General features: G+C 69.8%; 48 protein-coding genes, 9 pseudogenes and 2 riboswitches (1 of these 59 cut by a window edge). Of the genes and pseudogenes, 22 read left to right on the top strand and 35 right to left on the bottom strand.

Annotated elements, in window-relative coordinates:
• From LRD69_RS27805 to LRD69_RS27735, 17 genes and pseudogenes are all read right to left on the bottom strand, one after another.
• A protein-coding gene (locus LRD69_RS27805) for an acyl-CoA dehydrogenase family protein (RefSeq protein WP_277329280.1) crosses the window boundary here: on the bottom strand, window positions 1-403 show its start. Its footprint begins 818 nt before the window's first position; 403 of the gene's 1,221 nt are visible here — the first part of the coding sequence; its start codon is at window positions 401-403; its stop codon lies beyond the left edge, outside the window.
• A 126-nt stretch (window positions 404-529) separates the two neighbouring features.
• Window positions 530-1,741 (bottom strand): LLM class flavin-dependent oxidoreductase, encoded by a 1,212-nt coding sequence (locus LRD69_RS27800; RefSeq protein ID WP_277329279.1) that lies wholly within the window; start codon window positions 1,739-1,741, stop codon window positions 530-532.
• A 45-nt stretch (window positions 1,742-1,786) separates the two neighbouring features.
• Window positions 1,787-1,981: pseudogene (locus tag LRD69_RS27795) on the bottom strand (hypothetical protein); the annotation flags it as partial.
• Window positions 1,932-2,486 carry an NADPH-dependent FMN reductase gene (ssuE, locus tag LRD69_RS27790; protein ID WP_277329278.1) on the bottom strand — a complete coding sequence of 185 codons (555 nt, stop codon included), beginning with the start codon at window positions 2,484-2,486 and terminating at the stop codon, window positions 1,932-1,934. The pseudogene LRD69_RS27795 and the gene ssuE, both read right to left, overlap by 50 nt.
• 56 nt (window positions 2,487-2,542) lie before the next feature.
• Window positions 2,543-2,753 (bottom strand): annotated as a pseudogene (locus tag LRD69_RS27785) (monooxygenase); the annotation flags it as partial.
• Window positions 2,750-3,895, bottom strand: coding sequence for an LLM class flavin-dependent oxidoreductase (locus LRD69_RS27780; RefSeq protein WP_277329276.1), 1,146 nt, complete (start codon window positions 3,893-3,895; stop codon window positions 2,750-2,752). The pseudogene LRD69_RS27785 and the gene LRD69_RS27780, both read right to left, overlap by 4 nt.
• Complete coding sequence (locus tag LRD69_RS27775; RefSeq protein ID WP_277329275.1) at window positions 3,888-4,979, bottom strand: LLM class flavin-dependent oxidoreductase; 1,092 nt, start codon at window positions 4,977-4,979, stop codon at window positions 3,888-3,890. Before LRD69_RS27775 ends, LRD69_RS27780 begins: the two co-directional genes overlap by 8 nt.
• Window positions 4,976-6,352 (bottom strand): NtaA/DmoA family FMN-dependent monooxygenase, encoded by a 1,377-nt coding sequence (locus LRD69_RS27770; protein WP_277329274.1) that lies wholly within the window; start codon window positions 6,350-6,352, stop codon window positions 4,976-4,978. The genes LRD69_RS27775 and LRD69_RS27770 overlap by 4 nt, the downstream gene beginning before the upstream one ends.
• A gap of 21 nt (window positions 6,353-6,373) precedes the next feature.
• Complete coding sequence (locus LRD69_RS27765) at window positions 6,374-7,582, bottom strand: LLM class flavin-dependent oxidoreductase (RefSeq protein WP_277329273.1); 1,209 nt, start codon at window positions 7,580-7,582, stop codon at window positions 6,374-6,376.
• A gap of 77 nt (window positions 7,583-7,659) precedes the next feature.
• A complete protein-coding gene (locus tag LRD69_RS31110; protein WP_346771941.1) occupies window positions 7,660-7,737 on the bottom strand; it encodes a putative leader peptide in 78 nt (25 codons plus the stop codon).
• Window positions 7,738-7,805: 68 nt separating this feature from the next.
• Entirely contained in the window at window positions 7,806-8,531 is a 726-nt protein-coding gene (locus tag LRD69_RS27760) for a GNAT family N-acetyltransferase (protein ID WP_277329272.1), read from the bottom strand.
• 89 nt (window positions 8,532-8,620) lie between these two features.
• Window positions 8,621-9,649 (bottom strand): transporter substrate-binding domain-containing protein, encoded by a 1,029-nt coding sequence (locus LRD69_RS27755; protein ID WP_277329271.1) that lies wholly within the window; start codon window positions 9,647-9,649, stop codon window positions 8,621-8,623.
• A gap of 61 nt (window positions 9,650-9,710) precedes the next feature.
• Window positions 9,711-10,508 carry an amino acid ABC transporter ATP-binding protein gene (locus tag LRD69_RS27750; protein WP_277329270.1) on the bottom strand — a complete coding sequence of 266 codons (798 nt, stop codon included), beginning with the start codon at window positions 10,506-10,508 and terminating at the stop codon, window positions 9,711-9,713.
• On the bottom strand, window positions 10,505-11,485 hold the full coding sequence (locus LRD69_RS27745; RefSeq protein ID WP_277329269.1) for an amino acid ABC transporter permease: 981 nt from the start codon (window positions 11,483-11,485) through the stop codon (window positions 10,505-10,507). Before LRD69_RS27745 ends, LRD69_RS27750 begins: the two co-directional genes overlap by 4 nt.
• Before the next feature lie 324 nt (window positions 11,486-11,809).
• Window positions 11,810-11,917: riboswitch (SAM riboswitch) on the bottom strand.
• 65 nt (window positions 11,918-11,982) lie between these two features.
• A complete protein-coding gene (locus LRD69_RS27740) occupies window positions 11,983-12,846 on the bottom strand; it encodes a glutathione S-transferase C-terminal domain-containing protein (protein ID WP_277329268.1) in 864 nt (287 codons plus the stop codon).
• Between the two features lie 132 nt (window positions 12,847-12,978).
• Entirely contained in the window at window positions 12,979-13,089 is a 111-nt protein-coding gene (locus tag LRD69_RS31105; RefSeq protein ID WP_346771924.1) for a putative leader peptide, read from the bottom strand.
• A 461-nt stretch (window positions 13,090-13,550) separates the two neighbouring features.
• Window positions 13,551-14,447 carry a TauD/TfdA family dioxygenase gene (locus LRD69_RS27735; RefSeq protein ID WP_277329266.1) on the bottom strand — a complete coding sequence of 299 codons (897 nt, stop codon included), beginning with the start codon at window positions 14,445-14,447 and terminating at the stop codon, window positions 13,551-13,553.
• A gap of 557 nt (window positions 14,448-15,004) precedes the next feature.
• Between LRD69_RS27735 and LRD69_RS27730 the strand changes: the two genes are divergently transcribed.
• On the top strand, window positions 15,005-16,045 hold the full coding sequence (locus LRD69_RS27730) for an NADP-dependent oxidoreductase (RefSeq protein ID WP_277329264.1): 1,041 nt from the start codon (window positions 15,005-15,007) through the stop codon (window positions 16,043-16,045).
• Between the two features lie 58 nt (window positions 16,046-16,103).
• Entirely contained in the window at window positions 16,104-16,472 is a 369-nt protein-coding gene (locus LRD69_RS27725; protein WP_277329263.1) for a MerR family transcriptional regulator, read from the top strand.
• A 207-nt stretch (window positions 16,473-16,679) separates the two neighbouring features.
• Here the strand turns inward: LRD69_RS27725 and LRD69_RS27720 are convergent, their stop codons facing one another.
• The 5 genes and pseudogenes from LRD69_RS27720 to LRD69_RS27700 form a co-directional block, all read right to left on the bottom strand.
• Window positions 16,680-17,921 (bottom strand): vanadium-dependent haloperoxidase, encoded by a 1,242-nt coding sequence (locus LRD69_RS27720; RefSeq protein WP_277329262.1) that lies wholly within the window; start codon window positions 17,919-17,921, stop codon window positions 16,680-16,682.
• 82 nt (window positions 17,922-18,003) lie between these two features.
• Window positions 18,004-19,473, bottom strand: coding sequence for an MFS transporter (locus LRD69_RS27715; RefSeq protein WP_277329261.1), 1,470 nt, complete (start codon window positions 19,471-19,473; stop codon window positions 18,004-18,006).
• Window positions 19,473-19,997, bottom strand: a complete 525-nt coding sequence (locus LRD69_RS27710) for a hypothetical protein (RefSeq protein ID WP_277329260.1) — start codon at window positions 19,995-19,997, stop codon at window positions 19,473-19,475. The genes LRD69_RS27715 and LRD69_RS27710 overlap by 1 nt, the downstream gene beginning before the upstream one ends.
• Window positions 19,994-20,998, bottom strand: coding sequence for a PLP-dependent transferase (locus LRD69_RS27705; protein ID WP_277329259.1), 1,005 nt, complete (start codon window positions 20,996-20,998; stop codon window positions 19,994-19,996). The genes LRD69_RS27710 and LRD69_RS27705 overlap by 4 nt, the downstream gene beginning before the upstream one ends.
• Window positions 20,995-22,018, bottom strand: a pseudogene (locus LRD69_RS27700) (2-oxoglutarate and iron-dependent oxygenase domain-containing protein). Before LRD69_RS27700 ends, LRD69_RS27705 begins: the two are co-directional and overlap by 4 nt.
• Window positions 22,019-22,573: 555 nt before the next feature.
• Here LRD69_RS27700 and LRD69_RS27695 point away from each other — a divergent pair.
• The 15 genes and pseudogenes from LRD69_RS27695 to LRD69_RS27630 all read left to right on the top strand — a co-directional run.
• The gene (locus LRD69_RS27695) at window positions 22,574-23,680 is read left to right on the top strand and encodes an LLM class flavin-dependent oxidoreductase (protein ID WP_277329258.1); all 1,107 of its coding nucleotides are present in this window, start codon (window positions 22,574-22,576) and stop codon (window positions 23,678-23,680) included.
• Entirely contained in the window at window positions 23,677-25,077 is a 1,401-nt protein-coding gene (locus LRD69_RS27690; RefSeq protein ID WP_277329257.1) for an NtaA/DmoA family FMN-dependent monooxygenase, read from the top strand. Before LRD69_RS27695 ends, LRD69_RS27690 begins: the two co-directional genes overlap by 4 nt.
• Window positions 25,078-25,168: 91 nt before the next feature.
• Window positions 25,169-26,092 carry an LLM class F420-dependent oxidoreductase gene (locus tag LRD69_RS27685; protein ID WP_277329256.1) on the top strand — a complete coding sequence of 308 codons (924 nt, stop codon included), beginning with the start codon at window positions 25,169-25,171 and terminating at the stop codon, window positions 26,090-26,092.
• A gap of 69 nt (window positions 26,093-26,161) precedes the next feature.
• Window positions 26,162-26,986 carry a DUF1684 domain-containing protein gene (locus LRD69_RS27680; RefSeq protein ID WP_277329255.1) on the top strand — a complete coding sequence of 275 codons (825 nt, stop codon included), beginning with the start codon at window positions 26,162-26,164 and terminating at the stop codon, window positions 26,984-26,986.
• Between the two features lie 89 nt (window positions 26,987-27,075).
• Window positions 27,076-27,189, top strand: a riboswitch (SAM riboswitch).
• A 35-nt stretch (window positions 27,190-27,224) separates the two neighbouring features.
• Window positions 27,225-27,341, top strand: coding sequence for a putative leader peptide (locus LRD69_RS31100; RefSeq protein WP_346771923.1), 117 nt, complete (start codon window positions 27,225-27,227; stop codon window positions 27,339-27,341).
• A 215-nt stretch (window positions 27,342-27,556) separates the two neighbouring features.
• Entirely contained in the window at window positions 27,557-29,176 is a 1,620-nt protein-coding gene (locus LRD69_RS27675; RefSeq protein WP_277329254.1) for an ABC transporter substrate-binding protein, read from the top strand.
• Window positions 29,177-29,180: 4 nt separating this feature from the next.
• Window positions 29,181-30,140, top strand: a complete 960-nt coding sequence (locus LRD69_RS27670; protein WP_277329253.1) for an ABC transporter permease — start codon at window positions 29,181-29,183, stop codon at window positions 30,138-30,140.
• Window positions 30,137-31,060: an ABC transporter permease gene (locus LRD69_RS27665; RefSeq protein WP_277329252.1), complete on the top strand. Its 924-nt coding sequence runs from the start codon at window positions 30,137-30,139 to the stop codon at window positions 31,058-31,060. Before LRD69_RS27670 ends, LRD69_RS27665 begins: the two co-directional genes overlap by 4 nt.
• Window positions 31,057-32,736, top strand: a complete 1,680-nt coding sequence (locus LRD69_RS27660) for an ABC transporter ATP-binding protein (RefSeq protein ID WP_277329251.1) — start codon at window positions 31,057-31,059, stop codon at window positions 32,734-32,736. Before LRD69_RS27665 ends, LRD69_RS27660 begins: the two co-directional genes overlap by 4 nt.
• Before the next feature lie 13 nt (window positions 32,737-32,749).
• Entirely contained in the window at window positions 32,750-33,808 is a 1,059-nt protein-coding gene (locus tag LRD69_RS27655) for an LLM class flavin-dependent oxidoreductase (RefSeq protein WP_277329250.1), read from the top strand.
• A complete protein-coding gene (locus tag LRD69_RS27650; protein WP_277329249.1) occupies window positions 33,805-35,223 on the top strand; it encodes an alpha/beta hydrolase domain-containing protein in 1,419 nt (472 codons plus the stop codon). The genes LRD69_RS27655 and LRD69_RS27650 overlap by 4 nt, the downstream gene beginning before the upstream one ends.
• An 81-nt stretch (window positions 35,224-35,304) precedes the next feature.
• Window positions 35,305-36,561, top strand: coding sequence for an ATP-grasp domain-containing protein (locus LRD69_RS27645; RefSeq protein ID WP_277329248.1), 1,257 nt, complete (start codon window positions 35,305-35,307; stop codon window positions 36,559-36,561).
• A 50-nt stretch (window positions 36,562-36,611) separates the two neighbouring features.
• Complete coding sequence (locus tag LRD69_RS27640) at window positions 36,612-37,835, top strand: MFS transporter (protein ID WP_277329247.1); 1,224 nt, start codon at window positions 36,612-36,614, stop codon at window positions 37,833-37,835.
• Window positions 37,836-37,896: 61 nt separating this feature from the next.
• Entirely contained in the window at window positions 37,897-38,178 is a 282-nt protein-coding gene (locus LRD69_RS27635; RefSeq protein ID WP_277329246.1) for a cupin domain-containing protein, read from the top strand.
• A gap of 288 nt (window positions 38,179-38,466) precedes the next feature.
• Window positions 38,467-38,763, top strand: a pseudogene (locus LRD69_RS27630) (transposase); the annotation flags it as partial.
• Window positions 38,764-38,777: 14 nt separating this feature from the next.
• Here the strand turns inward: LRD69_RS27630 and LRD69_RS27625 are convergent.
• The 4 genes and pseudogenes from LRD69_RS27625 to LRD69_RS27610 all read right to left on the bottom strand — a co-directional run bounded on the left by LRD69_RS27625 (window position 38,778) and on the right by LRD69_RS27610 (window position 42,848).
• Complete coding sequence (locus tag LRD69_RS27625; protein ID WP_346771940.1) at window positions 38,778-40,217, bottom strand: IS4 family transposase; 1,440 nt, start codon at window positions 40,215-40,217, stop codon at window positions 38,778-38,780.
• 123 nt (window positions 40,218-40,340) lie between these two features.
• Window positions 40,341-40,649, bottom strand: a pseudogene (locus tag LRD69_RS27620) (transposase); the annotation flags it as partial.
• A 621-nt stretch (window positions 40,650-41,270) separates the two neighbouring features.
• Window positions 41,271-41,771, bottom strand: a pseudogene (locus LRD69_RS27615) (transposase); the annotation flags it as partial.
• A gap of 168 nt (window positions 41,772-41,939) precedes the next feature.
• Window positions 41,940-42,848: an NmrA/HSCARG family protein gene (locus LRD69_RS27610; RefSeq protein WP_277329244.1), complete on the bottom strand. Its 909-nt coding sequence runs from the start codon at window positions 42,846-42,848 to the stop codon at window positions 41,940-41,942.
• 104 nt (window positions 42,849-42,952) lie between these two features.
• On the opposite strand from LRD69_RS27610, the gene LRD69_RS27605 reads away from it, so the two are divergent.
• A complete protein-coding gene (locus tag LRD69_RS27605) occupies window positions 42,953-43,516 on the top strand; it encodes a TetR/AcrR family transcriptional regulator (protein ID WP_277329243.1) in 564 nt (187 codons plus the stop codon).
• A 52-nt stretch (window positions 43,517-43,568) separates the two neighbouring features.
• On the opposite strand, the pseudogene LRD69_RS27600 reads toward LRD69_RS27605, so the two are convergent.
• Window positions 43,569-43,813, bottom strand: a pseudogene (locus LRD69_RS27600) (transposase); the annotation flags it as partial.
• Window positions 43,814-44,563: 750 nt separating this feature from the next.
• Here LRD69_RS27600 and LRD69_RS27595 point away from each other — a divergent pair.
• On the top strand, window positions 44,564-45,121 hold the full coding sequence (locus LRD69_RS27595; RefSeq protein WP_277329242.1) for a DinB family protein: 558 nt from the start codon (window positions 44,564-44,566) through the stop codon (window positions 45,119-45,121).
• 300 nt (window positions 45,122-45,421) lie between these two features.
• Here the strand turns inward: LRD69_RS27595 and LRD69_RS27590 are convergent, their stop codons facing one another.
• The gene (locus tag LRD69_RS27590; RefSeq protein ID WP_277329241.1) at window positions 45,422-45,919 is read right to left on the bottom strand and encodes a hypothetical protein; all 498 of its coding nucleotides are present in this window, start codon (window positions 45,917-45,919) and stop codon (window positions 45,422-45,424) included.
• Between the two features lie 54 nt (window positions 45,920-45,973).
• Complete coding sequence (locus LRD69_RS27585; protein WP_277329240.1) at window positions 45,974-46,138, bottom strand: hypothetical protein; 165 nt, start codon at window positions 46,136-46,138, stop codon at window positions 45,974-45,976.
• Window positions 46,139-46,209: 71 nt separating this feature from the next.
• Here LRD69_RS27585 and LRD69_RS27580 point away from each other — a divergent pair, with 71 nt between their 5' ends.
• Both LRD69_RS27580 and LRD69_RS27575 read left to right on the top strand, forming a co-directional pair.
• A complete protein-coding gene (locus LRD69_RS27580) occupies window positions 46,210-47,100 on the top strand; it encodes a LysR substrate-binding domain-containing protein (RefSeq protein ID WP_277329239.1) in 891 nt (296 codons plus the stop codon).
• 536 nt (window positions 47,101-47,636) lie between these two features.
• Window positions 47,637-48,014: pseudogene (locus LRD69_RS27575) on the top strand (transposase family protein); the annotation flags it as partial.
• 56 nt (window positions 48,015-48,070) lie between these two features.
• Here LRD69_RS27575 and LRD69_RS27570 read toward each other — a convergent pair.
• Complete coding sequence (locus LRD69_RS27570) at window positions 48,071-49,036, bottom strand: zinc-binding dehydrogenase (RefSeq protein ID WP_277329238.1); 966 nt, start codon at window positions 49,034-49,036, stop codon at window positions 48,071-48,073.
• Window positions 49,037-49,201: 165 nt separating this feature from the next.
• Between LRD69_RS27570 and LRD69_RS27565 the strand changes: the two genes are divergently transcribed.
• Complete coding sequence (locus LRD69_RS27565) at window positions 49,202-49,846, top strand: TetR/AcrR family transcriptional regulator (RefSeq protein ID WP_277329237.1); 645 nt, start codon at window positions 49,202-49,204, stop codon at window positions 49,844-49,846.
• 639 nt (window positions 49,847-50,485) lie between these two features.
• On the opposite strand, the gene hydA is transcribed toward LRD69_RS27565, so the two are convergent.
• From hydA to LRD69_RS27540, 5 genes and pseudogenes are all read right to left on the bottom strand, one after another.
• Window positions 50,486-51,877 carry a dihydropyrimidinase gene (gene hydA / locus LRD69_RS27560; protein ID WP_277329236.1) on the bottom strand — a complete coding sequence of 464 codons (1,392 nt, stop codon included), beginning with the start codon at window positions 51,875-51,877 and terminating at the stop codon, window positions 50,486-50,488.
• A 187-nt stretch (window positions 51,878-52,064) separates the two neighbouring features.
• Window positions 52,065-52,538: pseudogene (locus tag LRD69_RS27555) on the bottom strand (amidohydrolase family protein); the annotation flags it as partial.
• Window positions 52,539-52,901: 363 nt separating this feature from the next.
• Window positions 52,902-54,185 (bottom strand): aspartate aminotransferase family protein, encoded by a 1,284-nt coding sequence (locus tag LRD69_RS27550; protein ID WP_277329235.1) that lies wholly within the window; start codon window positions 54,183-54,185, stop codon window positions 52,902-52,904.
• On the bottom strand, window positions 54,182-55,024 hold the full coding sequence (locus LRD69_RS27545; RefSeq protein ID WP_277329234.1) for a nitrilase-related carbon-nitrogen hydrolase: 843 nt from the start codon (window positions 55,022-55,024) through the stop codon (window positions 54,182-54,184). Before LRD69_RS27545 ends, LRD69_RS27550 begins: the two co-directional genes overlap by 4 nt.
• 165 nt (window positions 55,025-55,189) lie before the next feature.
• On the bottom strand, window positions 55,190-56,818 hold the full coding sequence (locus tag LRD69_RS27540; RefSeq protein WP_277329233.1) for a transposase: 1,629 nt from the start codon (window positions 56,816-56,818) through the stop codon (window positions 55,190-55,192).
• Window positions 56,819-56,932 lie beyond the last annotated feature (114 nt).

The raw sequence follows: 56,932 nt of genomic DNA, 5'->3' as shown, positions 1-56,932 counted from the left end.
GTGGCGGTTCGTGTGAGGCGATACCGCCTCCCCAGCACCACTGCCCCTCCGTCGACTCCCGCTCGACGCGGGCGGCACGTGCAGGCCCGGCGAAGAAGCGGGCGCTGAAGGACAGGAAGTAGTGGTGGCCCAGCAGGTGGCCGATGGCCCCGTCCGCCGTGGCGACGTTCCGGACGACCGCGTAGACCGTGCGCCAGTCCGCACCTCCTCCTTGCTCGGCCGGTGCCAACAATGTCAGCAGCCCCGACTCGCGCAGCCGTGCGACCTCGTCGAGCGGTGCTTTGCCGGCCTGTTCGCGCTCGACCGCGTCCGTGGCCAGGTCGTCCGCCATCTCACGGGCTATGTGCAACCAGTCGACCTGCCCGGCTCCCGCGTCAGTCACCTCGTCCGCCGTCACAGTCATATCTGGACCCGCTGCATGCGACTGCGGCTGTCGCTGCACCTCAGTGCTGTGGTCATGGCGTCTTCTTTCACGGCGAGGCAACGTGGGAGTGCAGCGGTGCGCGGTGACGCGTCGGCTTCATCATCCTCACTCGCCTCGCCGACCACCGCCAACACTCTTCCCTAGTAATTCGATAGGAAAACTAGGAATTCGGGTGCGCTCCGGCTGATTCACGCTCCCGGATGGCGAGTGCTGTCCGTACGGGTGCTGCCACAGGCCCTGCGCCTGAAGTTTCGGCAGGACTCCCTCGCCGAACCAGTACGCCTCCTCCAGGTGCGGGTAGCCGGAGAGCACGAACTCGTCGATGCCGAGAGCGTGGTACTCCTTGATCCGCTCGGCGACCTCATCGTGGCTGCCGACCAGGGCGGTGCCCGCGCCGCCGCGCACCAGGCCGATGCCCGCCCACAGGTTGGGGTGGATCTCCAGGCGGTCACGGCTGCCGCCGTCGTGCAGGGCGAGCATCCGCTGCTGGCCCTCGGACTCGCTGCGGGCCAGGCCCCCCTGGATGGTCTTGACCGCCTTCGGGTCGAAGCCGTCCAGGAGCCGGTTCGCCTCGGCCCAGGCCTGCTCGGAGGTGTCGCGGGTGATGACATGCAGGCGGATACCGAAGCGGACGCTACGGCCCTCCTTGTCGGCCAACGCTCGGATCCAGGCGATCTTCTCCGCGACGGCGGCGGGCGGCTCGCCCCAGGTGAGATAGACGTCGACATGCTTGGCGGCGACTTCTCCCGCGATCGGCGAGGAGCCCCCGAAGTACACCTCGGGGAGCGGGTCGGGCACCCGCGCGAGCTTCGCGTCCTCGACATGGAGGTGCTCGCCGCGCAGGTCGACGGTCCTGCCCTCCCACAACCCTCGTACGATCTCGAGGAATTCGCCGGTACGGCGGTAACGCGCGTCCTTGTCGAGGAAGTCTCCGTAGGCGCGCTGCTCGTGGCTTTCGCCGCCGGTGACGACGTTGAGCAGAAGCCGTCCGCCGGTCTGCCGCTGGAAGGTGGAGGCCATCTGCGCGGCGAGCGTCGGTGAGACGAAGCCGGGTCGGAAGGCAACCAGGAACTTCAGCCGCTCGGTGTTCTGGCTGACCATCGCGGTGGTCAGCCACGCGTCCTCGCACCAGGCGCCCGTCGGCGTGAGTGCGCCGACGAAGCCCAGGTCCTCGGCGGCACGGGCGATCTGGCTGAGGTAGGCGACCGTCGGCGGCCGGTCGCGCCCGGACTCGGTGGCGGGGGTGCCGTGGCCGCCGCCGACGACGTGGCGGCTGTCTCCGTTGGTCGGCAGGAACCAGTGGAAGGTGAGGGACACTCGGGGCTCCGATCAGGGGTGCGATCAGGGGACGTTCGTCGGCGCCGAGGCGGAGAGCCGGTCCAGCTCCTCGCGGGGAAGCAGGCGTTCGGCGTCGCGGGCCGGGGCGCCCGCCCGGAACTCGTCGGCCAGGGCGGACGCGACAGTGACGGCCTCGGCGTCGTCGGTGATGACGTGTGCGGTCCTGGCCTCAGCTCGCCGCGGCCAGGAGCGGGGTACGGCCCAGCGCCAGCGAGAAATGGTCGACGACCTGGGTAAGGGCCTCGGCGGCGGCCGGTGCGACAGTGATAGAGCCGTCGTCGTGGGCGGTGATGTCCTTGTCGAGGGTGAACCAGCCCTGCACGATGTGCGCGGCACCCATGGAGTTGAGGACCGGACGCAGGGCGTAGTCGATGGCGAGGACATGCGCGATGGAGCCGCCGGTGGCGAGAGGGAGGACCGTCTTTCCGGTGAGTGCGTACTGCGGGAGCAGGTCGAGGAGGGCCTTGAGGACTCCGGAGTACGACGCCTTGTAGACGGGTGTTCCTACGACGACGCCGTCGGCGCTCGCGAACAGCTCGGTGGCCTCGACGATCGCCGGATGCCGGAAGTCCGCGCCGAGCAGGGCCTCGGCGGGGATGGTGCGAACGTCGAGCGGGACGACGTCGTGCCCCTGAGCGGTCAGTCGCTGGTCCAGGTGGCGCAGCAGGCGGTTGGTGCGGGAGGAGGCGGAAGGGCTGCCGGAGACGGACAGGACAGTGGCCATGGGTCCTCTTTCGGGGAGAAGGGGGCGCCTCCGCCGGGGAGGCGCTCTCGGGGCGGTCAGGAGTACCAGGCGGGTTCGGGCAGTTCGCCCTCGATGACCCGGCGCCCGACCTCTCGCCGCTTGTAGGCGACAGGGTCGTGGAGGGTGTGGGTCCGGACGTTGCGCCAGAAGCGGCAGACCCTCGGATGCCGCGGTGGCACGGGCGCCGGTCACCGCGAAGATCTGGTTGCCGATCGCCAGGGCGACGTCAGCGGCGCGGGCCTTCACTCCTGGAAGGAGTGCCCCCGTCGGCGCCATTCCTCCGCGAGCAGTTCGTACGAGCGGACCCGGTCCGTGTGGTCGTGAGTGATCGTCGTGATGAGCAACTCGTCCGCACCCGTGGCCTCCTGGAGTTGTTCCAGCTGGTCGGCGACCCGGCCCGGCGAGCCGACGAACTGGGTGTCGAGGCGGTCCTGGACGAGGGCCCGGTCCTCGTCGGTCCATGCGTGAGCGCGCGCTTCCTCCGGTGTCGGGAACTCGATGGCGCCCTCGGCGGTACGGATGCTGCGCACCCACGGGCCGTAGCCGGTGGCGAGTTCACGGGCCGTTGCGTCGTCCTCTGCGACGACGACGTCCGCCGAGACGCTGACGTACGGCTTGTCCAGGAATTCGGAGGGCTGGAAGTAGGACCGGTAGCCCTCCACCGCCTCCAGGACCGTGGCCGGGCTGACGTGGTAGTTCGCCGCGAACCGCAGACCGTTGCCGCCCGCGACAGCGGCACTCTGACCACCGCTGCTGCCCAGGATCCACACCTCCACGTCGGCACCCTCCCCCGGCACGACGTGTGCCTCGACGCCCTCCGGGGAGCGGTAGGTGCCGGCCAGCAGGGCGAGGACGTCGTCGATCTGCTCGGCGTAGTCCTGTGACTCGGCGCCCGGCAGCAGGAGCAGCCTGCGCTGCAGCGCGATGCGGGGTGAACCGACCAGATACTCGAAGGAGAAGCGGGGCGGGATCAACAGGCCGTTCGGGGTACGACCGTCGACGACCGGAGTCGCCGTCGGCAACGGTGCGGCCGGCTGTCCCGGCGGGCGGCCGCCCGAGCGGCCCAGGCCCAGATCGAAGCGGCCCGGGTGCAGCGCATCGAGCAGGCCGAACTCCTCCACCGTGGACAGCGCCGTGCGGTGCCCGAGCTGCACGGCGCCGGAACCGAGCCGGATGGTGGAGGTGGCGGATGCGGTCAGAGCCAGGACGACGGCGGGTGACGTGCCGGCCACACCGGGATTGAGGTGGTGCTCGGCGAACCAGTAGCGGGCATACCCGAAGCGCTCGGCCTGCTGAGCGAGGTCGATGGAGTTGCACAGGGCATCGGCTGCCGTCGAGCCGGACGGGATCGGGACCAGGTCGAGGACGCCGAGGGAGATGTCAGACACGGGCGGACTCCTGAGTGATCAGTGCTGCCGGAAGCACGGGGCCCCAGGCGAACGGCGGATCCGGGATCTCCCGACGCAGCACGGGGGCGACCTGGGACTGGAACAACTCGAGCGAGGCACGGTGCTGGGACTCCGTCAGCCCGCTCGCGTCGGCATGCAGGTGCACCACAGTGTGGCCGAACTGTTCGTGGTAGCGGTGCACCTTGTCGATGACCTGTTGCGGGCTGCCGATCAGGGCGGAGCTGCGTTCGACGAAGTCCTCCAGGGTCTCGAATACGACCGGCAGGCCGGCCTTCTTGAAGAACGCCAGGTTGGACTCGAAGATCGGCCGGTACGCGGCCAGCGCCTCCTGGGAGGTGGGGGCCACGCAGATGCCGGCCGTCCCGGCGCCGACCGCGATCTGCGACGGGTCGTGGCCGTAGAACTCCCAGCGCTCACGGTAGTGGCGGATCAACTCGGCATACGGCTCTATGGGGTTGGTGACGTTCGCGGAGAACAGCGGGTCGCCGTAGCGAGCGGCGAGGTCGACCGACTCCTTGCTGGTGGCGCTGCCGTGCCAGACCCGGACCGGCTGCTGGTACGGCCGTGGCCACACCTCGGCGTCGGTCAGCGGTGGGCGGAAGCGGGTGTCGGCGGTGACCTTGTCCTGGCGCCAGATCTTCCGGAAGACCTCGTAGCTCTCGGCGTTGCGGTCCCACTGGTCCTCTGGCGTGACGTGGAACAGGTCGCGTTGGGCGGCGCCGTTGCCCTTGCCGATGATCAGGTCGAGTCGGCCGCCCGAGAGATGGTCGAGGGTGGCGTAGTCCTCGTACGCGCGGACCGGGTCCAGCAGGCTGAGCGTCGTCACGGCCGTGAACAGGCGGATCCGCTTGGTCAGGGCGGCCACATGGCTGAGTACGACGGTCGGGGACGAGGAGATGAACGGCCGCTCGTGGCGCTCCCCCACGCCGAAGCCGTCGAAGCCCAGCTCCTCGGCAAACAGGGCGTTGTCGAGGACCTCGCGGAACCGGTCGTGGGTGGACTTCTGCACCCCGGTGACCGGGTCCGGGCGGTGCACGATCAGAGTGATGGAGAGGAACTTCACGACGCCGCCCGCTCGTCGGACGCCTCGTCCGGGTGAGCGAGGCCGAGGTGGTGGCGGAGGGTGGGGCCCTCGTACTCGGTGCGGAAGACGCCCTGTTCCTGCAGCAGCGGGACGACCTTGTCGGCGAAGTCGTCGAGGCCGGTCGGGGTGATGTGCGGGGCGAGGATGAAGCCGTCGCTCGCGTCGGCCTGGACGTAGTCGTTGATGGTCCTGGCGATGGTGGCCGGGGAGCCGACGAAGGTCTGGCGGTTGCCGGTGTGGATGACCAGGTCGCGGATGGACCAGTTGTTCGTGGCGGCCAGTTCACGCCATTCGCGGGCGGTGGCCAGTGGGTCCCGGTACATGCGGACCTGGGCGCGTCCCTTGGAGATGTGGTCGTCGCTGACGTCCGGGTCGATGTCGGGGAGCGGGCCTTCGGGGTCGTACGACGACAGGTCCCGGTTCCAGACGAACTCCAGGTGCTTGAGGGCGGTGGCCCCGCTGACCTGCTGCCGTCGGACGGTCCGTGCCAGTTCCTCGGCCTCGGCGTCGGTGTCCGCGAGCGCGAAGGAGGCGGCGGGCAGGATCAGCAACTGGTCGTGGCGGCGGCCGTACTTGGCGAGGCGGTTCTTGACGTCGGTGTAGAAGGCCTGGCCCTCCTTGAGGGTGGCATACCGGCTGAAGATCGCGTCGGCGCCGGAGGCGGCGAACTCACGGCCTTCCTCGGAGTCGCCTGCCTGGAAGACGACGGGGCGGCCCTGCGGGGAGCGGGGGACGTTGAACTGGCCGTGGATGTCGAAGTGTTGACCGGTGTGAACGAAGGAGCCGGCCTTGGCGTCGTCCAGGAAGACGCCGGTCGTTTGGTCGGCGAGGATCTCGTCGCCGTGCCAGGAGTCGAAGAGTTCCTGGGTGGTGGCGAGGAACTCCTTGGCGCGTGAGTAGCGCTCGTCCTGCGGAAGGAAGCCGCCGCGGCGGAAGTTCTCGCCGGTGAAGGCGTCCCAGGAGGTGACGACGTTCCAGGCGGAGCGGCCGCCGGACAGGTGGTCGAGGCTGGCGAACTGGCGGGCCACCTCGTAGGGCTCGTTGAAGGTGGAGTTGATGGTGCCGGTCAGGCCGAGGTGCTCGGTGACGGCGGCGAGTGCGGCGAGGATCGTGAGGGTGTCGGGGCGGCCGACGACGTCCAAGTCGTAGATATGGCCGCCCTGTTCGCGCAGGCGCAGGCCCTCGGCGAGGAAGAGGAAGTCGAACTTGGCGCGCTCGGCGGTCCGCGCGAAGTGCGCGAAGGAGCTGAACTCGATGTGGCTGCCGGCCTTCGGGTCACTCCAGACGGTGGTGTTGTTGACGCCCGGGAAGTGCGCGGCCAGATGGATCTGCTTCAGCGGCTTGCTGGTCATGTCGGTGTGGGTCCTTCCGGCTCAGACGGCGGCGTAGCGGTTGGTGGGGCGCGTCAGGCCCAGCAGGCCGCGCAGGGTGTCGGCCTCGTAGGCGCGACGGAAGGTGTCGCGGCGCTGGAGTTCGGGGACCAGGGACCGGGATATGGCGGGGACGTCGTGTCCGGCGACCGCGGGACGCAGCCGGAATCCAGTCAGTCCCGCCTCCGCCAACTCCTCTAGCAGATCGGCGAGTTGGGACGGCGTACCGGTGAATATGCGTGCGTCGCTCGAGTACGGCTCTCCCGCGAGGCCGTCCAGGCGTGCGCGGCGGTCCTCGGCTGCGGCCTGGTCGTCGTCGAGGAAGACCACCAGGTCGCCGAAGACATGCAGGAGTTCATCCGCGCGCCCGGCGGCCTCCTGTTCCGCGCGGATCTCGGCGACGATGGCGCGGGCCTGGCCGGCATCGTGCGGGGTGACGTAACCGACGTCGGCCTGGCGGGCCACCAGGCGGTACGGGACGGTCTGGTGGGCGAGGGCGGTGACCAGCGGCTGGCCCTGCGGCGGGCGCGGGGTGATGGAGGGGCCCTTGACGCTGAAGTGCCCGCCCTCGAAGTCGATGTAGTGCAGCTTGTCGCGGTCGACGAAGCGGCCGGTGGTGACGTCCCGGATCTCCGCGTCGTCCTCCCAGCTGTCCCAGAGCCGGCGCACGACCTCGACATGGTCGGCGGCCTCGTCGAAGAGGGCGGTGAGCTTCTCCTGTCCGGCCGGGCTCTGGAGTTCCTCCAGGCTCAGCGGCGGGAAGGTGCGACGGCCGAAGTGGTCGGCCTCGTGCGGGCGGGCGCTGATCTGCACCCGCAGGCCTGCGCGGCCGGTGCTCACGTAGTCGAGGGTGGCGATCGCCTTGGAGATGTGGAACGGCTCCGTGTGGGTGGCGATCACGGTCGGCACCAGGCCGATGTGGCGGGTGAGGGGGGCGATGCGGGACGCGATCAGGACGGCGTCCAGGCGGCCGCGGACCTGGTCGGTGCGGCCGTCCGGCTCGCCGTACTGCGAGGACTGCAGGCCGAGGCCGTCCTCGAGGGTGACGAAGTCGAGCAGGCCTCGTTCGGCCTCGGCGACCAGGTCGGCCCAGTATCCGGCGGTGAACAGGTCCCGGGGGCGGGCCACTTGCTCGCGCCAGGAGGCCGGGTGCCAGCCGGTGCCGTCGAGGGCGACGGCGAGGTGAAGGTGGGAAGAGGGGGTTGAGGACACGAGGGTGCCTTCCTGGAGGTCCGTACGAGATCACCGGCCCGCGGGAATCGGGGCGCACGGCGGCTGGGGAAACGGGGTCAGGAGCAACAGAGGGCGCTGGCCACGCGCTGGAGGTCGATGTGGGGCCGGGAGTGGAGGCGGACGGCACGGAGCACACGTGTCACGTGTCGCACCTCCGTCCTAACGGGCCGAGCAACCGCCTTCGACAAGGACAACGGCACGGCTATGCCGTTTCTTCCAGCGCGGCGGCCCCGGTGTGCCGGACGAGCGAGAAGACGGTACGGCGGCGCAGGGTGAACCCGATCGACTCGTACAGCCGGATCGCGTTCGCGTTCGTGGCCGCGGCGTGCAGGAAGGGGCGTTCGCCGCGCTCCTTGATGCCGGCGGCGACCGCACGGACCAAACGGGTGGCCAAGCCCCGGCCACGGTGGTCGGGGTAGGTGCACACGGCACTGATCTCCGTCCAGCCGGGCGGGTGCAGCCGCTCGCCGGCCAGGGCGATCAGCCGGCCTCGGTGGCGGATGCCGAGGTAGGTGCCCATCTCCACGGTGCGAGGCAGATAGGGGCCCGGCTCGGTGCGGGCGACCAGGTCAAGGATCTCCGGCACGTCGTCGGGACCGAGCAGTACGGCTTCGGGATCGGGCTCGGCGCGCAGGGAGGTGTCCACGAGTTGGACGCCGTGTCCGGTGCGCACGACCTCCCAGCCCTCCGCCGCCTCGGTCACGCCCCGCACCGCGGCGGTGCCGCCGGGGCCGACGAGTGCGGCGAGGTCGGCCCAGGCGCGCGGGTCGTCCTCGTCGGAGAGGGCGTGGAAGGGGGCCACGTCCTGCTGGTAGCGGACGGCGTGGCCGATTCGTTCGGCGAAGTGGGCGTGCGGGCCGGTGAGCGCGGCCCAGGCGGGGTTGTCCAGGATGTGTGAGGAGCTGGTGTCGAGGGCGATGACGGACATGGTGTGGTGGTCTCCGGTGTGCGGCTCGGGGTGTCCGGCGCGCGGGGACGCCACCGCGAGGCGGCGATGGAGTCCCCGGCGCGCGGTGGTCAGGAGTTGTCGAGCGGCAGTCCGGGCGGGTTGACCTCGGACTTGGCGACGGCCTCGTTGGAGAGGTTGTAGGCCTTGAGCCACTCGGCGTACTGGCCGTTCTTGATCAGGTAGTTGATGGCGTCCGCGAGCGGCTTGGCGAGGCCGCTGTCCTTCTTCGCGGTCGCCGCGATCAGGCCCTGCAGGCTCGCGCCGGCGCCGGAGTAGGTGCCGGCGGTGCGGGTGGCGTTGGGCGTGTTCGCGACCTGGCGGTTGTGGTACGCGAAGCCGGGGTTGGGGCCGAAGGAGGCGTCGACCTTTCCGCTGTTCAGCGCCAGGTAGGTGCTGGTGCTGTCCTGGAAGTACTTGACGTTGAGCTTCTTGCCCTCCTTGGCGAGCTTGGCCTTCCACTCCAGGAGGATCTTCTCCTGGTTGGTGCCGGAAGCGACGGCGATCGTCTTGCCGGCGAGGTTCTCGTAGTCGTCGTCGAAGTTCCAGGTGCTCTTCTTCGGCACGATGAACGCGAGGTTGTCCTGCCGGTAGGACGCGAACTCGTACTTCTTCTTGCGTTCCTCGGTGTCGGTGACGTTGGAGAACGCCACGTCGACCCTGCCGCTGTCGATGCCGACGAAGAGGTTCTCCCATGTCGAGTTCTTCACCTCGGGCTTGAGGCCGAAGACGGCGGCGACCAGGCGGCCGAAGTCGGGCTCGGCGCCGGTGAGGGTCTTCTGGTCGTTGCCCACGTAGGCCAGCGGCGGGAAGCCGGCCGGCAGGGCGCCGATGCCGATCTCCAGCCCGCCGCTCTTCTTGACGGCGGCGGGCAGTTCGGCGCTGATGGACTTGACCTCGGAGACCTTGATGGTGGTCTGCTTGGCGGCGCCGTTGGAGACCTTTCCGATGACGACCTCGCCGGACTTGGCGGCGCTGTCGGTGGAGGTGGCCGCGTCGCTGTTGCCACCGCAGGCGGCGAGCCCGGTGGCCAGGGAGGCGACGGCGGTCGCCGCGGTGATGCCGCGTATCAGGCTGCGTCGGGTGAACTGGGTGGGCATGGCCGTTCCTGTCGCTGGAGGTGATGAGGGTGGCGTGGGGGGGTCTGAAGGGTGCGGCGGGTCAGAGGACCTTGCTGAGGAAGTCCCTGGTCCGCTCGTGACGCGGGTTGTCGAGGACCTCGGAGGGCGGGCCCTGCTCGATGATCCTGCCGCCGTCGATGAAGACGACCCGGTCGGCGATCTCGCGGGCGAAGCCGATCTCGTGGGTGACGATGACGAGGGTGGTGCCGCTGGTCGCCAGGTCCTGGATGACGGCGAGGACTTCGCCGACCAGTTCGGGGTCGAGGGCGGAGGTGGGTTCGTCGAAGAGGATGACGCCAGGGCGCAGCGCGAGGGCGCGGGCGATGGCGACGCGCTGCTGCTGGCCGCCGGAGAGCTGGCGCGGGTAGGCGCCGGCCTTGTCGGCGAGGCCGACCCGGTCGAGGAGTTCGCGGGCGAGTTGCCGCGCCTCGGGCCTGCTGAGCCGGCCGGTGGCGACCGGAGCCGCGGCCACGTTGTCCAGGACGGTCAGGTGCGGGAAGAGGTTGAAGTTCTGGAAGACGAAGCCGATCCGCCCGCGCTGGGTGAGGATGGCCCGCTCGCTCAGCTCCTTGAGCCGGTCGCCCTGCCGCTTCACACCGATCGGCTCGCCGTTGACGCTGACGTAGCCGATCTCCGGCTTCTCCAGGTGGTTGATGACCCGCAGCAGGGTGGACTTGCCGGAGCCGGAGGGGCCGAGGATGACGGTGACCTCGCCGGGGCGGACGGTCAGGTCGACGCCGTCCAGCACCCGATGGGTGCCGTACCACTTGTGCACGTCGTGGACCTCGACGGCGGCGGGCGTCACGTCCGCCAGCGGTTCGAGTGTCTTCGCGCTCATACGGCGGCCTCCTGGCGGATGCGGGCTCGCAGGTCGGTGAGCCCGGTGCGGAGCTTCTGCAGCGGCGTCGGCGGCAGGCTGCGGGTGGCACCGCGGGCGTAGTGCCGCTCGACGTAGAACTGGACGACGGAGACGACGCCGGTCAGCACCAGGTACCAGACGGTGACGACCAGCAACAGCGGCACGATGTCGCCCGGGTAGGTGGAGCCCATGGTCTGCGCGGAGCCGAACAGGTCCAGCAGGGAGACGTAGAAGACCAGCGAGGTGCCCTTGATCAGGCCGATGAGCTGGTTGACGTAGTTCGGGATGATCGAGCGCAACGCCTGCGGAAACACGATCTTTCGGAACTGGTAGCCCTTCGGCAGGCCGAGCGCCGCGGCCGCCTCGTGCTGGCCCTGATCGACGGAGAGGATGCCGCCGCGCACCACCTCGGCCGCGTAGGCCGCCTCGTTGAGGCTCAGGCCGACGACGGCGACGACCATGTCGGTCGCGAGCCTGGACTCGTCGAAGGAGAAGAAGGCCGGGCCGAAGGGGACCCCGACGCTCAACGTCCTGTACAGAGCACTGAAGTTGTAGAGAAAGATCAGCACCACGATGAGCGGGATGGAACGCAGCGCCCAGACGTAGGCCCAGCTGACCGCGCGCAGCACCGGGCTCTTCGACAGCCGGGCCAGGGCGAGCAGGATGCCGCCGACCAGACCCAACACGGCACTGTAGGCGGTCACTTCGAGGGTGATGAGGAGTCCGTCGAGAATGTTCGGCCGCAGGAACCAGTAGCCGAAGCGGTCCCACTGGTAGAAGGGGTTGGAGACCAGACCGTGCACGAACTGGGCCGCCAGGACCAGGACGACCGCCGTGGCGATCCAGCGTCCTGGCCGCCGTAGCGGCAGAACTCGCTGGGCAGTGGGGGCTTTCGACGGTTCGTCGGCGGTCGGCGCCTCGGGGAGGGTGACGGTGGCGCCAGGGGGTTCACTCATGGTGGGCTCCGGCTGGGTGGGTACACCCCGGAGGCGCGGCGGCATGCGGGGGCGCACACGACGGCGAGGTACCGGGGACGGGGAGGACGACGGCACACCGCTCGGGCGGTGTGCGTCAGGGAGTGCGGGGGCTGCGGGGAGGTGTCAGCCCCGACAGCGGGCACGGCCCTGTGTGGTACACAGTGCGCTGTTCACGCGGAGCAGATCGACAGCACGATCGGCGACGAGCAAGTTCGCGTACGGCCGCACGCAGCCCTGAGGGCGGCATACGGCCGTCCTGGAAGCTGCGTGCATGGCGTCACCGTCACTGTTCCGGCCCTGTGGGCCTCGCGCTTACCGAAACATCATCGGTCCGGTCGTCACCTGGGGCACCCCACCGCGTGCGAGGGTTGCCGGTCAGCTAGCCAGGGCTTGTCGCTGACGCTCATGACCGTTCTGGGCCGTAGTTAAGACAATTGCCCGAACGAATGTCAACGCCGGTCCACCAGGTGGAACAGCTAATGGCCTGAGTGTGCCGCCCAGTCCAGGATCTGGACGGCTGCTCCGGCACCCTCCAGTCCATGGCAGCGGGCGTGATGACGGCGCTCGATGCCGTCGAGGTCGAGGTGGCCGCCGAAGGCAGGGTGGGCGGCCAGGTGGCGGGCGTAGGCCCACAGGGTCGGGTGGTCGGCGATGCGCTGGACGGCTGAGGCGTCCAGGTGGTTGCGGTGCACGGTGTCGAGTTGGACCAACGCGACCCACAACTCGACGTCCGCGGCTGTGATTTCGTCGCGGATCACGTACGTGCGGCCGACGAGCCATCGCTCCAGCGCGCCGAGCGTTTCGAGCAGCGTGCTCAGTGTCATGTCACGTTCCACCGGCTCGCCACCGGCCGAACCGGCGCGCTGCGCGGGGTCCTCGATGCCCTGCGCGCACATCCGCTCGACCGCCTCGATCTCCGACTCCGCGCCACACGGGTAGAGCGCGAGACGGTCACCGCCAAACCGGCGGTCGAGGTCGCGCATGATGTCCGGGGCGTGCGTGCTGACGATCCGTCCGGACCAGTCGTCGCTGAGCACCGGCGCGACGGCCGGACCGGTGTACCGGTGGGCGCTGGCCTCGTACAGCGGCCGCAGGGCCGAGTGGCCGCCCCCTGGACAGTCGGGCACGGCGGGCAGGAAGGTCGCCGGACAGACGGTGTCCAGACCGAGCAGGCCGTGGGTGATAGCGATGCGCAGGCCGTCGGGACAGGCGGTCGACAGATGGAGGCGGTAGCGGCCCGGAACGGCGTAGTGGCCGCTGCGCGCGTCCCGGCCGATCCGGCCCCGGAAGGCGGGCGCGGGTCGGTCGGAGGTGTGGGCGGCCAGCGGTGTGACGGTCATGACTCTCCCCGGGAGCGGGCGCGGACGTACGCGCGGCGGAAGCGACGTCGGGTGAGGGAGCGGGGCTCATCCGTACGCGCAGGACAGGACGACACCCTCGTGGGGCATCCGTCGGTGCGGGATGGGCGCGGCTCAGCCCTGAGGGCTGATCGAACTGCAGACACGCTGCAGATCGATGTGCCGACGCGAGGTCAGAAGAGGCGAACGGCTCACTCGGACGGCGACCGGCTCCAGGCGCCTCATGTTTCCCTACCTGTTCACTAGGATTCCCACAGTGAGTGTCGATCCGGCCGCGAGCGACGTCAAGAGGGCCGTCCCGCATCGCGGACGCCCCGATGGACGGCGCCCCCGCTAGGCACAGTCACCACACGTTTCCCACTGCAACCGCCGGGACGCGGTGTATCCGGCGTCGGACGAGTCGGCGTCGGCGTGGGTGACGTGCCTACGAGCGTTTCACGATCGACGTCGGCGCCGGGGCGTAGGTCTTCGACACCGCTCCGGCCCGGGCGAGGATCTCCCAGGCGAGGAGGATCGCGACCGGGGTCGTGTAGATGCCCAGCGGCCAGCGCAGGCGTTCGCGGAGTGTGTGCTGAGCGGCGTGCGGCGACGGGCGTCGCTCGGCAGGAACACCTCGCGTTCCCGCGCGCTCGTCGTCTCGGCGTCAGGGTCCTTGATGACGGCCGGCGCCTTGAGGCTGAGCTCGGTCATGCCGCCACCGCCAACACGCTGCTGTAGTGCGAGGCGTCGCCGACGAGCTGCTCGCTGCGGCGGCCGTCGACACCGGTCGGTACCTCTCCTGCGATCGTCACCCGGTTGAGGCGGCGCGGGTGGTCGTCGTAGTTGTCCACCGCGTAGTGCTGGGTGATCCGGTTGTCGAAGATCAGCAGCTGGTCCGGGGACCAGGTCCAGCTCAGGATGTTCTCCGGACGGGTCACGTACGACTGGAGGACGCGCAGCAGATCGGCCGAGTCGCTGCTCGACAGGCCGATGATCCGCTTGGCGAACCCGCCGATGAACAGCCCGCGTTCGCCGGTCAGCGGATGCACCCGCACGACCGGGTGCTCGGCCTCGTAGGGCGTCGAGACGAAGACGCGGTCGTACTCCTGCCGTTCGGCGGTGGTGGCTGCGGAGCGGGCGTAGTCGTACTGGTTGGTGTGCACTACACGCAGCGAGTCAGCGAGGGCGCGCAGCGGTTCGGGCAGGTCGCGGTAGGCCGCGGCCGCGTTCGCGATGAGCGTCTGGCCACCGTACGGCGTGGTCACGATGGACCGGAGCGTGGTGAGCTGCGGCGGGTTGACCACGAAGGTGACGTCCGTGTGCCACTCGTTGGCCTTGGACGTCGCGCTGTCGACGGCGAGGACGTTCGTCGTACCGTCGGCGGCCGGCACGTTCGGGTGGGCGGTGGTGAGTTCGCCGAACCAACCGGCCACACGCTCCTGACCCGCGTTGTCGAGGCCGACGTCAGCGAAGACGATCGCCTTGTGCTCGTTGAGAGCGTCACGCAGCGCCGTGACCGTCGAGAGGTCGGGCGGCGCCGCGAGGTCGACGCCCTCGACGACCGCGCCGATGCGGCCGGTGAGCTTTCGGATGGACGGAGGCATGAAGGGATCCCTCCCGGGCAGATGGGCACGCCAAGGGGTGCTGGGGAACGAGGGGTCAGGTGAAGGGGGTTGGTACTGCGCAGGACTGGTCGACCACGCGGAACACCGGACTGGGCCGGCCGGAGAGAAAACGCGTGGTCGCAGTACCGCTACAGCCGCGTTCTCAGCGACCGCGTCAGCGTGCGCGAACAGGCTCCCGGCTCATACGAGAAGGAGATGAGCGGAGAGGGGAGCCCTCAGGAGACGGATACGACGATCCCTTGCCGCGTCAGCGACAACAAAACGCGCTGGAGACGTGCGCCAGATCGATGTGGCGCCGCCGAGTGAGGTCCACGCGCGGGTTCATAAGACGGGAGTTCAGCAGAGGTCCACCACGTCGGTCAATAACTTTCCGGACAGGTCTTGCATTGCGGACACGGAGAACTTTTCCGCCTGTTCGTGGAGATCGCACAGGCCGCTGCGCTTGCCCCTGACGTGCGCGTCAAGGGCTAGCGTCTGCGCGCCGGCACCGGCCGGTCGTCCGCGCTCAGCCCGCTTCCCCCGATCAGGAGCCTTCCATGGCCGCTTCCCTGCCCTCCGCCACCCGTGAGGTCCGACTCGTCACCGTCCCTGAGGGGCTGCCCGGCCCTGAGCATTTCGCCGTCGTCGCACAGCCACTGCCCGCGCCCGGCCCCGGGCAAGTCCTCGTCCGGGGCCGGTACTTCCTTGTCTTCCCCGGTCTGCGCACCCTGATCGGCGGGAAGCCCGGGGCCGTACCGCTACCGCCGATCCACGCCGGTGACGTGCTCTTCGGCCCCGCCGTCGGCGAGGTCGTCGCCGCGGGCGCGGGCAGCCCACTGCAACCGGGAGACGCCGTCACGCACCTGCTCGGGTGGCGCGAGCACGCGCTGGTGGCCGCAGCCGACTGCACCCCGGTCGGCGATGTCCTGCCGGACCCGGTCGCCCACCTGTCGTCCGGGGTGGCCGCCTACGGTGCGCTCACCCGGCTTGCCGACATACGTCCCGGCGACACGGTCCTCGTCACCGGGGCGGCCGGCGCGGTGGGGACCCTGGCCGGTCCGGTCGCCAGGCTGCTGGGCGCCGGGAGGGTCATCGGCAGTACCCGTTCCCCCGCCAAGGCCGACCGGCTGCGCACCGAGCTGGGCTATGACGCGGTGGTCGTGCCCGGCGGCGAATTCCCCACGCTCATCGCGCAGTTGGGCGCGGCGGCACCCGACGGCATCGACCTCGTGGTGGACACCGTGGGCGGCGAGCAACTTACCGCTGCGCTCGGGGTGGCTCGCCGTGGGGCCCGCTTCGCTCTCGTCGGCGCACTGGCCGGCCAGCTGTCGCCGCACCGGGACGGTGACAGCGCTCCGGTGGAGATCGACGCCTTCCGCGTCATCACCCAGGGGATCACGCTGCGCGGCTACAGCGGCACGGACCATCCCGGGGTGGCGGAGGAATGGGCCGAACGGTTCGGCGACTGGCTGCGTTCCGGTGCAATCTCCTTTCCGCACGTACGGATCCCGGGCATCGAACGGGCTCCTCGAGCGTTGCAGGAACTGTTCGAGGGGCGGCACTTCGGCACCGTCGTCGTGGAGCTGCCGTCACACTGAAGCACCGCCGCCGTGCGTCAGGGGCGAGCGTGCGGGCACGGAGCGAGGCGAGGTCGGGATGCGGATCGGAGATGCGGCGGCGGCAGCCGGAACCACCGCGCGGGCCCTGCGGTTCTACGAGGAGCGCGGCCTGCTGACCCCGCCGCCGCGCACGGCCACGGGCCAGCGCCGGTACGGGCCGGACGACGTGGCCCGCGTCCGCGTCATTCGTGAACTGCTCGCCCTCGGTCTGACCGTCGAGGACCTGCGCGGCATCGCCGACCGCATCCAGCTCCTGGTCGAGGATCCGCAACGGCGCTGTGCCGACAACGACCCCACCGCCCGCGGCTCCGGGGTGGTCGCACGCCGGTTGGCGGCCATCGACGCCGAGATCGACCGCCTCACCGGCCTGCGCACCCGCCTTGCACGGCAGACGGGACGGACCTGAGCCTCCGTACGAGGCATTCCCGCGGCTCGATCCCCCCGGGGCCGGACTCACCGGCAGCCGTGGGCCAGGCACTGCGCGACGCGGCGGCGTTCGAATGAGCCCGGCCCACCGAGGCCCCGTGCGACGGCGGGGCCTCGGTACGGTCATGGCCTGCGTTGCGTCGGCACTACGGAGTGGGTGTCGCGCTGCCGGTGAGCGCTCGGAGGGTCAGCGTGGGGCGAGGAGCCGTCCCGCGTTCTGCAGGACGTACCGTGCCACGTTCGTGCCGAGCGTGATCCCCGCCTCGTCGGCCGACCGGGTGTGGATACCGGAGAAGACCCGGGCGTCCACGTTCTCGTCCGAGAGCTGCTTCCAGGCGGTGTACCTCCTGGTCACCCCGGGCGCGGTGGGGCTGCTCAGGTCGAACGGGGCGGTACGCGGCCCGACCAGCGCCGACAGCACGGTCTGTGCGGCGCCCGCGTAGGTGTTGTGGCCGCTGGGGTAGTCCGGATGAGCGGGGGTGGTGTGCAGCGGCGTCCAGTCCGGGTCGGGGTCGATGGTGCCGGTGCGGATCGCGGTGACGGGACGCCAGCGTTCGTAGGCGTACTTGCTGTCGGAGGTGGCGATCTGTGTGTCCACCAGCGCCACGTGGAAGAGCGCGACCAGCCGCGCCTGCCCGGCGATCCCCTGGCCGGTGCGCGAGAGCGCCACCCGCAGCGGCTCGGTGTAGAGGCTGAGGGAGGAGCCCAGCCAGAAGGTGGCCGTCTCGGTCTGGTGGGCGCTGCGTACCGCGCTGTCCACGGCGCCGTACGCCCGCACCTCCGCGAGGTCGGCGGCGTAGCGCCGGGAGTCGAGGGCGGGCGGCGGGGCGAGCCGGAACTGGTGCTGCGACTTCAGCAGGAACGGCTTGGCGAGACGATTGCCGTACTGCGCCGCCGGTGCGTAGTCGGGTGGCGTCGGCTGCCACCCGCCCGGCGCCGCGGGCTTCACGGGATAGGGCGCGTTGACCGAGGCAGGATCCAGGCCGTCGCCCTCCCTCGACTTCAGGACAAGATCGGCCTGCTTCTCCCCCGCCGCGACGCCTCGCTCCTCAGCCGGGCCATCGGGGATCGCGTCGAGGGTCTTCTCGTACGTCGCGTCGAGCTGCTCCGCACGGCTCGGGACCAGCGTCACCAGCGCACGGTGTACGGCCCCGGCGAGCGCCGCCTCCTGATACGCACCGCGCTCGACGCCCGTCGGCACACTCCGGGTGGCCCTGGCGGCCGCGAGCCAACTGATGGCCCACGTACGGCTGTTGGTGATCTGAGTGGATGCCCCGGCCGTCGCGATGGTCTCGGCGGTGGCGTCGTACCAGGCGAGGGCCGCGGACGTACGGCCGGCCGCCGAGGCCTGTGGAACGGCGACGGACGCGGTCAACAGCGCCGCCGCACCCAGGACTACGAGGACGGGCCGCATTCTGGTCGAACTCACGTGATCTCCTTCGGTTTCGGTAGGGGTGAAAGAGCCGCTGAGGCATGAAGAGGGCGAGGTGCGGCACCCGCGTCACCTGGGATCAGGTCGATTCCTTGGAGCGGGGAACCGCACCAGCGAGGTGCGCCGACGCGGGTGCCGACGGGCGAGACGGCGGGGCGGTGCCGCGCCGCAAGGACAGCAGCAGGGCCACGGCGAGCAGGCCCGCGCAGACACAGGAGGCCAGCGCGTACCCGGTCCGAGGTTGACCGTCTCCCGGGGGACCGGAAGCGGCGTGCAGATAGACCGCCGGGACGGCGCTGAGGCAGATGGCCGCCGCGATGCGCTGGGCCATCTGCAGGACGCCGCCGCCCACTCCCGCAGCCTCGGCCGGCGCATGCTGCAGCACCTGGGTCTGGTTGGGCGAGACGGTGAGCCCTCCGGCGGTGCCGGCCATCATCTGCGTCCCGGCCAGTGCCATCGGCAGCGCCTCCGTCGGCACGCAGAGCGCGACCGCCGCTCCCGTCAGGGCGGCACCGATGCCCAGGGTCAGACCGACGGTCACCGTACGCGGTCCGATCCGTCGTACGAGCCGCCAGGCGAGGGCCGAGGACATGCCCATCCCGACCGCCCCGGGGAGGGTGACCGCCGCCGTGAGCAGAGCGGACAGGCCGAGGCCGCTTTGCAGGAAGATGGTGAGTACCAGGAACGCCGCCAGTGAGGAGCCGAACTGGGCCATGGCGACAGCCGTGCCCAGCATGTACGGCTTCGACGATGTCAGCGCGGGGTGCAGCAGCGGCTGACGGCCCCGCCGCATCCGCAGGCGCTGGTGCACGGCGAAGACGGCTGCCAACGCGCCTACCGCGATGCCCCACAGCAGTGCCTCTCCCCCGCCGTCCGGGGTGCGGATGAAGGGCACCATCAGCGTCAGCGTGCAGCCACAGAGCAGACCGAGGCCGAGGACGTCCAGCCGGGAGTTGCGGGCGGTGCGCCGAGGCGGGGGGAGCCAGCGGGCCGCGAGGGCCAGGGTGAGCACCGCGCACGGTGAGCTCAGCAGCAGGCAGCACCGCCAGCCCGCCTCGGGGCCCAGCGCGGCGACAAGCGCACCGCCGAGCGGCGGTCCGAGGGCCGTGGCCACGCCGCCGGTGACCGCGTACAGGCCCAGCGCACGGCCGCGGGCCTGACCGTGGAAGACATCCTGAATGGTGCCGATCACCTGCGAGTTGACGATCCCGGCCGCGGCCCCCTGCACCAGCCGGGCACCGATGAGGATCCCCGGCTCTCCTCCGGTCGCGGCCGTCACCCCGGCCAGGAGGAAGACCGCCACCCCGGCCATGAAGAGACGCTTGCGCCCGTGCAGGTCACCGAGGCTGCCACCGGGGACGAGGGCCAGGCCGAAGGCCAGCGAGTACCCGGCCACGATCCACTGGACGTCCGCCCCGGTGGCCCCGAGCGACTGGCGCATGCTCGGGATCGCGATGTTGAGCACAGCCTGGTCCAGCAGGGTCGTCGCGCCCGCCGCCATGCACACCAGCAGCACCCGCCGTGCGGCGCGGTCTTCTCCCGGCAGCACTACGGCCGCCGGGACGGCCGCGGCGGCAGGCCCAGGTGATCGCGCAGCGTGCGGCTCCTGTAGTGGGTGCGGAACAGGCTGCGGCGGCGCGGCTCGGGGATGACGAGCTCGGCGAAGGCGTCCAGGCTGCCCGGCAGGTACGGAAAGATGGCGATGAAGCCGTCGGCAGCGCGGCCGTGGAACCACTCCTCGATGTGGTCGGCGATCTGCCGGGGCGTGCCGGTGACGGTGCGGTCGTCGTTCGCGCCGCGCCGGACCAGGTCGTAGGTGGCGTTCTTCGCTAGGCCGAAGGTGCCAAGGCTGGTCGGCCCCAGCCCGAGGCGGACGTCGACCGTCGCATGCGTGTCGATGACGGTGGGCTCGGGGTCCCGGCTGCTCGGCCCGGCGTTCGCCGGGGCGTCGGCCGCGCCGGTGCCGCAGGCGGTCGCGGCCAGGCCGGCGAGGACTGAGGTGGCGGCGCGCCGGAGGGCGGTGCTGCGGGGCAGGGCCGATCGTGCTCCTCGGGTGCCTGCGGCGGGGTTCATACGGCGGCTGCTCTCAGGCCTGCTTCGAGGTCGGCGATCAGGTCGTCGACGCCCTCGGTCCCGACCGACAGCCGCACCAGGCCGGGGGTGACCCCGGCCGCGATCTGCTGACCGGCGTCCAGTTGGGCGTGGGTGGTGGAGGCGGGGTGGATGACGAGGCTGCGTACGTCGCCGATGTTCGCGAGGTGGCTGAACAGCCGGACGCCCTCGACGAAGCGCCGGCCTGCCTCCAGGCCACCCGCGAGTTCGAAGGCGAGGACCGCTCCGGCGCCGCGTGGCAGATACCGCTTGGCCTGCGTCTGCCACGGGCTGGAGGGCAGGGAGGCGTAGTGCACCCGCGTCACCTGGGGCTGTTCCTCCAGCCATTCCGCGAGCGACTGGGTGTTGGAGACGTGCCGTTCAATACGCAGGCTGAGCGTCTCCAGGCCCTGCAGGAGCAGGAAGCTGTTGAAGGGGGATACGGCCGGTCCCAGATCCCGGACCAGGCGGGTGCGCAGACGCAGCGCGTAGGCGAGACCGAGGTCGGAGAAGGAGTCCCAGAAGGCCAGGCCGTTGTACGTCGGATCGGGGCGGGTCAGGCCCGGCCACCGGTCGGGGTCGGCACCGAAGTCGAAGCGCCCGCTGTCCACGACGACCCCGCCGATGCCGGTGCCGTGGCCGGACAGGAACTTGGTGGTGGAGTGCACGACGATGTGATCGCCTGCGCGTGCCAGGTTCAGCAGGGCGAGGCTCGTCGCGGCCTGGCCGCTGGCCACGGCGACCGCGGCCGACCCGCCCTCCAGCGCGGCGATGCGCTCCTCGGCCACGGCGGTGGTGGGGTTCGACAGCCGGGTGTAGGCGTGGGTGGTCAGGTCGGCCAGTTCGAAGGCCGCGGCGGCGTGCGCGGTGTCCCGGAAGACGTAGCTGGTGGTCTGGTGGATCGGCACAGCCCGGGCGCCGGTAGCGGGGTCGGGGACGGCACCGGAGTGCACCTGGCGGGTCTCGAACGCCCAGTTGGTCACCGACCTGCCTCCCGCTTGGCCTGGACGTCGGACCACCAGCCCTCGGCGACCCGCGGATGCGAGCGGAGCCAGCCGACGACCGCGTTCTCCCCGAAGGCCGCGAGCAGCGGGTTGTCCGGGTCGTCGGTCACGCCACGGCTCAACGTCGTGAGTTTCGGGGGAAGTTGCAGCGGCTTGACGACCGCGTCCAGGCGCGGGCCGAGGAAGAAGGGGATCGAGTAGCGGTGGACGCCCGGCTGGGGACTGACCACCCGGTGCTGAGTGGCCTTCAGGTAGCCCTGGGTGGCGATCTCCAGCATCTCTCCGATGTTGAACACGAACGCACCGGGCACAGGTACCGCGTCGATCCACGTGCCGTCCTCGCGCTGCACCTGAAGTCCGCCGACCCTGCTGCAGCAGTGCGAGATAGCCGTAATCCTTGTGCGAACCCACGCCCTGGTCTGCGTCCTCGGCGACGCGCGGCGGATAGTGGACGATCTTCACATGGACGGCCGCCTCGTCGTCGAACCACTGGTCGAAGTAGCCCTCGTCCTGCCCGAGCGCCGCCGCGAGCGCCCGCAGCACCTCACGGCTCACCCGCAGCGCCTCCGCCTGCCAGCGCAGCACGATGTCCCGCAACTCCGGTAGCGCCGAGGGCCATTGGTTGGGGCCGATCAGACGCAGGTAGTCAGGATCGTCCGGGCCGGTCTCCCGCGCCGCCCGCTCCGGGCCGATGTCGATCTGTTCACGCCAGTCGGCGCTGCCCGCCGTGTACTCGGTGCCGGTGCGCGTATAGCCACGGAACTGCGGCGAGTTGAGGTTCTCGATCTCCAGCCGCTGCTCCTCCGGCAACGCGAAGAAGCGGCGGGCCGCGCTCAGCACCTCCTCCCGCAGCGCCGCGGGGGCTCCGTGCCCGGTGACGTAGAAGAAGCCCACCTCGTGGGCGGCGGTGCGGAGTTCGGCGAGGAAGGCGTCACGGTCCGCGTCCGGGGCGCGGAAGCGGGAGATGTCGATGACGGGCAGGGCTGTGGACTGGGCCATGGGAGGTTCCTTCACGGCAGGTCGGACGCGCGCGCCTCACAACTACGCCCAAAAAGCAACTAGTTGGGGGCAAGATAAGGCTGCAGGCAGAAGGAGAAGAGCGAGATCGCGAGCCGTCGAACGGCGGTCAGCAACAGACCTGGTCGAACTGGTCGGCGCGGCGGCTCACCCAGAACGGGTCGAGCAGCACCGTGTGTGCCGGGCCAGTGGTCTCCATGGCCGGATCAAAGCACAACCGGAAAGATGCGTCCACCATGGGTCCCAGCGGGTGAGACGCCCCCACCGGTGGTCGACCTTGACATTCACAGGGGCGGACGACATACGTTGAAAGGGAAAGTTGCTGACAGGTGGAGGCTCTGATGCACGTACTGGGCGCGGCACCGCAAGGTGCGTGCACTGGTGCGCGGCTGATCACCCGGCGGCATGTGGACTACTGCCGCACCTCCTCCGCCGTCTGTCCTTCCGTACACGCCTGACCCCTCCCGGCCGGTCCCGCCGGCTGTCTCGTCGTGGCTCTGTGGCCGCGAGTCGCCGTGTTTTCCCGGAAGGCACCCCATGTCCAACCCCGCCCTGCACCTCGCCGTCGAGCTCGACGGCGACGGCGCCCACCCCGCGGCCTGGCGCCGCGCCGCCCACTCCCCCGATCAGCTGCTCACCCCGCGCCGTGTGGCGCGGGTCGCCGCCATCGCCGAGAATGCCGGGTTCACCCTGGTCACCCTGGACGACGGCGTTCTGCCGCCCGGCGCCGCACCGGATCCGGTGGGCCGTATCGGCGCGGTGGAGCGAGCGGCTTTCGTCGCGGCGTCCACGAGCGCCATCGGGATCGCGCCCGTCGTCCCGGTGACGTATGCCGAACCCTTCCATGTCTCCAGCCAGTTGGCGTCCCTGGACCACATCTCCGCCGGTCGCGCCGGGTGGGTGGTGACGGAGGAGGAGCGTCCCGAGGCGGCCCGGGCCTGGGGGCGTCCGCTGGTCGCCGACGCCGACGCGCGGGCCCGGGAGTCCCGTGACGGGATCGAGGTCACCCGCGCCCTGTGGGACTCCTGGGACGACGACGCCGTCATCCGGTCCGTGGCCACCAGCCGTTACCTCGACCGCGAACGGCTGCACTACATCGACTTCACCGGCGAGACGTATGCCGTCAAGGGCCCGGCGATCGTGCCACGCCCGCCCCAGGGGCAGCTTGTCGTCCTGGGCCGGCCCGACCGGGGTCCCGCAGCACAACTCGACGTCGCCCTCGTCGAAGGGCGCGACCTCGCATCGGTCACCACGGCCGCTGCTGCCGCCGGTACGCCCCGCGTCTTCGCGGAGGTGGAGGTGGCGCTGGACACCCCGGACGCCACGGCCGCCGAGCGCGTCGCAGACCTGGAACGGTACGCGCCGTGGGGCGACAGGGGAAGACTGCGGCACGTCGGCCCCACCGACCAACTCGTCGCTCTCCTTGCCGAATTGAGCCGTCACGTCGACGGCGTACGGCTGCATCCGCTGGTGCTGGACGAGGATCTGTCCGTCCTCTCACGCCTCGTCCTTCCGGCCCTGTCCGAGCGACGTCTCGTCGCCCGTCCGCTGCCCGGTACGTCCCTGCGCTCGACCCTGGGTCTGGAGCGCCCCGCCAATCGCTTCGCCGCCGCTGCCCCGGCCGGCCAGGAGGACGCCCGATGACCCGCACCGATCCCCTCGACGTCCCCCGGCCGCACGCCCAGCTCAACTTCGGGGTGTTCTTCCAGGGCGTCAACCACTGGACCATCTGGTCCGCCCCCGACAGCGGCTCCCAGATCGAACCCGCCTCTTTCCGCCGGGTCGCCCAGACCGCCGAGCGCGGACTGTTCGACGCGTTCTTCCTGGGCGAGGGGCTGCGGCTGCGCGAGGTCGACGGCAGGATCCACGATCTCGACGTGGCCGGACGGCCGGACGCCATCACTCAGCTCGCGGCGCTGGCCGCGGTCACCCGCCGCATCGGCCTGGTCTCCACTTCCAACTCCACCTTCAACGAACCCGCCGATCTGGCCCGCCGCCTCTCCGGACTCGACCTGCTCTCCGAGGGCCGCGCCGGCTGGAACGTGGTGACCACGGACAACGCCTGGACCGGCGCCAACTTTCGGCGCGGCGGGTATCTCGACCACGCCGACCGCTACCGGCGTGCCGAAGAGTTCCTCACCGTGGCCCGCGCGCTCTGGGACGGCTGGGAGGACGGAGCCGTCGCCGGCTCCGCCGGCGCGCCCGCCTGGGCGGTGCCCGGAGCCGTACACCCCGTGCGCCACAAGGGACCGCAGTTCGACGTCGACCTCGCTCCGACCCTGCCGCGCAGCGCCCAGGGTCACCCCGTGATCTTCCAGGCCGGTGACTCCGGCGAGGGACGCGACTTCGCCGCCCGTAACGCCGATGTCATCTTCTCCGCGCACGGCACCGACTTCGACGACGCGCTGGCCTTCGCCGACGACATCCGGCGCCGGCTGCGGGCGGTCGGGCGGCCCGACGACGATCTGCGGATCCTGCCCGGCACCGAGATCATCCTCGGCGCCACCGAGGAGGAGGCCCAGGAGAAGAAGCGCTGGATCCGGCTCCAACAGGTCACCCCGGCCACGGCGTTGGGCGTCGCCGGGCTGCTGTGGGGTATCGACCTGTCCGACCGCCACGCGGACGGGCCGCTGCCGAAGGAGGATCCGGTCTTCAGCGAGAACGACGGCTCCTTCGGTGCCCGGCGCATCGCCGACCCACGTGAGGTCGTGGCCGAGTGGCGAGCGAAGGCGGAGGCACACGGCTGGTCGCTGCGCGAGACCGTCATCGCGCTCGGTCCGCAGCGCGGGCACGTCGGCACTCCGTCCGGTCTGGCCGACAAGTTCGCCCACTTCGTACGGCACGGCGCGATCGACGGCTTCAACGTCACGCCGTATCTCATCCCCGACGGCCTCGACGACATCGTCGACCTGCTCGTCCCGGAACTGCAGGAACGCGGTGTCTACCGCACCGAGTACACCGGCACCACCCTGCGCGAGAACCTCGGCCTGCGCGCACCCCTCACCCGCCGGTCCGCGCCGGATCGACGTCAGGCGGGCTGAGCCTCCGGGCCGGCCCTTGTACACATGACTGACAAGAAGCTGTCACACGCCGACCGGAATGCGGGTTCGACCGATGCCCGTTCTTACTGACATGACTGTTGGAGTAGCGCTCAACGCGTCCGATACGCCGAACCAGGTCGATGCCACCGTCCGACTGGCCCAGGAGGCCGCGGGGTTCGGTGTCACGTCGGCCTGGTTCGGGCAGACCTTCGGCGCGGACTCACCCCAGCTCGCCGCGATCGTCGGGCGCGAAGTGCCCAGACTGCAGGTCGGCACCTCCGCGATCCCCGTCTTCGGCCGCCACCCGCTGCTCGTCTCCAGCCAGGCCCAGACCGCCCAGGCCGCGACCCACGGCCGCTACCACCTCGGGCTGGCCCTGGGCACGAAACTGCTGACGGAGACGGGCTTCGGCCTGCCCTTCGAACGACCCATCGCCCGGCTGCGTGAATTCCTCACCGTCCTGCGGCAGTTGACCGAGACCGGCACGGCCGACTTCCACGGCGAGCTGCTCACCGCCACCACCCCGGTCCCGGCTCGGGTACCGGGCGCCGAGAACGGCGTCCCCCTGCTCGTCGCCGCGATGGGGCCGCAGGCTCTGCGGGCCAGCGGCGAGCTTGCCGACGGAATCCTGCCCTATCTGGCGGGACCCCGCGCCCTGGCGGAGCACATCGTGCCCGCCCTGACCGCCGCCGCCGAGGCCGCCGGCCGCCCCGCGCCCAGAATCGTGGCCCTGGTGCCCGGTGTGGTCACGGACGACGTGGACGCGGTGCGGGCCAGGGCCACCGAGAACCTCGCGTTCTACGAACAGATCCCGTCCTACGCCCGGGTGATCGAACTCTCCGGCGGTCGGCGGGCCGCCGACCTGGCCGTGATCGGCGACGAGAAGACGGTCGAGGCCGAGGTACGCCGTTACCGCGACGCCGGCGCCACCGAGGTCGTGTTCTCGGGCACCGAGATCGCGGGAGAAGCCGACCGCCGACGCACCTGGCGACTCCTCGGCGAACTGGCCCGCTGACTGCACCCGTCGGCCCGACAACCCCCTGCATCCCCTGCCCGAAGGCCCCCGGCACAAAGGAGATTCCCCATGACCACCGAGACCACCACCACGGACCTCCACGCCTTCACCGAGACCTGGCGGGAGTGGCACCGCGCCCAGGAGGCCCGGCTCGCCACCCCGCACGGGTTCCTGGCGATCACCGGCCTGCACTGGCTCGACGACCGCCCCCAGCGCTTCCCCGACGCGCCCGGCGCGTGGCACACCGGCCCCGAAGGCGTCGTCGTGGACCTCGACGAGGGCGAGGAACTGGTCGTCGACGGGACACCGGTGCGCGGCGAACACCGCTTCGGCGTGCTTCCCGAGCGCGGCGGCGTCGACGCCGTCTGGGGAGACGCCGTCATCGAGGTCGCCAAGCGCGGCGGCCAGGACATCGTGCGCCCCCGGCACCCGGACGCGCCACTGCGCACGGCTTTCACCGGAACGCCCGCCTACGCCCCCGACCCGCGCTGGGCCGTGACGGGCCGCTACATCCCCTTCGCCACTCCGCGGCCGACCACCGTGGGCGCCGCGGTCGAAGGCCTTGAGCATGTCTACGACGCTCCGGGCAGGGTCGAGTTCGAGCTCGACGGGCGCCCGCTGTCGCTGACCGCGTTCCCCGGCCATGGTGCGGGACGGCTGATGGTGCTGTTCACCGACGCAACCTCCGGGGTCACCACCTACGCCGCCAATCGGTCCCTGGCCCTCGATCCGCCCGCCGCCGACGGCACGGTCGTCCTGGACTTCAACCGCGCCACCAACCTGCCGTGCGCCTACACGGACCTGGCAACCTGCCCGCTGCCCCCGGCCGAGAACCGGCTGCCGGTGGCGATCGAAGCCGGCCAGAAGATCCCCCGCGAGCGCGGCGGCTCCTGACCGGGACGCACTCTCGCCCCGGACTCCCCTGACAAGGCGCCCTTTTGCGCCATTGACGTAGGACAAGACCGCTCCGTACGATCACGAACGGCATTGAGTGTCAGTGTCAAGCCCTGGCTCGCTGACCGGCAACCCTCCCGCGCGGTGGGGTGCTCCAGGTGAAAGCCCGGCGGGATCACCGACGATCTCCGCAAGCGCGCGGCCCCGTGACCGGGGCCGGATCATATGGAGGACCGATATGCGGCACGGTGGTGACCTCAGCGCCCGCTACGCCGGCGCCACCGTGTTCTCCCGGCTCTCGCGTCGGCGCCACATCGACCTCAAGCGCTCGACCAGCTGTCTCTGTCAGGCCTGACGGGCCTTCCCGCCGCTGGTCGCAGAACGGCACCTGCCGTCGCCGCACCCGCCTGCGCCTGATCTCCGTCTGTCTTTGATCCCCCCTTTTTCCCTGATCCCCGTCTGCACAGCGCTCCCCGGCACCGGCGTCGCGCCGGCCGGGGCCGCACGCCCGCGCACGGCCGTGCCCTGCACCGCACCCGTGCCCCGTGACACGAGTAGGAGAAGCCCTCCGTGACTGCATTTTCCGATGTCAGAACCTCCCGGTGGGCGGCACTGACCGCCCTTGTGACCACCAGTGTTCTGCTGACCGCCTGCGGCTCCGGCGGCGGTGATTCCGGCAGCGGCTCCGGGCAGCCCCAGTCCGGCGGCACCCTGACCTTCGCGGTGGGTTCGGACGCCGGCTGCGTGGATCCGCAGCAGGTCGCCAGCAACGAGACCATTTACTCAGTGCGCCAGGTCGTGGACTCACTGACGGATCAGGATCCCAAGACCGGCAAGATCGTGCCGTGGCTGGCGAAGAGCTGGGACGTCAGCGCCGACGCCACGACGTTCACCTTCCGTCTGAGGTCGGACGTCACCTTCAGCGACGGCTCGAAGCTGACCGCGCAGGTGGTCAAGGACAACTTCGACGCGGTGCCGAAGCTCGGCGCCCTGGGGACGCTCGCCGAGGGCTATCTGAGCGGCGTCAAGAGCACCACGGTGGTCGACCCGCTCACCGTCAAGGTAACCTTCAGTCAGCCCAACGCCCAGTTCTTGCAGGCCACTTCGACTCACTCGCTCGGGATCGAGTCGTCGGCGAGCGTGAAGAAGACCCCGCAGCAGAAGTGCAGTGACGGGGTGGTCGGATCCGGGCCCTTCGTGCTGAAGCAGTACGTGCAGAACCAGTCGGTCACCCTGGCCAAGCGCACCGGGTACGCCTGGGGTTCCTCGCAGTGGAGCAAGAAGGGCGAGGCGTACCTGGACAAGCTGGTGTTCAAGGTTGTACCGGAGGCGGGGGTGCGGGCCGGCAGTCTCCAGTCCGGCCAGGTCGACGCGATCAGCAGCGTGGGCAAGGCCAACGAGGCAGCGCTCAGGGGCGGTCAGGTCACCCTCCTGCGACGGGCCAACCCCGGCGTCGTGTTCGGTCTCGGCCTCAACAACTCACGGCGGACCCTGAAGGACCCGAGGGTGCGCCAGGCGATCCTGTTCGCCGTCGACCGACAGCAGATCGCCGACACCGTCTTCCCCACCGGCACCCAGGCGGCGACCAGCATCCTCGCGCACACCACGCCCGACTACTCCGACCTCGCCTCCGGCCTGACCTTCGACGCGGCCAAGGCCAAGTCCCTGCTGGATTCCGCCGGCTGGAAGACCGGCAGCGACGGCACCCGCGCCAGGGGCGGCAAGAAGCTGAGCCTGACCGTCAAGTGGTTCCCCAACGCCTCCACCAACCAGCCCGCGCTGGAGCTGATCCAGCAGCAGCTCAAGGCCGTCGGTGTCGACGTGGTCCTCAAGCAGCTCCAGGTCACGCAGTTCGCCCCGACCCTCCAGTCCGGTGACTTCGACGCGGTATGGGGGAACGTGACCCGGGCCGACCCGGACATCCTGCGCGGCTCCTTCTCCACCAAGCTGGCCAACTTCTACCACCTGCCCGCGAGTTCCCTCGACACAGCGCTGTCCGAGCAGGCCGCGACCGTCGACGCGGCCAAGCGCAGGCAACTGGTCGCCCATGTACAGCAGTTGATCGTGCAGAACGCCTCCTACGTGCCGGTGGTGGAGCTCCAGACCCAGCTGGGTGTGGCGAAGAAGGTGCACGACCTGAACTTCGACGCCTCCAGCCGGATCCAGCTGCACGACACCTGGATCGGCTAACCGCATGCGCCGCTATGTGATCAAACGGCTCGCCCAGGCCGTCGGCGTGCTGTGGGCGGCGTACACCGTCTCGTTCCTGGTGCTGGACTATCTGCCCGGTGACCCGGTCACGGCGATGGCCAGTGCCGGAATGGACTCGGGGCAGGTCGACCCGCAGCAGATCGCCGCCCTGCGGCACGAGTACGGCTTCGACAAGCCGGTGCTGGTGCAGTACGCCGAGTACCTCGGCCGGGCGGTGCGCGGGGACTTCGGCGACTCGGTGTCCACCGGCCGCCCGGTCACCTCGACGCTGTCCGACGCCCTGCCGCAGACACTGCAGCTGACCGGCGCGGCCCTGCTGCTCGCGGTGCTCCTCGGCGGCGGTCTGGCGGTGCTGGCGACCTACACCACACAGCGCTGGCTGCGGCAGGCGTTGCTGTCGCTGCCGCCGCTCGGGGTGTCCGTCCCGACGTTCTGGGTGGGGCTGCTGCTCGTCGAGACGTTCTCCTTCCGGCTGCGCTGGTTCCCCGCGTTCGGCAACGACGGGCTGAAGGGGCTGGTGCTGCCGGCCCTGACGCTGGCGGTGCCGACCGGCGCGCAGATCGCCCAGGTGCTCGCCAAAAGCCTGCTCACCTCACTGGACCAGGCCTATGTGGAGACCGCGCGGGCCAAGGGCGCCGGTCAGTGGCGGGTCCACCTGCGGCACGCGCTGCGCAACGCGTCCCTGCCGGCGCTGACGGTCGTAGGCCTGCTGGTGGGGCAGCTGATCGCCGGTTCGGTGGTCGTCGAGACGGTGTTCTCCCGCGACGGCCTCGGCCGGGTGACAGCGGCGGCGGTCACGGCCCAGGACATCCCGCTGGTCCAAGGAGTGGTGGTGTTCGGGGCGCTGATCTTCGTCACGACGAACCTGGTCATCGACCTGGTCTATCCACTCCTTGACCCGCGGATCGTCGTGGCCTCGGGCAGAAGGGCGGCACTCGCATGAGCCAGATCCTTGTCGACGACCCCGCCGAGGCGGCACTGGGGCTGGCCCGCCCGGTCGAGACGGAGGAGGGGCCGGAGCCGGGACACCGTGTGGACGTACGGCGGCTGCTGCGCTTTGTGGTGCGCCGCCCGGGCCTGCTGCTGTCGGTGGCCGTCCTCGTGCTGGTGGTGATGGCCTCGTTCCGGCCGGACCTGTTCACCTCGCAGGACCCGCTGAAAGGCGTGCCGTCGCAGAACTTCCGCGGCCCGAGCGGCAGTCACTGGTTCGGCACTGACGAGTTGGGCCGCGATGTGTTCTCTCGGGTCGTCCACGGCGCCCAACTGTCCCTGAAGGCAACGCTGATCGCGGTGCTGGTCGCGTTCGTGGTCGGCGGGCTGCTGGGGGTGGTCGCCGGGTTCGTGGGCCGCTGGGTGGACGACGTGCTCATGCGCTTCGTCGACGTACTCCTGTCCATCCCTGCGCTGTTCATGTCCCTGGCCCTGGTCACCGCGCTGGGCTACGGGACGGTGAAGGTGGCTGTCGCGGTCGGCATCGCCAGCGTCGCCGCGTTCGCACGGGTGGCGCGCGCGGAGGTGCTGCGGGTGCGGCAGGCGGTGTTCGTGGAGGCGTCGCGCGCGAGCGGGGCCCGCTGGTACTCGGTGCTGGGCCGGCATGTGCTGCCCAATGCGGCGGGCCCGGTGATCGTCCTGGCCACCCTCGACTTCGGCTCCTCCATCCTGGCCGTGTCTGCACTGAGCTTCCTCGGCTACGGCGCTCCCCCGCCGGCCCCGGAGTGGGGCACGTTGATCTCCGACGGCCGCAACTACCTCGCCAACGCCTGGTGGCTGACCGCGCTGCCCGGCCTGGCGATCGCCGCGACCGTGCTGGCCACCAACCGCATCGCCCGGGCACTGGACGGCGAATGGTCGCGGCAGCGATGACCGACGAACCCGAGATCGGTGAGAACGTGACCACACCACTGCTGGAGATACACGGCCTGTCCGTGTCGTACCGCACCCGCGGCGGCACGGTCGAGGCCGTCCGGGGCGTGGACCTCGACGTGTGGCCGGGACAGGTGACGGCGGTGGTCGGCGAGTCCGGCTCCGGCAAGAGCACGACCGCGCACGCGATCACTCGGCTCCTGTCGGCGAACGGCAGCATCGACGCGGGCACCGTCCGCTTCGGCCGGCACGACCTGGCCACCCTGTCGGAGGCGGAACTGCGCACCGTGCGCGGAGCGCGGATCGGACTGGTCCCGCAGGATCCGACGGTCTCCCTCAACCCGGTCAAGCGGATCGGCGACCAGGTCGCCGAGGTGCTGCGCATCCACGGCCTGGCGACCCGCCGATCAGCTCCCGCCGAGGCGGTCGCCGTGCTGGACCGGGCCGGTCTGCCCGACGCGGCCGTCCGAGCCCGGCAGTACCCGCACGAACTGTCCGGCGGCATGCGGCAACGCGCTCTGATCGCCATCGCCATCGCCGCCCAGCCCGAGCTGATCATCGCCGACGAGCCCACCAGCGCGCTCGACGTCACCGTGCAGCGGGTCATCCTCGACCATCTCCAGCGCCTCACCGAGGAGTCGGGTACCGCAGTCCTGCTCGTCACCCACGACCTCGGGATCGCCGCCGACCGGGCCCAGCGGCTGGTGGTGATGTCCCAGGGCAGGGTCGTCGAGGCGGGTCCCACCCATGACATCCTGGCCGACCCGCAGGACGAGTACACCCGGCACCTGCTGGCCAGCGCCCCCAGCCTGACCACCGCCCGGCCTCGCACCCCGGCCGCCGCGGTCCCCAAGCCGGATACGGCGCCTCTGGTCGAGGTACGCAACCTGGTCAAGGAGTTCAGGCTGCCCCGCGCCGGGGACGGGCCCCGCACCCTGCGCGCCGTCGACGACGTCAGCTTCACCCTTCACCGGGGCCAGACCCTCGCCCTGGTCGGCGAGTCGGGCTCGGGCAAGTCCACCACCGCCCGCCTGGTACTCCGCCTCGCCGACGCGACGGCCGGACAGATCCTCTTCGACGGCACCGACGTCACCACCGCGCGGGGCGCCCAGACCAGAGAGCTGCGCCACCGCGCCCAACTCATCTACCAGAACCCGTACGCCTCGCTCGATCCCCGCTTCTCCATCGGAGAGGTGATCACCGAACCACTCCGGGCCTTCAAGGTCGGCGACCGCGCCTCCCGGCTCACCCGCGCACGCGAACTGCTCGACCGGGTGGCCCTCCCGGCCGCCACGCTGGAGCGCCGCCCGGCGGAACTGTCCGGCGGGCAGCGACAGCGCGTGGCGATCGCCCGCGCCCTCGCCCTCTCCCCCGACCTGGTGGTGTGCGACGAGCCGGTCTCCGCGCTCGACGTGTCCGTACAGGCCCAAGTCTTGGACCTACTGGCCGAGTTGCAGACCGACACGGGCGTGGCGTACCTCTTCATCTCCCACGACCTGGCCGTCGTACGTCAGATCGCGCACCAGGTCGCCGTCATGCGGGCCGGCCGCGTCGTCGAGATAGGCCCGCCGGACGAACTGTTCACCCGCCCCCGCCACGAGTACACCCTCGAACTGCTCGCGGCGATCCCCGGCGGCCGCGTCCCCACCCCCGCCGCCGAGACCACCACGAGCTGAGGACCACGGTCGCATGAGCACACCCGCCATCACCTCACTGGCCCTTCTCACCCCGGGCAACTTCGCCGACGACGACCCCTACACCGGCCTGGAGGAGACACTCCAACTCTTCGAGTACGGCGAACGGCTCGGCTTCGACGGCGCCTGGATCCGCCAGCGCCACCTCGAACACGGCGTTGGCTCGGCCGCGGTGTTCCTCGCCGCGGCCGGCCAGCGCACCGAGCGGATCGAACTCGGGACCGCGGTCATCCCGATCGGCTACGAGAGCCCGTTCCGCCTGGCCGAGGACCTCGCGCTGGCCGACGTGCTGTCCCGTGGCCGCCTCCAGGTCGGCTTCAGCACCGGCATGCCGCACTCCGAACTGCTCGGCAACCTGGTGTACGACGGCGACTGGCGCGGCTTCGACCTGTCGTACGGCAGGATCGCCCGCCTCGTCGACAACCTGCGCGGCGACTACCTCGGCGGCCCGGATACGGTGATCCACTCGCCCGGCAACATCCAGCGGCCGCGGCTGCAGCCGCACAACCCCGGTCTGGTGGAGCGGATCTGGTACGGCGGAGGCAGCCTGCGCTCGGTCCGCTGGGCCGCCGAGAACGGTCTCAACCTGCTGTCCGGCAACATCGTCTCCGGCGAGGACACCGACGACTTCACCACCGCCCAGCTGAACCTGCTCTCCGAGTACCGGCGTAGCCCGGGCGACGACCGGCCGGCGGCGCGGGTGGCGCTCGGGCGGGTGATCGTGCCGTTCGACAGCGCCGACCCGGCCACCCGGGCCCGCTACCGGGACTACGCGGCCAGTCGGCACGAGCGCACCCTGAAGCCGCAGACCCTGACCGCGCTGGGCCCGAAACGAATCCTGTTCGCCCCGGACGTGGTCGGCACAGCGGAGCAGATCCTGGAACAGCTGGCGGCCGATCCCGTCCTCGCGCAGGCGTCGGAACTGCGCCTGGAGCTGCCGTACGAGTTCCACCGGGAGGAGTACGAACAGATCCTGCACGACGTCCGGCATCTGATCGCCCCCGAGCTGGGCTGGCGCCCCGCTTCCCCGGCGGTTCAGGAGGCGGGCCGGTGAGCCCTGGTCCAAAGCACCCGGTCCACCTGGAGATGCACTCCCGCGAGCCGTTCGCCACAGGCCACCGCTTCCCCGGCGCCGGGGCGTACGAAGTACTCACCGCCACCGCCCACTACACCGTGGACCCGAAGGCAGCCGCCAACCGCGCGATCCCCGACCTCGACCTCGCACCGCGAGACACCACCGGCAACGTGCGCTTCAGCGGGGACGTCGAAATCCTGCGTCCCATCGAGGGCGGGCGCAGGCGGCTGTTCTTCGAATGGGGCAACCGGGGCAACAAGCGGGCCGTCCAGTACTTCTGCGACGCACCGCACACCAACCGGCCGCGCACGCTCGCCGACGCCGGGAACGGCTATCTGATGCGCCGGGGGTACACGATCGTCTTCGGTGCCTGGCAGGGCGATCTGCTGCCGGGCGACGGACGGCTGTTGCTCGAAGTGCCCGTGGCGAAACGAGGCACGGAACCCGTGCGCGGCCTGACGACGGCCGAGTTCATCGTGGAACGGCCCACCGATTCGCTGCCGCTGTCCCGTTGGTCGAGCACCAGGTCCTACCCGGTCACCGAGTGGGGCGCGCACACCGCCCGTCTGACCCGGCGGCGCTATCCGCACAGCACGCCGGAGGAACTCCCCGCCGGAACCTGGCGGTTCGCCAGGCTGCAGGGCGGCGGAAGCGACCTGAGAACCGCGGCCACGGCCGTCGTACCGAGCCGGTACGACCTCCACGTCGACGGCGGATTCCGGCCCGGCTGGATCTATGAACTCACCTACGAGGCGGAGGAACCGCTCGTTCTCGGACTGGGCCTGGCCGCTGTACGCGACCTGGTCACTCATCTGCGCCACGACCCGGCGCAACCGGCCGGGCCCGTCGACTACGCCTATGGATGGGGACGTTCCCAAACCGGCCGGGCCATCCGTGATTTCATCCATCTCGGCTTCAACGAAGACAGCGAAGGACGCCCGGTCTTCGACGGGCTTCTGCCCCACGTCTCCGGTGCCGGCTGGCTCGGCGGTGACCGGATACCGCGACTCGTCGAGCTGGCCACCGGACTCGACATCGAACAGGCGATCTTCGCCGCCCTGGCGGGCAGACCGGCCGGGCCCGCCGAGCCGACGGCGACCGCGATCGTGCGGTTCTTCACCTTTCCGCCCGGCCGCGTCGACGAGATCCACGGCCTGGAGACAGCCGCTCGGCTCGGACACGTCGACGAGCTGACCCTCCGGCTGTGCACTGGCGACACCGTACCGGCGGTCGTCGACTCCAAGAGTCGGCACGGCCACGTCATCGTCTTCGGCGCCTCTCCCGAGGATGCCCGGGCCCGCTGCGCGGAGGTGCTCGCCGCCATCGAGGTCGTCATCGACGACACGCCCGTACGAGCGGACGGTCGCGTCGGAGCGCTCGGGACGCCCGTTTGAGCACCGTCGGTCACGAGTCCCCCCACCCCGAAGAAAGGCAATGACGATGCAGTGGTCCACACACACGACCAGGAGGTCGCCATGAGTACCCCCGCCACCGACGCACAGGTGGTGTTCGTCGGCTACAACGCGGCCTACCTGCGCGCGATCGACGGGAGCGTCCCCAGCGGGTCGGTTGTGGTGATCGAGGAATCCGACATCATCCGCAAGCGCCGACTCCAGGACGCGGCGGCACGCTTCGACTGCCTGGACCGGATCGTCCCGGCGGGCTACCAGCAGTCGGCCGAGGCCCTCGACCTGGCTGCCGAACTGACCGCCGCGCGGCCGGTGGCGGCCGTCGTCCCGGGGCTGGAGTACGCGGTGCCGGCCACGGCCGCACTGGCCGAGAAGCTCGGGCTGCCAGGAGCGACCGAAACGGCCGCGCAGGCGTTGCGGGACAAGGTCCGGCTGCGCGAGGTCTCCTGGGCGGGCGGCGTCCGCAATCCGCGCTGGCGCGAGGTGCACGGCCCTGCGGACATCCTCGAGTTCGCCGGCGACGGCCCGGTCGTCGTCAAGCCGGCGAACCGGCAGGCGAGCGTCGGCGTGCAACTGCTGGACTCGGTCGACGCCGTCACCGCCGCACAGGCATGGCAGCGGACCTCGTCCGCCGCCGAGTCAGAGCAGGTGCCCGACCGGCAGCTGGCGTGGCGTTTCCTCGCCGAGGAACGCCTGCGGGGTCCCGAGTACAGCGTGGAGGCGCTGGTACGGCAGGGTGAGATCATCTTTGAGAACGTCACGGCCAAGATCGTCGTCCCGGGGCCGTATCCCGTCGAGCTCGGCCATCTGCTGCCTGCTCCGCTCGACCAGGACACGCAGGCCGCGTTCGAGACGGCCATGCGGTCGCTGGTCGCCGCGATCGGTTTCCGGACGGGCATCCTGCACGCGGAGTGGATCCTGACCGGGTCGAGCCCGACGCTGGTCGAATGCGCCGGCCGCTGCCCCGGTGACTACCTGATCGACCTCATCGACCTGGCATACGGCACACGGATCAGGCTGACCCTGATCGATCTGCTCGCCGGCCGTACGGTCACGCTGCCCCGGTCCGCGCGGCAGACCTCGGCGATCCGGTTTCTGGCCGCCGAGCCGGGCACCGTGACGGAGGTCGCCGGCGTGGAGACAGCACAGGGGTTGCCCGGCGTCCAGGTCGCGGCGGTGGATGTCGAGGTCGGCCAGGAGGTCCGGCCGTGGGCGTCCTCCTGGGACCGCGCCGGGCACGTCATCGCGACCGGGCCGGACGCGGACACCACCCGTCGACGTGTCCTGGACGCGGACGCGGCCATCCGCATCGCTACCGATTGAGGAAACACATGTCTGTTCTGTGGCAACGCGTCCGCGGATGGCGCGGGTCCATGCCCGGAGGGTCGGTCGGCACCAGGCTGGCCGTGATGGCGATGATCGACGCGGTGGGCACCGGTGCCTTCCTGGCCGTCTCCGTGCCGTTCGTCACCAGGTCGGTGCACCTGTCCGAGGGCAACCTCGGTTTCGGCCTGGCATTGTCGGCCGCGATCGCCCTGGCCACGGCCATCCCGATCGGCGTCCTGGCCGACCGGATCGGCCCGAAGAAGGTGCTGGTCGGGGTGAGCCTGTGGCGCTGCGCCTGCTTCGTGATCTACCCGCTCGTCCAGAACCTGTGGCAGTTCCTGACCGTGGTGTGCCTGCTCGGCCTGGTCGACAAGGCTGCCGCACCGATGGAACAGGCCCTCGTCGGGCAGGCCACGGCGACCGACGACCGGGTCAGGGTGGTGGCGATCCTCCGGTCGCTGCGCAACGTCGGCTTCACTCTCGGCGCCCTACTCGGCGGTATCGGGCTGCTGATCGACACCCGGGCGGGGTACACCGCGATCCTGCTGCTCAACGCCGCCTCCTTCGCCGTGCTCGCGAGCCTGGCCGCCCGGCTGCCGGTGCTCAACGCGCCGGCAAAGAGCCTGCGTCGGCGCTTCTCGGTCAGTGTGCTGCGGGACACATCGTTTCTGTCGTTCACCGGCATCAACGCCGTGCTCACCATGCACATGACCCTGCTGAGCATCGGTATCCCGCTGTGGATCGTCGGGCACACCGACGTCTCCTCGGCGCTGATCTCCCCCCTGGTGGCGGTCAACACCGTGCTCGCGGTCGCCCTGCAGGTGCGGGCCAGCAAGGGGACCGACACCATCCCCGGCGCCGCACGGGCCCTGGTATGGGCCGGCATCTCCCTCGCGGTCTGCTGCCTGCTGCTCGTCGCGGCGCCGAAGCTGCCGGTCGTCCTGGCCGTCGGCGTGCTGGTGCTGGCCATGGTCGCGCTGACCGGCGGCGAGCTGTTCCAGTCCGCCGGTGGCTGGGGCGGCTCCTATCTGCTGGCGGTGCCAGGCCAGGAAGGCGTCTACCTCTCGGTCTTCTGGCTCGGCGTGGCCGTCCAGCAGATCGCGGCACCGGTCCTTGTCAGCCTGGTCGTCACGGCCGGCTCCATCGGATGGGTCGTCCTGGCCGCGCTGTTCGCCCTCTGCGGACTCGCCGCGCCGGCCATCGCCCGATGGGCACAGACACAGGCGGCTGGCAGGCACCGCCCGGACCCGAGCCTGGCCGAGGCCACATGACCACCACGCATGCCGCTCCCGTAGTCGAGTCGGCACAGTTGATCACCACTCAAGGAAAGACATGTCCGTTCCGCTGTATGTTCCCGCCGGCGAAGGCGAGTTCGTCAACATCCGGGATACCAAGAGGACGTACCTCAAGCTCACCACGCCGGACTCCAACGGCGAGTTCGGCTTCTTCGAGCACCACATGGCTCCGGAGGCGAGCGGTGCCAGCCCGCACATCCACAAGAACTCCACCGAGATGTTCTACGTGGTGAAGGGCGAGATCGAGTTCACCATCGGTGACCGCAAGGTGGTGGGTGAACCCAGGGCCCCGGGGAGAATCCCGTCGCTCCCGGTTTGACCGGTTGATCATCGATGCCCGGACATGAGACGAGCACGGCTCTTGTGGATCATGGAGTCCTACCTTTCTTGATGTGGGTCTGAGCTGGTCATTCGTAAGATCGGCGAGGCCCAGGGGTTCCGGGTATGGCTGTCATGGAGTCGCCGCTGGATGGCTCAGAGAACTTGGCCGCCCGGAACCCCGCGACGACTCGACCGCTAATTGGGAGACGCGACGCGATCGCTTTGTAGGACAACGTCGGCGAGGTCGTCTGCTGGGTTGGTGTACGACGAGCTGACGGAGGTGGCTGTGCCCGAGATCTGGGCCGGAGTGGACATCGGCAAGGAACATCACCACTGCGTGGTGATCGACACCCAGGGCAAGCGGCTGCTGTCGCGTCGGATCCTGAACGACGAGGCCGAGTTGCTCCAGCTCATCGCTGACGTACTGGAGCTGTCGCGGGATGTGCTGTGGGCGGTGGACATCAACCACGGCGGGGCCGCGCTCCTGCTTGCTCTGCTGGTCAGCCACGACCAGCACATCACCTACATCACCGGCCTGGCCATCCACCGTGCGTCGGCCGGCTACCGGGGCCAGGCCAAGACCCAATACTGGGAAGTTTAGGTTCGCCATCGCCGTGTTCGATCGGTGGCTGTGGTGATGGTGATGGCGATCTTCGCGTTCGGGATCGGAGTGTTCTTCCTGGTCATGTTGTAGGCGAAGGTCGAGATCGGGCGTTTGACGCGGCGTGGCTGGATCCTGGTCGGGCGGTGCGAGGGGGCCAGCTCGCGGGGGTGCAGGATGGCGCGGCGGATCACGGGAGTGGGCGGGCACGCCTGCCGTGTCGGGGTTCCGGTCGCGGTGATCACGGTGTTGCGGGCGGTGCGGATGGTGACGGCCAGCGAGATCCGGGACGGATCGATCCCTGCGTCCAAGGCGGCGTCGACAGCGACCTGTCGTGCGACCTGATAGACGATGAGCAGGGCGAACAGTTCCTGTTGGGCGTCGTCGGTGTGGTGCGAGCGCAGGACACGGTCAGCCCCGCGCAGCGTGACCTTCAACCCGAGGTAGGCGGTCTCTGCCTGCCACCTTCGGTGGTAGAGCTCGGCGAGTTCGGCAGCTGGGTAGCGCTCGTGGTCCAGCAGCGTGGTGACCAGCCGCAGACTCGTGGGTGTGGTCGTCCCGTCGGTGGCGCGGACCGTCACCGTGGCCTCGATCACCCGAATGGCCACGCCGGTGATCTGCGGCGCTACCGTGCGGCGGTGTCGGCTCCACCGGCGCAGCCGGTCCCGTTCGTTGGTCCCGGTGGACATCGACAGGTAGGTGCCGTCGGGAAGAGCGTGCAGCACCGGCGGTTGCAGGTCGGAGCTCATCCGCCACAGCAGTTGCGCGCCGGTCGCTGCGGCTGACCGGCAAAGCGCGAAGCCCTTGCTGCCCCGGTCGGCCAGCAGCAGCATTCCCGGCCTCAGCGCTCGGCACAGCACCGTGCACTGCGATTCCTCGGCCTGGGTCCACGGCCCGAGCACCGCGTCGACCAGCACCCTGGTGCCGCACTCCACCAGCGCGGACATCCGGATCATGGGGAATCCGCAGACCCCATTCTTTCCGGAGGCCCGACCGCAGTAGGACCGGTTAGCCTCGCTGTCCGCGACCAGGATGCCCGTGCTGCCCCAGGCCACCGTCCGCAGCCCCCGCCACCACGAGCCGGCCGCGTCCTCAGCCGCTACCGGCCCCTTCAGCTGATCGAACAGCGCGGAGAGCGGCGCCGAGCCGAGTCGGCGGCGGGCCTGGCGCAGGGCCGCCGCGGACGGGTCGACGTCCGGCATGCCCGGCGCGGCGACCAGTGCGGCCCACACGCCCCGATACCCGCATTCGCCGAACAACGCCATGGCCAGCACGAAGTACACCATCACTCGCGAAGGCAACTTCCGCACCCGCGACTGCACCCGCCCGGTCCTCGACAGGACCGCGTCCACCAGCGACGGTGTGATGATCTGCGTCAACTCTCCCAAGTGCCCGGCCGCGAAAGCCTTTCCACCGGCATCAGCTCGTACGGGCATGCCAGACTGAATCATCGGGGCTCCTCGTAGAGCGGTGTCTTGGTCGACTTCCGTCCTACGCGGAGCCCCGCCTCTCTACATCAACTTCGCTGAACCGCTTGACAGCAGCCCCGGACCGCAAACTTCCCGGTATTGGGTCTTGGCCTGGCCCCGGTAGCCGGCCGACGCACGGTGGATGGCCAGGCCGGTGATGTAGGTGATGTGCTGGTCGTGGCTGACCAGCAGAGCAAGCAGGAGCGCGGCCCCGCCGTGGTTGATGTCCACCGCCCACAGCACATCCCGCGACAGCTCCAGTACGTCAGCGATGAGCTGGAGCAACTCGGCCTCGTCGTTCAGGATCCGACGCGACAGCAGCCGCTTGCCCTGGGTGTCGATCACCACGCAGTGGTGATGTTCCTTGCCGATGTCCACTCCGGCCCAGATCTCGGGCACAGCCACCTCCGTCAGCTCGTCGTACACCAACCCAGCAGACGACCTCGCCGACGTTGTCCTACAAAGCGATCGCGTCGCGTCTCCCAATTAGCGGTCGAGTCGTCGCGGGGTTCCGGGCGGCCAAGTTCTCTGAGCCATCCAGCGGCGACTCCATGACAGCCATACCCGGAACCCCTGGGCCTCGCCGATCTTACGAATGACCAGCTCAGACCCACATCAAGAAAGGTAGGACTCCATGATCCACAAGAGCCGTGCTCGTCTCATGTCCGGGCATCGATGATCAACCGGTCAAACCGGGAGCGACGGGATTCTCCCCGGGGCCCTGGGCACCTGCGGACGCTCCTACGCGACCGCCTGCATCCACGAGCACTCCTGTTTACGCTGCCCACTCCTTCGCCCGGAGCCCGCCCAGCGACCCCGCCTCCTCGAAGTCCGCGACAACCTGATCACCCGGATCGAGGAGGCACGACGCGAGGGCTGGCTCGGCGAAGTGGAAGGACTACAGATCAGCCTCGCCGGAGCCCGACAGAAACTCGCCCAACTCGACCAGATCACCAACCGCCGCAGCACCACTGATCTCGGCATCCCTACCAGAACGCAACCATGATCCGCATAGTTCAGAGAACTCTTCCAGGTCGCGGTGGCGTCCTGCTTCTCGGAGTGTGCAAGGACGAGCACACCGTCGATGTCCACGATCACGTGGCCGTCGGCGGCCGGACTGTTCTCACCGGCCAGGTCCCAGACCTGCCCGCGCACGTGAGAACGTGCGCCCCGGATCGCGGCGAGGGCCTTCGGGCCGGACGCGGCGAGAGCGTCGACGAGACGGGAGACCGTCGGATCGGAAGCCACCGGCCCGAACACACCCGGCTCGGCCCGCAGCATGCCGATGTCGGTCAGACAGTCTCCGCCGAGTGCGACGGCCAGGGCCACATCCAGCAGGATCTTGCCGGGGTCGTGCACCGCCCGCGGCTTGCGCCACGGCGCCAGCGCCGCCGATATCGCGGTGTCCAGGCCGGACTTGCGGACCGTCTCGACCAGCAGCACCGACCCGGCCTGCGAGACCACCCCACGGCCGCCGCCCTCGACACGGACACACGGGTACGACCCGCTACGCTTCTTCACCTGGAGAGTGCTTCTTTCCTTGCAACTGACAGGACCCTCGACAAGTCCCATCGTTGCAGGTCAGCAGCACTCTCCGCTTATTTGATCAAGACCCGGACAGCCTCACCCGCGAAAGCCCGAGGCTAGCGAGCCGGACAGGGGTATCCCCCACTGCCGGAAGACCAAGCGTCAGGCGGCGGCGCGCAGGTGTGCTTGGGCCCACGCCTCGAAGGTGGTGAGGGGGATACCGAGGTCCCGAGCGAATTCCGGAAGGGCAGGCTGAGGGAACTCGTTGATGCATGCCTGTCCGAAGCCCATGTCGGGCATCCCGGCGGCGGCCGCCTCCCCCTTGGTCAGGTCGGGCGCGGTCAGCTCGGTGCCCAGGTTTCGGGAGAGGACCTCGGCGATGTCCGCCATGGTCAGGCTGTCGCTCGCCAGCTCAAGCTCGACCCCGTCGAACCGCTCCGGCGCTGCGACGGCCGCCGCGACTGCCTTGCCGATGTCCTCGACCGCGACGAGCGACAGCCGGGTCGCGGGCTTCAGAAGGCTCACAAGGCCGCCCTCGACCCCGCGGGGGAACATGATTTCCGCGTCGGGGAGGAAGTTCTCCATGAAGAAGCCCGGTTTGATCAGCGTCCAGTGCGCGAAGCCCGCCTCCCGCACCCGGTCCTGGATCCCGGCCTTCGTGGCGTAGTACGGCTCCATCCAGGCCCAGTCGTCCTTGACCCAGCTGGTGTGCTGCCCGGCACCGGAGACGGAGGTGTGCACGAACTGCGGCACTCCGGCGGCCCTCGCGCCCTCGATCAGATTGGTGGCCTGTTCAAGCTCGCCTTCGAAGGAGCGTCCGTTCACGTCAGGCATCTGGACCGAGAAGACGGCGCGGGCTCCTGCGGCGGCCCTGGTCAGGGAGTCGCGGTTGTCGAGGTCGCCGGTGACCAATTCGGCGCCGAGCGTTTCGACGGCCTTAGCCCGGTCGGTCGCGGGGTCGCGGACCAGCGCCCGGACTTTAATGCCCGACGCCAGCAGGGCGCGCGCGGTGGCGCCGCCCTGCCGACCGGTGGCGCCAATGACCAGGACAGGTGCGGATTCTGCAGTCATGGTGTTCCTCGGATGGTGACGCACAGTTAAGTGGCGAGGCCCGCCACTTACGTTCCGGTACGATACGGAGGACCCCGCCACTTAGCAAGCTCGGAGATGACGCCATGACCGTCCAGCGCGCGGACGCCCGGCGCAACTACGCGCGGATCCTCGCCGTGGCCGAGGAGGAAATCGCCGCGCACGGCCGTGACGCGTCCCTGGAGCGGATCGCCCGCACCGCAGGGGTCGGCTCGGCCACCGTGCGCAGGCACTTCCCCGGCCGACGCGCGTTGTTGGAGGCAGTGTTCAGCGAGCGGATCGAGGTCCTGTGTGCCCGCGCGGGCGAGTTGGCCGGAGCTACTGACGCGCGAGCCGCGCTGCTGGAGTGGCTGGGCGCGCTCACCACATACGCCGCCTCCGCACGGGGAATGGCCGACGCACTGGTCCAGGACCGGAAGATGGACGACCCGGAACATGTGGACGCCTGCTCGGCAAAGCTCACCGGGGCAGCCGACCCGCTGCTGCGGCATGCCGTGCGGGCGGGCGCGGTGGCGCCGGACGTGACCGTCGCCGACCTGGTCACGCTGGTGACGGGCATCGCCCTGGCCACAGAACACCGCCCGAACGCCGTCGCCGAGGCGCACCGACTGCTCGGCCTGACGGTGGGGGGAGTCAGCCCTCGGAGGTGAGACGAGGGTGGGAGGGGGCCGCCGCCGTAAGCCGCGGTAATTCGATGGCACGTGCCGGCAGCATGCCGACATCGGCCAGGCAATCGCTGCCGAGGGCGACCGCGAGCGCCACATCCAGAAGGATCTTGCACCGCCCGCGGCTTGCACCGCCCGCGGCTTGCGCCGGGGAGTCAGAGCCGCAGATTTCGCAGCATCCAGGCCCGTCTTGCGGACCGTCTCCACCAGCAGCACGGCCCCGGCCTGCGAGACCACTCCACGACCACTGCCCTCAACGCGGACGCCCGGGTACGACCCGATACGCTTCTTCGCCTGAGAAGTGCTTCTTTCCACGGCACGACCTGGACCCTCGACAAGTCCTATCGTTCCAGGTCAGAAGCACTTCTCGCGTTTCTGATCAAGCCTCGGGCATACCACCTCGTAAAAGCCCGAGGCTAGCGAACATGGGCGAGGGCCTGACCAGGACCACGGGGCCGACTCATGACGCGGTGCCGGTGGACCTCCCTGCCTGTGGGAAATCCCCGGCCTGGGTGCCTCCGACCTTGCGATGGATCGTCGAAGCTCTCGCGGCGGTCCTGGCGGGCTCGGCGGCCTGACGCAACAAAAAGGGCGGCTGGTGCATCGGTTACTCGATGCTCCAGCCGCCCTTCGGCGTCTGCGGCCCGTCGGCCCCGGGCTCTCTCTGCTCTCATGATCACGCCTCCGGTCCGGCCAGGTCGAAGTCGTCCTTCGTCAGCTCGGCGCGGAGCCGCTGCTCAACTGGTGGAGTGCAGGTATTGCTCCAGTGCGGTATTCCTCCGTCATTCGGGCAGCAGGTTGGCTGGCGCGACCACGCTGTGGGCGCCTTGGGTGCAGTTCGTGGCTGCGCTCGCACGCAATGCGGCAGGCTTCGACCTGGGCGGCGCACCCTCACGGACAGCGACTAGAGATCTTCAATGGCTGAGGTTACGGCGGTGCGAAGTCCGGGCTGGTCTCATCGAGGGTGCCCGCAGTGAGGGCCGAGTTCGCGGGGCTGGAACGATGTCAGGGCTGCTCGCTAGGCTCCCGACCATGAGCGAATCAACTCCCCAGTCATCACCGTCTACGACCACTTCTGAAGCGGACTCTCTGCGTACGGTGCTAGAGCGCAACCGCCGGACCTTCGCCTGGAAAACGTCCGGACTCGACGAGAGCGGGTTGCATGCGACCACGGCCGCCAGTTCGATGACGCTGGGCGGACTCGTCAAGCACGTGGCCTTGGTCGAGGCGGACTGGCTGGCCGTGAAGCTGGCCGGCCGCGAGTATGGGACACCTTGGGACTCCGTGGACTTCGACGCCGACCCTGACTGGGAATGGCGGACCGGAGCGTTGGACTCTCCGGATGACGTGTACGCACTCTGGCGCGCTGCTGTCGATCGATCGCGGGAGCTCGTGAGCGAGGTCATAAAGGAGCGCGGGATCGACGGACCGGCATCGTTCACCTGGCCGGACGGTCGCACACCCAGTGTCCGCGACATGCTCTTGGACATGATCGAGGAGTACGCACGACACACAGGCCACGCCGACATCCTCCGCGAGGCGGTGGACGGCCGCGTGGGCGAAAACGCACCCAAGGACTTCACACTCTAAAGATCTTCGTTGGATGCGCCGGAGCGAAGTCCAGTCCAGTCTTGGCGAGGTAGCCCTCAATGAGGCCGGTTTGGTACGGCATCCGTTTCAGTTGGGTCTTGACCAGTCCCTGGCTCACCCTGTTGTGGGCCACCGGCCGCGCCGAACTGCCGGGGCACCCTCGTCTCACCACGTGGCGCTCGGACAGCACGCCGCGGCCATAGGAGCGGATCGGCCTCAGCCGCGGCCAGGCTGATGATCGTGTCCCTACCGCGGCGAGAGCACACCAGGCCACCCGTCCCAACCGGCAACCCGGCGAGCCTATGGGGTCACGGCACTCGACGGTGGCGGATGTTGCTCGTCCCGGGCCGCGAGGTAGGCGGACCAGCTGGGTTGTGAGTAGGCGGCCCATTTCAGCGCGGTGTGGATGTTGATCTCCAGGAGCTGGGCGAGGACGGGGGTGGGCATCTGTTCGGCGAGGGAGATCAGCGCGGCGCTGCGGGCTGGGCCGACGTGGAAGCCGTGCTGGCGCATCATCAGGCTGAAGCCCGGGGCGGACAGCGGCCGACCGGGAATGGTGCCGGGGAACAGCCAGAGTTGCGCGGCATCGGCGGCGGGTATGAGCGCTTCGTCCGCGGCCGTGGTCGCGAGTTGAGTCAGGAGGCGTGCGGGACGCGGTGGGACGAGGAGGGCTTGGCGGCGGAGGCGCAGATAGGTCTCCTCGCCGCGGTGGTCGATGTCGGCCACGGTCAGGTGCCGGATGCGTTCGCCGGGTAGGCCGTAGAGCAGGGTGAGGGTGCGGGCGGTGCGCACCCGCACCGGCAGGTCCTCGGTGGAGGCAGGTTCGCAGTTCTGTCCAGCGCTGCTCGTCGGTCAGCGGTGGCTGTCCCGGGCCGATGCGGGCGTGGGTGATGGCCCGGTTCGCATGGCCGGGACGGCCTCCCAGCCGGCGGCGAGGACCCCGTCGACCAACGCCGTGTTACCGGTGGCCAGGCCTTCGTAGAAGCGCCGGACCGCTGTCTCGTTGTCAGTAGGCATGGCTCTCACGGTAGGTACGCACACCCTCGGTGATCAAAGACCTGTTCCGGAACACGTCATACGATGTGGGTATGACGGATCTGGACCTGCGGCTGGTGCGCTACTTCACCGCCGTCGCGTCACACCTGCATTACGGCCGCGCCGCAGCCGAGCTGCACATTGCACAACCATCGCTGAGCCGGCAGATCAACCAGCTCGACGCCCAGGTGGGAGCCCGGCTCCTCGACCGCACACGGCAGGGCACGCAACTCACCGAAGCGGGAGAGGCGTTCCTTCCCCACGCACGCGAACTGTTACGTTCGTCCGAGCGGGCCGGGGCCGCCGCCCGGGCCGCCGCGCGGCCCACCCGGATCACCGTCGGCTACACGGTGGGCCTGATCGTCACCCCGGCGGTCCAGAACTTGCGGCAGAAGCACCCCGACGCCGACGTGCGCACGCTGCACCTGGAGTGGAACGAGCCACGCGAGGCCCTGCTCGACCGGCGTGTCGACGCGGCAGTCACCAGACTGCCGCTACAGACCGACGGCCTGCATGTGACGGTCCTCTACGACGAGCCGAAGCTGCTGCTCGTCATGGTCGGGCACCGGCTGGCAGGTAAGGAGTCGGTCACCCTCGACGACATCGACAGTGAACCGATCCCCCGCTTTCCGGATCCGGAGTTCGACGCGTACTGGCGCATCGACCCGCGGCCCGGGGGCCGCCCAGCGCCCGACGGGCCCGCTGTCGAGACCATTGAGGACAAGCTCGAATACATAGCCGCCGGGCAGGCCGTGGCCATCATCCCGGCCGCCCTGCACTCGGCCGGCATCCGCCCCGACCTCACCACGATCCCACTGCACGGCGTCGAACCGGGCCACGTCGTCGTGGCCACCCGGGCCGCGGACCGCGGCCGACTGGTGGCCCCGTTCCGGACATCGGCCTGTGCCTGCCTGAACGGTGCAGGTGTGCTTCACAGGCCGTGAACAGCGATCGCCACCACCCCCCGACCGTGCATCGAGGAGCGGGCACGTCCCGTTGCTCGCCCACCTCGCTCATGCCAGACAACGAGCCACCAAGCGGAAAGCCACGAGCGGGTAGGACGTGGTCCACGGCTTCCATGAACCCAGCGCTCCCGGGCCAGGAACCCGGGTCGTCGCCAGCCACATGACCCCGAACCTCCACGACTTCGCCGGCCGGTCCGCCACCGACCCGACCGCCCGGGCCGACCGGGAGCGACGGCCGGGCCGATGAATGCGGCACTGTCGGTCCACGGTTTCCGGGCCAGCTGGTCGCTGCGGGTCAGCCGGGCACTTGTCGTACAGGTTCATGATGTCGCCCTTGCTGCCATCGGCGACCCACGTCATCGATGCGGCATCCAGGCACGCGAACACCATCGCGATCATTGCGCGGGCCCTCGAATCCGCACTCTGACAGCAGCGGCATCGACGCCCCGGCCGGAAGGCGCCACATGACAGCGAGCGACCGTCTCTCGGTCGCAGGGACCCGCCTGGACACTGGCATACGAGGAGCCGAATGGACGGTCAATCTGTCCAGCGCGCCCCTGCGCTACCTGTCCGGCCCACCCGCCGCCCGGCGGCAGGAGCAAGGGACACGGTGCGCCGGCCGACCTGCAGCCATCAGGCCCTGCTCGCCCTGGCCCACCTGCGGCGCGGGCCCACCTGTGCCCAGCTCGCGGCCCGGTTCGGCGTTGGCGCCCTCACCGTCTACCTCTACGTCGCCGAGGCGGTCGAGGTCCTGGCCGCCGACACCCCCGACCTCGCAACCGCAGTCCGCACTGGGGCCCGCAAGGCGTTCGTGATAGACGGCACCCTGCTGCCGATCGACCGGATCGCCACCGACCGCCCCTTCTATATCGGGCAGGCACAAGAAGGACGGTTGGAAAGGTGGCCCGAGCGGGTCCTGTTCCGTCGACCGGGACCTCCTTCCCCTGGCTCAGGGGGCCAACACAACCCTGCCGAACACCTCTCCCGCGTCCATCTTCCGGTGAGCCAGCACCGCTTGGTCCAGCGGCAGCAGCTCGTGCACGACTGTGCGCAGGCTCCCGTGTGCGGCATCGGTGAACTGGGCCGACCGCACGGCCTGCCTGTCGGGGATGGGCACGGTGTCGGAGCTGAAGGTGGCGAACGACAGGGACCGGCGGAAGGCATCCATCAGCCGCATGCCGAAGTCTGCCGGCGGCTGCCCGCCGGCCACGCCGACGGACACGAACCGCCCGTTGGAGTTCAACCTGTCCAGGAAAAGGGGAAGCTGGGGACCTCCCACGACATCGATCACCACATCGAAGCCCGACGGCGCGTTTGGGCCGGCGCCCTCGCCGGAGCGGTCGAGGACGTGGGTCGCGCCCAGGTCTCTGAGTCGGGCGCCGCGCTCCGCCGATGAGGTGGTGACCGCCACCGCGCCTGCGCCGCCCCTGGCTGCGAGCTGGACCGCCGTGATCCCGATGCTGCCCGCCGCGCCGCGCACGAGCACCGCCTCACCGGGCGTGAAACGGGCGTGTTCCAGGGCGAAGTGGGCGACCACGCCGGAGCCGCCCAGAGTCACCGCGTCGGCGCCGGTCAGGCCGTCCGGCAACGGAAGGATGTTCTCGACCGCGGCGACGGCCTGCTCGGCGTATCCACCGGACAGCCCGGTGAACGCCCACACCCGCCGACCGATCCATGAGGCGTCCACACCCTCTCCCACCATGGTGACGCTTCCCGCGACCTCGCTGCCGAGGAGATGGTTCTCCTGAAAGCCGTAGGCGGCGAGCATTCCCCGGCGGATCACGGCGTCCACGCCGCCTACCCCGGCGGCTTCCGTTGCGATCAGCACCTGCCCGGGGGCAGGGACGGGCACGGGCAAGTCGACGACCTCTAGACCGTCGGGGTTTCCGAACTCCCTGATCACGACGGCTTTCATCTCTGCTCCTCGGGTCGGTGAACGTACGGGTCACAGCTGCTGCGAGCGTGGGCGGCGAGCCCGCCCCACCGCCCGAGGCAGCATGAGTGGGGTGCCGGGACGGGCGGCATGACCGCCATCGGACCGTAACGGACGCCCCCGTCCGTTTGGCTAAAATGAGAGACCATGACCGGCCGTTTGCCTCACCCTGCGCGTTCTGACACCCGCGACAACCGGGCCCGCATCCTGGACGCCGCCCGTGCGGTGTTCGGCGAGGAGGGCCTGGGTGCGCCCATGCGTGAGGTCGCCCGGCACGCAGGCATCGGCCCCGCCACGCTGTACCGGCACTTCCCGACCAAGCAGGCACTGATCGTGGAAACCTTCGCCGAGCAGCGGCGAGCCTGCCATGCCGCCATCCGCGACGCCCTCGCAGACTCGGACCCGTGGCACGGATTCCGGAGCCTGGTCGAGCGGATCTGCGAACTCCACGCGCACAGCCGGGGATTCGCCGACGCCTTCATGACGGCCTTTCCCGAGGCCATAGACTTCGCCGCCGACCGAGAGCGGACTGCACACGCGGTCGCCCAACTGGCCCGTCGCGCTCAGGAGACCGGCCAGCTACACCCCGGCTTCGTCGTCGACGACCTGATCCTGATGCTCATGGCCCACCGGAGCGTCCAGGACGCGCCGCGTGCCGCCCGGCTCACGGCTTCGCGCCGCTTCGCCGCCTACGTGATCCAGGCGTTCCGTGCCGCACCAGAGACAGGAGCGCCTGCCCCGCTGCCGCCGGCTCCACGCCTGCAGCACCCGCACTCGTCCACCACGCCGTGAACTCGTCACCAGGAGGCCCGTCATCCTCGCAGCCCGACAGTCGCATCGGTCCCCGGCCCAGCCAGGTTGGACAAGGCTCGGTGCCGAATCCAGACAGCGAGGGCGGCATCGTGGACCGCGGTCTCATAGGCCAAGGTTCAGACAGCCTGCAGACCAGTACTAGCCACTCACCCGACGACCCATCAGGCGGAGCGTCAGATGAGCGTCACGGCGATTCCGCTCCTACCTGTGCGGAGTCAGGGCGATGCACCCATGACCCCCACGCGAGCCCAGGAAGCAGCAGGTCAGCAACATCTTCCGGCAACCCGACACAGTCCACGTGATGCACCCACGAAAACAGGTCGACCCTGCCCGCCCCAGACGGACAGGAAGAGAAAAACAGCAGGTCAGGAGCCCTTTACCGTGGGCTCAAGGATAGCCACGCACTCCACGTGCGACGTCATCGGAAACAGGTCCACGCCGGGGCCAGTGATGAAGACGCCGACACGAGCAGTCTGACCCGCCCCGCCACCTTGGCACGCTCGACCCTGCCGAGAAGCGCGGCCGCGTCCCCAGATCGCCTCCGAAAGCCAGGGCGAGGGTCCGGTCGCCTCCCCCGCCCGCACAGTGACGGTTTCCACGGCAGCATCACTGCGGCCATCAGTTCGCGTACTGGCAGATCCCCCGCGGTAGATACGTCCCGTGCCCCGCATGCCCCGCGTACACGCGGTTGTCGATCACCGGAACACCGCGGGACAGCACGGTCTCCACCCTTCCCATCACGGTCTTGCCCTCGTAAGCCGAGTAGTCGACGTTCATGTGATGCGTCTTGGCGGACATGATCTGCTCTGCATGCGGGTCGTAGATGACGATGTCCGCATCGGCCCCCGGAGCGATCGTGCCCTTCTTCGGGTACAGGCCGAACATCCGGGCCGGTGTCGCGCAGGCGATCTCGATCCAGCGACGGCGGCTGATGTGCCCGTCGACGACGGCCTGGTGCAGCAGATCCATCCGATTCTCGACACCCGGCATGCCATTCGGAATCTTCGAGAAGTCTCCCCGGCCCATCTCCTTCTGCCCCTTGAAGCAGAACGGGCAATGATCCGTGGAAACCACCTGCAGATCATTAGTCCGCAGCCCACGCCACAACGCCGCCTGGTGCTCCTTCGGACGCAGCGGGGTGGAGCAGACGTACTTCGCGCCTTCGAATTCAGGCTCGGCCAGGTTGTCGGTCGACAGGAAGAGGTACTGCGGGCAGGTCTCGCCGAAAACAGGCAGGCCCTCGTCCCGTGCTCGCGCCAATTCGGCAACGGCCTCCTGCGCCGACACGTGCACCACGTAGAGAGGAGCACCCGCCACCTGGCTCAGCCGAATCACACGATGCGTCGCCTCCGCCTCAAGGAGCGCCTTCCGAACTTCACCGTGATAGCGCGGATCCCTCTCGCCACGTGCCAGCGCCTGCTCCACCAGTACGTCGATTGCGAGACCATTCTCCGCGTGCGTCATCACCAGTCCGCCATTTGAGCTGGCGCGCTGCATGGCCCGGAGGATTTGACCGTCGTCGGAGAGAAAAACCCCCGGGTACGCGGTGAACAGCTTGAACGAACTGACACCAGCCGAGACGAGCGTGTCCATTTCCTTGAGCGAAGACTCGTTCACGTCGGACATGATCATGTGGAACGCGTAGTCGATCGCGCACTTTCCGTCCGCTTTCTCTTGCCACGTATCGAGTCCTTCGCTGAGCGAACCACCCTTGGGCTGAATGGCGAAATCGATGATGGTCGTTGTGCCGCCCCAGGCCGCGGCCCGGGTTCCAGTCTCGAAGGTGTCGGAGGCGAAGGTGCCGCCGAACGGCATCTCCATATGGGTATGCGCGTCGACACCGCCCGGGATCACGTACTTCTGTGCAGCATCGATGACGTGATCAGCGGTCCACTCATGACTCTTGTGGGTGGCCATTGCCACGACGCGGCCACCGTCGATGAGTACGTCCGCGTGAAGTTCGTCGGAGGCGGTGATGACCAGACCGCCGGTGATCAGAGTGCGTCCCACAGCTTCTGCTCCAAACACATCGGATACGGGGTACTCGCTCGTGGGCCGTGCTGCCCGCCTGATGCGCCTCGGCGGGGCGTCGCTGACGGGTCGGATGAGGAGATACCGCCCCGCGGACAGGCCGAGATCGGCGCGTTCCTACAGGTCAGGGCTGCACTCGGGCTGAACATCCCTGGTCACGCGAGCCAATGAAACTCTTGAAGGAGGTGACGCCCTCCGAGACCAGCAGGTCCATCTCCTTCAGCGAGGACTCGTTCACATCGGAGAGGATCATGTGGAAGGCGTAGTCGATGGCGCACTTGCCGTCGGCCTTCGCGTACCAGGCGTCGAGCCCTTCACGGACCGCGTGGCCCACGGACTGGATGGCGAAGTCGACGATGGTGGTGGTGCCGCCCCAGGCGGCCGCCCTCGTCCCGGTCTCGAAGGTGTCGGCCGCGTAGGTGCCGCCGAACGGCATCTCCATGTGCGTATGCGCGTCTACACCGCCGGGGATGACGTACTTGCCGGTGGCGTCGATGGTCCGGTCTGCGGTCCAGCTCTCGGCCGCCGCGGTGCCGTGCGCGGCGAGCGCGGCGATGCGGCCGCCCTCGATGAGTACGTCGGCATGGAGTTCGTCGGACGCGGTGATGACGAGTCCGCCGTGGATGACGGTGCGGCTCATGTGCCCCTCCTCACTGTGGCGGAACGGGTCTACGCACGTAGACATGGTGCGTGGTGAAGAACGTAGAAGTGGGATACCCACTGTGGCAATACCGCTGCGGTCAAGCGCTGAAGACGATTCTGTTTCCCGGTATGGCGTACACCGTCGGACCAAAGCGGGCGCCGCGGAACATGCGCCCGCACGCGAAGGCGGCAACCCGCAGGAGCGGCCGGCCACCTCCGGGCGGGCGCGTCCGCCGCGTCCCGGGGGGTGACCCGTGGCGACGGTTCCCGGCCGCGCGGTGTACGGACGGCCGTACCGCATACGCACCACGGCCTGCCCGCACACCCCGCTCACACGCCCCGGGACCTCACGCCCGGCACGTCACCCCACCGATCGCAGTGCCCCGGCGAGGATCTCCGCGCCCTCCTCCGCCTCGGCGATGGTCAGCGAAAGCGGCGGGGCGATCCGCAGAACGCTGGTGTTGTGGCCGCCGCCCTTGCCGATGAGCAGCCCGCCCTCGCGGGCCGCTTCTAGTACGGCGGTGGCCGCATCCGGGTCGGCCTCGTCGGTGCCGGGTTTCACCAGCTCGATGCCGATCATCAGGCCCCGGCCGCGCACTTCGCGCACGCACTCCGCGGCTGCGCCGATGGCCCGCAGCCGCTCGATGAGCAGCCCGCCCACGCGTCGCGCGTTGCGCTGGAGGTCGTGTTCCAGGAGGTACGTGAGGTTGGCGAGGCCGGCCGCCATGGTGACCGGCGAGCCGCCGAACGTCGAAATCGAGTTGGCGTCCAGGCAGTTCATGACGTCGGCGCGGGCGACGACACCACCGATCGACATGCCGTTGCCGATGCCCTTGGCGAAGGTGAGCATGTCCGGCGGACCGTTGCGGTCGTGCGCCTGCCAGCCCCAGAAGTGTTCGCCGGTACGGCCCCAGCCGGTCTGCACCTCGTCGGAGATCCACAGGATGCCGTGCCGGTTGAGCACCTCGCGGAACTCCGCGAACAGGCCGTCGGGCGGGGAGGTGAATCCGCCGACCCCCTGAATGGGCTCGGCGATCAGTGCGGCGGCGCCACGGGTGTGCCCGAGCAGATCCTCCAGATCGGCCACGCACGCCTTGATGAACTGTGCGTCGCTGAGTTCCGCGTACGGCCCCCGGGTGCGGACACCGCCGTGGACGTACAGAGTCTGCAGCGGGGACAGGCTCGTCGTCGACCACGCCTTGTTCCCGGTGATGGCGACGGCCGAGAACGACCGGCCGTGGTAACTGTTGCGCATCGCGAGGATCTGGTTCGAGCGGCGGTACGCGGTGGCGAGCAGCAGCGCGGTGTCGTTGGCCTCGGTGCCGGAGGTGGTGAAGAAGACCCGGGCGTCCGGGATGCCGGAGAGCGTGGCGATGCGCTCGGCGAGTTCGACCATCTGCCGGTTGAGATAGAGCGTCGAGGAGTGGATGATCCGTCCGGCCTGCTCGCTGACCGCCTTGGTCACCTCGGGCAGGGCGTGGGCGGTCATCGTGGTGAGGATGCCGCCGAAGAAGTCGAGGTAGCGCCTGCCGTCCGCGTCCCAGACGTGGCGGCCCTCGCCGTGGGTGAGCTCCAGGGGGTGGCGGTAGTAGAGCGCCAGCCACTCGGGGCTGACGGCGACATGGCGTTCATGGAGACTGCTCACGGCTCCACCAGTCCCTCGTACGCGTCGGGGCGGCGGTCCCGGTAGAACGCCCACTGCTGGCGCACCTCGTCGATGAGGCCGAAGTCGAGGTCGCGGACGACGAGTTCCTCCTCCTTGTCGCTGGCCACGTCCCCGACGAACTGGCCCCGCGGGTCGACGAAGTAGCTGGTGCCGTAGAAGTCGTTGTCGCCGTATTCCTCCTGGCCGACGCGGTTGATCGCGGCGACGAAGTACTCGTTGGCGACGGCGGACGCGGGCTGTTCCAGCTGCCAGAGATAGCTGGAGAGGCCGCGCGAAGTGGCGGACGGGTTGTAGACCAACTGGGCCCCGTTGAGACCGAGTTGACGCCATCCTTCGGGGAAGTGCCGGTCGTAGCAGATATAGACGCCGACCTTTCCGACGGCGGTGTCGAAGACCGGCCAGCCGACGTTTCCGGGCTTGAAGTAGTACTTCTCCCAGAACCCCTTGACCTGCGGAATGTGGTGCTTGCGGTACTTGCCGAGGTACGAGCCGTCGGCGTCGATCACGGCGGCGGTGTTGAAATAGAAGCCGGACTGCTCGATCTCGAAGACCGGCACGACGACCACCATGCCCGTCTCGCGGGCGAGGTCCTGCATCCGCCGGACGGTCGGCCCGTCCGGGACCGCCTCGGCCCAGCGGTAGTGCTCGGGCTCCTGCACCTGGCAGAAGTAGGGGGCGTTGAACACCTCCTGGAAGCCGATGATCTTCGCCCCCTGCCGGGCGGCCTCGCGAGCATGCTCCTCATGCTTGGCGATCATGGATTCGGTGTCGCCGGTCCAGGTCGCCTGGACGAGTGCGGCGCGTACGACGTGGGACATGAGCTGCTCCTTCGACGCGGCGTCAGAGAGCCTCTTCGCGATTTCTACGCACGTAGACACGATGCATAGGAGGAGAACGTAAGCCTCGCCACTCGGCGGGGCAAGACCATCGCCGTGAACCGGCTGAGTCGATCATGTTTCGTACCCGTGCGGTCCACACCGTTCCTAGCCAGTGCGCGTGAGTGAGTCCTGGACCCACTGTTGCGTACTGGGCGCATCCCGAACGGTGTTGGATGCGCTGGGTTCCCGCTTTCGCGTCCCGTTCGGCGACGGCCCTCCGGGGGGCCGGTCCGTGGCGGGCGGGCGGGTTCCCTCACGTCCCCGGTTACCTGGTGCGGCCTGGACGGTCCGATGCCCCGCACGATCACTCCGGTCATGTGGGGGCGGTGCCGTCCGACGCCGGATCGGGTGCCCGAGGGCGCGTCGTGCGATCGCGATGCCCGCGGCATCGTGACGGGACAAGGTGCGGTGCGGGGTGGCGAGTGGTTTCTGCCAGTGCTGGGTACCCCACAGGCTGGTGTAGGCGGGGTCGACCGCGACGATGCTCAGGCCGTGTTCGGTGGCCATGGACACCAGCCGGGCCTTGAGCTTCCCGGTGGGGATGCCGGAGATGAGCTGCCGGAACCGCTTGCGGCGGCCGTGCTTCTCGCGGGTTGTCTCGGTGGTGAAGTCGAGGTCTTCGATGCCGATCGCGGCGACACCGACCTGCTTGGCCCAGTTGATCAACCGGGTCAGCGCGTGGCGGATCTGTGCGTCGCGGTGATCGGCCGTGCCGGACAGGTCATAGTCGAAGCGGTGTGGGTCTCCGACCGGGTTGCCGTGCCGGTCGAGCCGGTAGGCGGCGAAGTGGTCGGCGTTGGTGTCGACGCCGATCATGCCCCGGGCGCGCGCGGCCTCCAACGCGATGGTCTGCACGACGGGGCGTTGCCAGGACGCGGTGAGGTACCAGCGGCCTCGCTCCACGTCGAGGTGGATGCGGTAGGCCACCGCCCGGTTCGCTGCGATGCGGTCGGCCCACTCCACGCCCCGGTGCGCGAACGCCACGGTGGAGGCGAGGGTGTACCGGCCGTGCCGGGCGTTGGCCAGGTGCGCGAGCGGGGCAGGCAGCTTGATGGACACTTCGCCGTTCGGGGTGACGCGGATCGTCTCGTTCCCGAACCGCTTCCCCGACTCACCGTCCGCAGCGAGGAACCAGCGTCCCGCCTCCCACCGCTCCCGCCACCGCTCCTCGCTGAGCTCGGCCTCGGCGAGATGATGGCGGGTGTTCAGCAGACGCTTGCCGCCCCTGACCACCCGGACCCGTCCGGCCTGCCAATCGGCAACAGCAGCAGCATGCCGGTCTTCCAGCGCCGCGAGGCGGCGGGACTTGCGAAACCACTCGCCCTGGGAGCGGTAACCGCCCGCCGCGCGCTTGGTGCCCTGCTCCCCGAGCGGAAGGGACAGCCGGTGCCGCAGCGTTCTGATCCCGGCTTCCAGGTTCTGGATGTGCGCCGCCTGGCAACGGCGGGCCAGCGCCCACTGATCATGCGTGGCCTTCGTGATCGCCCCGGCGATCCGCGACGACGACAACCCGGTCAGCTCCCGCTTACGCGACGCCCAGGTGTCCGCACTGTGCTCCAGGCCATCCGCACAGCGGGCCTTGAGATCACGGGAAGCCAGCGCTCCCTGATGCGCACCGACCGCACGCAGCACCCTCTCGTCCCGGGCGGTCAGGTGCCCCAGACGGTCCCGGATCGCCACCCCGCACGGCCCGGGCACCACGAAGGACGCGGCCAGCTTCCGTAAACCACCCACCACATCACCCCCCAGGCCGGACGCCCTGCCACCCAACCCAACGAGCACCAGCCACCAAGGTCACCCATTCGGCCCCAGAACCCCCGTTCCCCCACCACCCCACCGCCAGAACTC

The organism is Streptomyces sp. JH14 (assembly GCF_029428675.1).
Taxonomy (GTDB): Bacteria; Actinomycetota; Actinomycetes; order Streptomycetales; family Streptomycetaceae; genus Streptomyces.
This window is presented reverse-complemented; position numbering and strand designations above follow the sequence as displayed.

Excerpts from the sequence above, each read along its gene's own strand:
- ssuE (WP_277329278.1), bottom strand. The coding sequence starts at position 2,486 with ATGGCCACTGTCCTGTCCGTCTCCGGCAGCCCTTCCGCCTCCTCCCGC.
- LRD69_RS27770 (WP_277329274.1), bottom strand. The coding sequence starts at position 6,352 with ATGACCAGCAAGCCGCTGAAGCAGATCCATCTGGCCGCGCACTTCCCG.
- LRD69_RS27760 (WP_277329272.1), bottom strand. The coding sequence starts at position 8,531 with ATGTCCGTCATCGCCCTCGACACCAGCTCCTCACACATCCTGGACAAC.
- LRD69_RS27755 (WP_277329271.1), bottom strand. The coding sequence starts at position 9,649 with ATGCCCACCCAGTTCACCCGACGCAGCCTGATACGCGGCATCACCGCG.
- LRD69_RS27750 (WP_277329270.1), bottom strand. The coding sequence starts at position 10,508 with ATGAGCGCGAAGACACTCGAACCGCTGGCGGACGTGACGCCCGCCGCC.
- LRD69_RS27745 (WP_277329269.1), bottom strand. The coding sequence starts at position 11,485 with ATGAGTGAACCCCCTGGCGCCACCGTCACCCTCCCCGAGGCGCCGACC.
- LRD69_RS27740 (WP_277329268.1), bottom strand. The coding sequence starts at position 12,846 with ATGACCGTCACACCGCTGGCCGCCCACACCTCCGACCGACCCGCGCCC.
- LRD69_RS31105 (WP_346771924.1), bottom strand. The coding sequence starts at position 13,089 with ATGAGGCGCCTGGAGCCGGTCGCCGTCCGAGTGAGCCGTTCGCCTCTT.
- LRD69_RS27735 (WP_277329266.1), bottom strand. The coding sequence starts at position 14,447 with ATGCCTCCGTCCATCCGAAAGCTCACCGGCCGCATCGGCGCGGTCGTC.
- LRD69_RS27730 (WP_277329264.1), top strand. The coding sequence starts at position 15,005 with ATGGCCGCTTCCCTGCCCTCCGCCACCCGTGAGGTCCGACTCGTCACC.
- LRD69_RS27725 (WP_277329263.1), top strand. The coding sequence starts at position 16,104 with ATGCGGATCGGAGATGCGGCGGCGGCAGCCGGAACCACCGCGCGGGCC.
- LRD69_RS27710 (WP_277329260.1), bottom strand. The coding sequence starts at position 19,997 with ATGAACCCCGCCGCAGGCACCCGAGGAGCACGATCGGCCCTGCCCCGC.
- LRD69_RS27695 (WP_277329258.1), top strand. The coding sequence starts at position 22,574 with ATGTCCAACCCCGCCCTGCACCTCGCCGTCGAGCTCGACGGCGACGGC.
- LRD69_RS27690 (WP_277329257.1), top strand. The coding sequence starts at position 23,677 with ATGACCCGCACCGATCCCCTCGACGTCCCCCGGCCGCACGCCCAGCTC.
- LRD69_RS27685 (WP_277329256.1), top strand. The coding sequence starts at position 25,169 with ATGACTGTTGGAGTAGCGCTCAACGCGTCCGATACGCCGAACCAGGTC.
- LRD69_RS27680 (WP_277329255.1), top strand. The coding sequence starts at position 26,162 with ATGACCACCGAGACCACCACCACGGACCTCCACGCCTTCACCGAGACC.
- LRD69_RS31100 (WP_346771923.1), top strand. The coding sequence starts at position 27,225 with ATGCGGCACGGTGGTGACCTCAGCGCCCGCTACGCCGGCGCCACCGTG.
- LRD69_RS27670 (WP_277329253.1), top strand. The coding sequence starts at position 29,181 with ATGCGCCGCTATGTGATCAAACGGCTCGCCCAGGCCGTCGGCGTGCTG.
- LRD69_RS27665 (WP_277329252.1), top strand. The coding sequence starts at position 30,137 with ATGAGCCAGATCCTTGTCGACGACCCCGCCGAGGCGGCACTGGGGCTG.
- LRD69_RS27660 (WP_277329251.1), top strand. The coding sequence starts at position 31,057 with ATGACCGACGAACCCGAGATCGGTGAGAACGTGACCACACCACTGCTG.
- LRD69_RS27655 (WP_277329250.1), top strand. The coding sequence starts at position 32,750 with ATGAGCACACCCGCCATCACCTCACTGGCCCTTCTCACCCCGGGCAAC.
- LRD69_RS27645 (WP_277329248.1), top strand. The coding sequence starts at position 35,305 with ATGAGTACCCCCGCCACCGACGCACAGGTGGTGTTCGTCGGCTACAAC.
- LRD69_RS27640 (WP_277329247.1), top strand. The coding sequence starts at position 36,612 with ATGCCCGGAGGGTCGGTCGGCACCAGGCTGGCCGTGATGGCGATGATC.
- LRD69_RS27635 (WP_277329246.1), top strand. The coding sequence starts at position 37,897 with ATGTCCGTTCCGCTGTATGTTCCCGCCGGCGAAGGCGAGTTCGTCAAC.
- LRD69_RS27625 (WP_346771940.1), bottom strand. The coding sequence starts at position 40,217 with ATGCCCGTACGAGCTGATGCCGGTGGAAAGGCTTTCGCGGCCGGGCAC.
- LRD69_RS27610 (WP_277329244.1), bottom strand. The coding sequence starts at position 42,848 with ATGACTGCAGAATCCGCACCTGTCCTGGTCATTGGCGCCACCGGTCGG.
- LRD69_RS27605 (WP_277329243.1), top strand. The coding sequence starts at position 42,953 with ATGACCGTCCAGCGCGCGGACGCCCGGCGCAACTACGCGCGGATCCTC.
- LRD69_RS27595 (WP_277329242.1), top strand. The coding sequence starts at position 44,564 with ATGAGCGAATCAACTCCCCAGTCATCACCGTCTACGACCACTTCTGAA.
- LRD69_RS27585 (WP_277329240.1), bottom strand. The coding sequence starts at position 46,138 with ATGCCTACTGACAACGAGACAGCGGTCCGGCGCTTCTACGAAGGCCTG.
- LRD69_RS27580 (WP_277329239.1), top strand. The coding sequence starts at position 46,210 with ATGACGGATCTGGACCTGCGGCTGGTGCGCTACTTCACCGCCGTCGCG.
- LRD69_RS27570 (WP_277329238.1), bottom strand. The coding sequence starts at position 49,036 with ATGAAAGCCGTCGTGATCAGGGAGTTCGGAAACCCCGACGGTCTAGAG.
- LRD69_RS27565 (WP_277329237.1), top strand. The coding sequence starts at position 49,202 with ATGACCGGCCGTTTGCCTCACCCTGCGCGTTCTGACACCCGCGACAAC.
- LRD69_RS27545 (WP_277329234.1), bottom strand. The coding sequence starts at position 55,024 with ATGTCCCACGTCGTACGCGCCGCACTCGTCCAGGCGACCTGGACCGGC.